The organism is Sphingobacterium sp. UBA5670 (assembly GCF_002420705.1).
Taxonomy (GTDB): Bacteria; Bacteroidota; Bacteroidia; order Sphingobacteriales; family Sphingobacteriaceae; genus Sphingobacterium.
Genome location: NZ_DIIM01000005.1, coordinates 1 through 57,671, shown reverse-complemented (window position 1 = coordinate 57,671; position 57,671 = coordinate 1). Strand labels below are relative to the sequence as shown.

At 38.7% G+C, this 57,671-nt stretch carries 51 protein-coding genes (1 of these 51 running past the window's edge); 21 read left to right on the top strand and 30 right to left on the bottom strand.

All coding sequences use genetic code 11. The annotated features are described in order from the left end of the window. From B3C94_RS05770 to B3C94_RS05715, 12 genes are all read right to left on the bottom strand, one after another. Positions 1–562, bottom strand: partial view of an NADH-quinone oxidoreductase subunit D gene (locus B3C94_RS05770; RefSeq protein WP_293900382.1) — the beginning only. It extends 674 nt beyond the left edge of the window; 562 of the gene's 1,236 nt are visible here — the first part of the coding sequence; it begins with the start codon at positions 560–562; its stop codon lies off the left edge, out of view. 10 nt (positions 563–572) lie between these two features. After that, a complete protein-coding gene (locus B3C94_RS05765) occupies positions 573–1,070 on the bottom strand; it encodes an NADH-quinone oxidoreductase subunit C (protein ID WP_293900379.1) in 498 nt (165 codons plus the stop codon). Further along, on the bottom strand, positions 1,071–1,622 hold the full coding sequence (locus tag B3C94_RS05760; protein WP_293900376.1) for an NADH-quinone oxidoreductase subunit B: 552 nt from the start codon (positions 1,620–1,622) through the stop codon (positions 1,071–1,073). A gap of 64 nt (positions 1,623–1,686) precedes the next feature. Then, the gene (locus tag B3C94_RS05755; RefSeq protein WP_293900373.1) at positions 1,687–2,061 is read right to left on the bottom strand and encodes an NADH-quinone oxidoreductase subunit A; all 375 of its coding nucleotides are present in this window, start codon (positions 2,059–2,061) and stop codon (positions 1,687–1,689) included. 119 nt (positions 2,062–2,180) lie between these two features. Beyond that, positions 2,181–3,980 (bottom strand): tetratricopeptide repeat protein, encoded by a 1,800-nt coding sequence (locus tag B3C94_RS05750; RefSeq protein WP_293900370.1) that lies wholly within the window; start codon positions 3,978–3,980, stop codon positions 2,181–2,183. Between the two features lie 25 nt (positions 3,981–4,005). Beyond that, positions 4,006–4,932, bottom strand: a complete 927-nt coding sequence (locus B3C94_RS05745; protein ID WP_293900367.1) for a PstS family phosphate ABC transporter substrate-binding protein — start codon at positions 4,930–4,932, stop codon at positions 4,006–4,008. Between the two features lie 328 nt (positions 4,933–5,260). Continuing rightward, positions 5,261–6,148 (bottom strand): energy transducer TonB, encoded by an 888-nt coding sequence (locus B3C94_RS05740; protein ID WP_293900364.1) that lies wholly within the window; start codon positions 6,146–6,148, stop codon positions 5,261–5,263. 31 nt (positions 6,149–6,179) lie between these two features. After that, the gene (locus B3C94_RS05735) at positions 6,180–6,737 is read right to left on the bottom strand and encodes an ExbD/TolR family protein (protein ID WP_209578292.1); all 558 of its coding nucleotides are present in this window, start codon (positions 6,735–6,737) and stop codon (positions 6,180–6,182) included. A gap of 24 nt (positions 6,738–6,761) precedes the next feature. Then, complete coding sequence (locus B3C94_RS05730; protein WP_293900361.1) at positions 6,762–7,424, bottom strand: ExbD/TolR family protein; 663 nt, start codon at positions 7,422–7,424, stop codon at positions 6,762–6,764. A gap of 101 nt (positions 7,425–7,525) precedes the next feature. Continuing rightward, complete coding sequence (locus B3C94_RS05725; RefSeq protein ID WP_293900357.1) at positions 7,526–8,350, bottom strand: MotA/TolQ/ExbB proton channel family protein; 825 nt, start codon at positions 8,348–8,350, stop codon at positions 7,526–7,528. A 433-nt stretch (positions 8,351–8,783) separates the two neighbouring features. Next, positions 8,784–9,134: a translation initiation factor gene (locus B3C94_RS05720; RefSeq protein ID WP_293900355.1), complete on the bottom strand. Its 351-nt coding sequence runs from the start codon at positions 9,132–9,134 to the stop codon at positions 8,784–8,786. A gap of 4 nt (positions 9,135–9,138) precedes the next feature. Then, positions 9,139–10,017, bottom strand: a complete 879-nt coding sequence (locus B3C94_RS05715; RefSeq protein ID WP_293900353.1) for a diacylglycerol/lipid kinase family protein — start codon at positions 10,015–10,017, stop codon at positions 9,139–9,141. Positions 10,018–10,321: 304 nt separating this feature from the next. On the opposite strand from B3C94_RS05715, the gene metK reads away from it, so the two are divergent. Then, positions 10,322–11,575 carry a methionine adenosyltransferase gene (gene metK, locus B3C94_RS05710; RefSeq protein ID WP_293900351.1) on the top strand — a complete coding sequence of 418 codons (1,254 nt, stop codon included), beginning with the start codon at positions 10,322–10,324 and terminating at the stop codon, positions 11,573–11,575. A gap of 262 nt (positions 11,576–11,837) precedes the next feature. Further along, on the top strand, positions 11,838–12,242 hold the full coding sequence (locus B3C94_RS05705) for a Dabb family protein (RefSeq protein ID WP_293900348.1): 405 nt from the start codon (positions 11,838–11,840) through the stop codon (positions 12,240–12,242). Here the strand turns inward: B3C94_RS05705 and B3C94_RS05700 are convergent. From B3C94_RS05700 to B3C94_RS05675, 6 genes are read right to left on the bottom strand one after another with little or no spacing between them, the layout of a single operon-like run. Further along, positions 12,235–13,563: a DUF58 domain-containing protein gene (locus B3C94_RS05700; protein WP_293900345.1), complete on the bottom strand. Its 1,329-nt coding sequence runs from the start codon at positions 13,561–13,563 to the stop codon at positions 12,235–12,237. The genes B3C94_RS05705 and B3C94_RS05700 overlap by 8 nt on opposite strands. After that, the gene (locus tag B3C94_RS05695) at positions 13,563–14,552 is read right to left on the bottom strand and encodes an AAA family ATPase (RefSeq protein ID WP_293900342.1); all 990 of its coding nucleotides are present in this window, start codon (positions 14,550–14,552) and stop codon (positions 13,563–13,565) included. The genes B3C94_RS05700 and B3C94_RS05695 overlap by 1 nt, the downstream gene beginning before the upstream one ends. Next, positions 14,549–15,742, bottom strand: a complete 1,194-nt coding sequence (locus tag B3C94_RS05690; protein WP_293900339.1) for a DUF4350 domain-containing protein — start codon at positions 15,740–15,742, stop codon at positions 14,549–14,551. Before B3C94_RS05690 ends, B3C94_RS05695 begins: the two co-directional genes overlap by 4 nt. Further along, a complete protein-coding gene (locus tag B3C94_RS05685) occupies positions 15,739–16,617 on the bottom strand; it encodes a DUF4129 domain-containing protein (protein WP_293900336.1) in 879 nt (292 codons plus the stop codon). The genes B3C94_RS05690 and B3C94_RS05685 overlap by 4 nt, the downstream gene beginning before the upstream one ends. Next, the gene (locus B3C94_RS05680; RefSeq protein ID WP_293900333.1) at positions 16,610–17,521 is read right to left on the bottom strand and encodes an ABC transporter permease; all 912 of its coding nucleotides are present in this window, start codon (positions 17,519–17,521) and stop codon (positions 16,610–16,612) included. The genes B3C94_RS05685 and B3C94_RS05680 overlap by 8 nt, the downstream gene beginning before the upstream one ends. Then, the gene (locus tag B3C94_RS05675; protein WP_293900330.1) at positions 17,512–18,474 is read right to left on the bottom strand and encodes a stage II sporulation protein M; all 963 of its coding nucleotides are present in this window, start codon (positions 18,472–18,474) and stop codon (positions 17,512–17,514) included. Before B3C94_RS05675 ends, B3C94_RS05680 begins: the two co-directional genes overlap by 10 nt. 115 nt (positions 18,475–18,589) lie before the next feature. On the opposite strand from B3C94_RS05675, the gene B3C94_RS05670 reads away from it, so the two are divergent. Continuing rightward, positions 18,590–19,321, top strand: a complete 732-nt coding sequence (locus B3C94_RS05670; protein WP_293900327.1) for an RDD family protein — start codon at positions 18,590–18,592, stop codon at positions 19,319–19,321. A gap of 277 nt (positions 19,322–19,598) precedes the next feature. On the opposite strand, the gene fabD is transcribed toward B3C94_RS05670, so the two are convergent. From fabD to B3C94_RS05655, 3 genes are all read right to left on the bottom strand, one after another. Further along, a complete protein-coding gene (gene fabD, locus B3C94_RS05665) occupies positions 19,599–20,489 on the bottom strand; it encodes an ACP S-malonyltransferase (protein WP_293900324.1) in 891 nt (296 codons plus the stop codon). A gap of 237 nt (positions 20,490–20,726) precedes the next feature. Then, a complete protein-coding gene (locus B3C94_RS05660; RefSeq protein ID WP_293900322.1) occupies positions 20,727–21,956 on the bottom strand; it encodes a M16 family metallopeptidase in 1,230 nt (409 codons plus the stop codon). Between the two features lie 225 nt (positions 21,957–22,181). Further along, positions 22,182–25,019, bottom strand: coding sequence for an outer membrane beta-barrel protein (locus tag B3C94_RS05655; protein WP_293900320.1), 2,838 nt, complete (start codon positions 25,017–25,019; stop codon positions 22,182–22,184). A 269-nt stretch (positions 25,020–25,288) separates the two neighbouring features. Here B3C94_RS05655 and B3C94_RS05650 point away from each other — a divergent pair, with 269 nt between their 5' ends. Further along, positions 25,289–25,885: a ribonuclease HII gene (locus B3C94_RS05650; RefSeq protein ID WP_293900317.1), complete on the top strand. Its 597-nt coding sequence runs from the start codon at positions 25,289–25,291 to the stop codon at positions 25,883–25,885. Positions 25,886–25,915: 30 nt separating this feature from the next. Here the strand turns inward: B3C94_RS05650 and B3C94_RS05645 are convergent, their stop codons facing one another. From B3C94_RS05645 to B3C94_RS05625, 5 genes are all read right to left on the bottom strand, one after another. Continuing rightward, positions 25,916–28,396 (bottom strand): YfhO family protein, encoded by a 2,481-nt coding sequence (locus tag B3C94_RS05645; RefSeq protein ID WP_293900314.1) that lies wholly within the window; start codon positions 28,394–28,396, stop codon positions 25,916–25,918. A 383-nt stretch (positions 28,397–28,779) separates the two neighbouring features. Next, complete coding sequence (locus B3C94_RS05640; protein WP_046673052.1) at positions 28,780–29,100, bottom strand: YbjQ family protein; 321 nt, start codon at positions 29,098–29,100, stop codon at positions 28,780–28,782. A gap of 3 nt (positions 29,101–29,103) precedes the next feature. Next, positions 29,104–29,790: a potassium channel family protein gene (locus B3C94_RS05635; RefSeq protein WP_293900309.1), complete on the bottom strand. Its 687-nt coding sequence runs from the start codon at positions 29,788–29,790 to the stop codon at positions 29,104–29,106. Positions 29,791–29,900: 110 nt separating this feature from the next. Beyond that, a complete protein-coding gene (locus B3C94_RS05630; protein ID WP_293900306.1) occupies positions 29,901–31,691 on the bottom strand; it encodes a TrkH family potassium uptake protein in 1,791 nt (596 codons plus the stop codon). A 108-nt stretch (positions 31,692–31,799) separates the two neighbouring features. Beyond that, on the bottom strand, positions 31,800–33,050 hold the full coding sequence (locus tag B3C94_RS05625; RefSeq protein ID WP_293900303.1) for a hypothetical protein: 1,251 nt from the start codon (positions 33,048–33,050) through the stop codon (positions 31,800–31,802). A 757-nt stretch (positions 33,051–33,807) separates the two neighbouring features. Here B3C94_RS05625 and B3C94_RS05620 point away from each other — a divergent pair. Both B3C94_RS05620 and B3C94_RS05615 read left to right on the top strand, forming a co-directional pair. Next, positions 33,808–34,845, top strand: coding sequence for a hypothetical protein (locus B3C94_RS05620; RefSeq protein WP_293900300.1), 1,038 nt, complete (start codon positions 33,808–33,810; stop codon positions 34,843–34,845). Beyond that, entirely contained in the window at positions 34,805–37,258 is a 2,454-nt protein-coding gene (locus tag B3C94_RS05615; RefSeq protein WP_293900297.1) for a hypothetical protein, read from the top strand. Before B3C94_RS05620 ends, B3C94_RS05615 begins: the two co-directional genes overlap by 41 nt. A 97-nt stretch (positions 37,259–37,355) precedes the next feature. Here the strand turns inward: B3C94_RS05615 and rsgA are convergent, their stop codons facing one another. Beyond that, positions 37,356–38,276, bottom strand: coding sequence for a ribosome small subunit-dependent GTPase A (gene rsgA, locus B3C94_RS05610; RefSeq protein ID WP_293900294.1), 921 nt, complete (start codon positions 38,274–38,276; stop codon positions 37,356–37,358). Between the two features lie 106 nt (positions 38,277–38,382). Between rsgA and polA the strand changes: the two genes are divergently transcribed. The 11 genes from polA to B3C94_RS05555 all read left to right on the top strand — a co-directional run bounded on the left by polA (position 38,383) and on the right by B3C94_RS05555 (position 51,864). Further along, the gene (polA, locus tag B3C94_RS05605) at positions 38,383–41,184 is read left to right on the top strand and encodes a DNA polymerase I (protein ID WP_293900292.1); all 2,802 of its coding nucleotides are present in this window, start codon (positions 38,383–38,385) and stop codon (positions 41,182–41,184) included. 4 nt (positions 41,185–41,188) lie between these two features. After that, entirely contained in the window at positions 41,189–42,319 is a 1,131-nt protein-coding gene (locus tag B3C94_RS05600; protein WP_293900290.1) for a toxin-antitoxin system YwqK family antitoxin, read from the top strand. Positions 42,320–42,353: 34 nt separating this feature from the next. Beyond that, positions 42,354–43,007, top strand: coding sequence for a phosphatidylserine decarboxylase family protein (locus tag B3C94_RS05595; protein WP_293900288.1), 654 nt, complete (start codon positions 42,354–42,356; stop codon positions 43,005–43,007). Between the two features lie 63 nt (positions 43,008–43,070). Further along, positions 43,071–44,108: a sensor histidine kinase gene (locus tag B3C94_RS05590; protein ID WP_293900286.1), complete on the top strand. Its 1,038-nt coding sequence runs from the start codon at positions 43,071–43,073 to the stop codon at positions 44,106–44,108. Positions 44,109–44,198: 90 nt separating this feature from the next. Further along, the gene (locus B3C94_RS05585; protein ID WP_293900284.1) at positions 44,199–44,846 is read left to right on the top strand and encodes a DUF47 domain-containing protein; all 648 of its coding nucleotides are present in this window, start codon (positions 44,199–44,201) and stop codon (positions 44,844–44,846) included. Between the two features lie 36 nt (positions 44,847–44,882). After that, positions 44,883–45,893, top strand: coding sequence for an inorganic phosphate transporter (locus B3C94_RS05580; protein ID WP_293900282.1), 1,011 nt, complete (start codon positions 44,883–44,885; stop codon positions 45,891–45,893). A gap of 240 nt (positions 45,894–46,133) precedes the next feature. Next, the gene (locus B3C94_RS05575) at positions 46,134–47,510 is read left to right on the top strand and encodes an OmpA family protein (protein WP_293900280.1); all 1,377 of its coding nucleotides are present in this window, start codon (positions 46,134–46,136) and stop codon (positions 47,508–47,510) included. Positions 47,511–47,690: 180 nt separating this feature from the next. Continuing rightward, positions 47,691–49,103, top strand: a complete 1,413-nt coding sequence (locus B3C94_RS05570; RefSeq protein WP_293900278.1) for a tetratricopeptide repeat protein — start codon at positions 47,691–47,693, stop codon at positions 49,101–49,103. A 93-nt stretch (positions 49,104–49,196) separates the two neighbouring features. Then, on the top strand, positions 49,197–49,943 hold the full coding sequence (locus B3C94_RS05565; RefSeq protein WP_293900276.1) for a shikimate dehydrogenase family protein: 747 nt from the start codon (positions 49,197–49,199) through the stop codon (positions 49,941–49,943). Between the two features lie 44 nt (positions 49,944–49,987). After that, positions 49,988–50,629: an MBL fold metallo-hydrolase gene (locus B3C94_RS05560; protein WP_293900274.1), complete on the top strand. Its 642-nt coding sequence runs from the start codon at positions 49,988–49,990 to the stop codon at positions 50,627–50,629. 5 nt (positions 50,630–50,634) lie between these two features. After that, complete coding sequence (locus tag B3C94_RS05555; RefSeq protein WP_293900272.1) at positions 50,635–51,864, top strand: FtsX-like permease family protein; 1,230 nt, start codon at positions 50,635–50,637, stop codon at positions 51,862–51,864. Here the strand turns inward: B3C94_RS05555 and B3C94_RS05550 are convergent, their stop codons facing one another. Together B3C94_RS05550 and B3C94_RS05545 are read right to left on the bottom strand one after the other, a co-directional pair. Further along, positions 51,865–52,509 carry a hypothetical protein gene (locus B3C94_RS05550; protein WP_293900270.1) on the bottom strand — a complete coding sequence of 215 codons (645 nt, stop codon included), beginning with the start codon at positions 52,507–52,509 and terminating at the stop codon, positions 51,865–51,867. It abuts the gene before it with no gap. 57 nt (positions 52,510–52,566) lie between these two features. Beyond that, on the bottom strand, positions 52,567–52,842 hold the full coding sequence (locus B3C94_RS05545; protein ID WP_293901582.1) for a NifU family protein: 276 nt from the start codon (positions 52,840–52,842) through the stop codon (positions 52,567–52,569). Between the two features lie 242 nt (positions 52,843–53,084). On the opposite strand from B3C94_RS05545, the gene B3C94_RS05540 reads away from it, so the two are divergent. Genes B3C94_RS05540 through coaBC form a run of 3 tightly spaced genes read left to right on the top strand, consistent with a single transcriptional unit; the run spans position 53,085 to position 55,534 of the window. After that, positions 53,085–54,014, top strand: a complete 930-nt coding sequence (locus tag B3C94_RS05540; RefSeq protein ID WP_293900268.1) for an outer membrane protein assembly factor BamD — start codon at positions 53,085–53,087, stop codon at positions 54,012–54,014. Continuing rightward, positions 53,998–54,327, top strand: a complete 330-nt coding sequence (locus B3C94_RS05535) for a DNA-directed RNA polymerase subunit omega (RefSeq protein ID WP_075990346.1) — start codon at positions 53,998–54,000, stop codon at positions 54,325–54,327. The genes B3C94_RS05540 and B3C94_RS05535 overlap by 17 nt, the downstream gene beginning before the upstream one ends. 10 nt (positions 54,328–54,337) lie before the next feature. Next, positions 54,338–55,534 (top strand): bifunctional phosphopantothenoylcysteine decarboxylase/phosphopantothenate--cysteine ligase CoaBC, encoded by a 1,197-nt coding sequence (gene coaBC / locus B3C94_RS05530; RefSeq protein ID WP_293900266.1) that lies wholly within the window; start codon positions 54,338–54,340, stop codon positions 55,532–55,534. 47 nt (positions 55,535–55,581) lie between these two features. Here the strand turns inward: coaBC and B3C94_RS05525 are convergent, their stop codons facing one another. Continuing rightward, entirely contained in the window at positions 55,582–56,949 is a 1,368-nt protein-coding gene (locus B3C94_RS05525) for an RsmB/NOP family class I SAM-dependent RNA methyltransferase (protein ID WP_293900264.1), read from the bottom strand. 88 nt (positions 56,950–57,037) lie between these two features. Between B3C94_RS05525 and B3C94_RS05520 the strand changes: the two genes are divergently transcribed. After that, positions 57,038–57,421 (top strand): SRPBCC domain-containing protein, encoded by a 384-nt coding sequence (locus B3C94_RS05520; protein WP_293900262.1) that lies wholly within the window; start codon positions 57,038–57,040, stop codon positions 57,419–57,421. Positions 57,422–57,671: the final 250 nt, after the last annotated feature.

Here is a 57,671-nt window from a genome sequence, read left to right as displayed (position 1 = left end):
TTTCAAAGGCTATTGCATTGAAATCTCGCTCGAACCCACCAATACGACCAATATTAGTTGTTAAACGAGCCCCGCAGATTTCTTCAAAGATCTCATAAATAAATTCACGCTCCTGCATGACATACAAAAACCCCGAAAAGGCTCCCGTATCCACACCCAAAATTCCATTACAAATAATATGATCTGCTATTCGGGCAAGCTCCATAACAATTACGCGCATATATTGTACGCGTTTGGGAATCTCAATCTTGAGCAGCTTTTCAACGGTCATATGCCAGCCCATATTATTGATTGGAGCTGAACAGTAATTCAAACGATCCGTCAAAGGCGTGATCTGGTAAAAAGGCCGATGTTCAGCGATCTTCTCGAATGCACGGTGAATATAACCGATTGTAGACACACCGCTCACAATACGTTCGCCATCGATTTGAACAACATTTTGAAATACACCATGTGTAGCGGGATGCGTCGGGCCAATATTCAGGGTCATCAGCTCGTCCTGTGGATCATTATCCTCGAAAACAGGTTGATTAGATGTTATCTTGCTTATAAATTCGCTCATATCGTATAAATTAACGGCCGAAATACAAATCTTTCTTATCTACGCGATTCGGATCTTCCAAAGGATACTCCTTGCGCATGGGAAACACTTCCATATCATCCACGTTCAAAATCCGTCTCAAATCGGGATGCCCAATAAAATTAACACCAAAAAAATCAAAGGTCTCACGCTCCATCCAGTTCGCGCCTTTCCAAACAACCGTTGCAGTTGGAATTTCAGGATTTGGACCATGCAGAAAGACCTTCACCCGAATCCGGATATTATGAACGAGACTGTGGATATGATAAACTACAGCAAACTCTTTTTCTAAATGGGGATAATGTACCGCCGTGATATCCGTCAAATGAATAAACTGCAATTCGTTATTCGATTTCAAGAAACGAAGCACATCGACGACGTCTTCTGCATCCACAACAATGGTCAACAAATTATGCGCATCCTGAATTTCGTTGATCTTCACCGGAAAATTTCCTTGGAGCTTATCCAATAAAAAACTGTTTTCCATCATCTATTTATTTGTTTGTATACCGTACTTTTCAAGCAACGCCTTGTATTCAGGTGTATTCCTTCGGTTTAACGATTCATTCTTCACGATATCCTGCAAGCGCAATACACCATCTAAAATTGCTTCTGGACGAGGAGGACAACCCGGCACATAAACATCTACCGGTATGATTTCGTCGATTCCCTGTAAAACGGAATAGGTATCAAAGATTCCGCCACTGGAAGCACAAGCCCCAACCGCGATAACCCAACGCGGCTCGGCCATTTGCACATACACCTGCCTAAGCACTGGTGCCATTTTCTTGGCGATGGTCCCCATCACCAATAACATATCTGCCTGACGCGGTGAAAAACTAGGACGTTCGGCACCGAATCTTGCCAAATCGTAAGTAGACCCCATTGTTGCCATAAATTCAATACCACAACAAGATGTCGCGAAAGGTAGAGGCCATAATGAATTGGCACGGGCCAACCCGATGGCTTTATCCAAACTCGTCGCAAAAAAGCCTGCGCCTTCTACTCCCGGAGGAGCCTCTGCCAATTTTATATCACTCATGAAAAGTCGATTTATAAAGGTTTAAGTATCCTTGATCCAAAGGATCAACTACTAGTGGAACGGTTTAGTCCCAATTCAATGCTTTCTTCTTAATAACATAGATAAAGCCCAACAGGAGCAGTCCCATGAAAATAAACATCTCGATCAAGCCTTGCAGCCCCATTTCCCGAAAGTTGACAGCCCATGGATACATGAATATGACCTCAACATCAAATATGACAAATAGGATAGCGACCAAGAAATATTTTATTGAAAATGGCTGCCTGGCATTTCCGACAACTTCAATCCCTGATTCAAAAGCTCCAAGCTTGTTTTCTGTACGGACTTTTGGTCCGATAAGATGTGTAATAATTATGGTACCTACCCCAAATCCCACAGCAACTAAAAGCTGTATTAATATAGGCAAGTAGTCTATCGGCATACTATTGGCTTGCTCCATCTCAATTAAAATTTATATTGGTAACTATCTTTAAATATAGAGATTCCAAGGTTAAAAACAAAACAAAAAAGGCGTAGATATTACTATCTACGCCTAATTTAGAATGATTTTACTTAAGCTTATTTCAAGCCTTCTAAGTAACCTTTAACAGCTTCATTTGCCGGATCTATAGCTAATACTTTTTGGAAGCTTTCCTTTGCTTTAGGAAGATCTTGCTTCACGTAATAGTAAAGACCGATATATGTATTTGCATCGATCAAATAGTTTTTATTCTTCTCTTGTGCGCCACGTTGATTGATTGTTTCGATCAATTTTTGGAAGGATGCAACGAAATCACCTTTCGGTTGTTCCAAATTGTCTGCGGTTAAAGCAGCAAAAGCTTTGTAATAAAGTGCATTGATTAAATATTTATCCTGCGCTTCTTTATTATCTGTTGTTTCAATAACAGATAAGAAAGTTTGTGCTTTTTGCAAATCAGCAATTGCTTTATCTCTTAGTTCTTGGTTAACTACGACCTGTTCTTCATTCTTACTAGCAGCATCTTCTTTAGCACCGATTTGATAATAGGCTTCTCCAGCATAGTAGTTTGCATCAAACAAATATGTTTTGTTGTCTGTGTAAGAAGCTACCAATTCAAATAAAGAGGCTGCTGTCTGTAATTCTTGCTCTTGGTACTTCGCAAATGCCAACTCAGCTGTTTCTCCTAACAATTCTTTGTCCAAATCTATCGCTTTCTTAATATCCGCAATACCCTTTTGAATATTCGCTGTATTTTCAGCTGTCAATACAGGAGCTGCAGTAGCTGTGCTGTCTGCACCTGTCGCTGCTGGTTTTGGACTATTTGCCGCAATTTCAGACATTCCTAGGTACATATAATCCAATGGAATTACACGGTCCTTCTCCATTTTGCTGAACATTTGATTCAAGTATTCAAGCGCTTTTGGATAATCCTTTGCTTTTTGAAATGCGATATAACCCAAATAACGATAGATTTTTGGATCTACAGAAGGGTTTTGAGCTAATTCTTCAGAAACCACTTTCAAATCATCATATTGACGCGCATATACCAAGAAATCGGCGTAACGGATTTTTGCCTCCAAGGAATTATCACCTGCTACCTCAAGATATTTTTTATATTGCTCAACGCCTTTTTTATTCAATTCCACATATTTCTCATCAGAAGTACCTGGAAGTCTTGACCATTGGTTGTATGTTTCGGCCAACTCACGGTAAGTAGGTGCATACGTTGGCGTCTCTGTAGCAATAGCTTCTAATTGTGTGATAGCTTCATCAAACGCTTGTGCACCACGTACAATCACTGCCTGTCCAACTTTTGCTTGTACAGAATTTGGATCGATATCCGTCGCATCACCATAGCTGGTATATGCCAATGACCCCTCTTTTAAGCCACGATAAGCATCACCTAACGCGATAGGAATAGCTACATCTTTTTTATTTTTCTCTTTCGCCTGAGTCAGGTATTCCAATGCTTTTGCATAATCAGGCTCAGGTGCATTAATATATGCACGACCGATTTCCAATAATGGCTCGTAATCTTTTTTACCTAATTTTGCTGTTGCCAAAGCGAATTTAGATTCAGCACTTGCTTTATCCTTTTTCATTAAGTCAACATAACCCAAACCTACGTTATTGATGGTAGCTTTTGGATCAGCAGCCAAACCTTGGTTGAAAATCGTAGCGGCAGAATCCGCTCTGTCGTTTACCAAATAAATTTGACCCAAATAGAAATAATTATCTCCATTCTTAGGTTGCTTAGTCACTAACTGTTGAAGGATAGTTTTCGCTTTACCATAATTTTCAGCCTCGATGGCTGCTCTAGCATCTTTCAAACTTTGAGCACTTACTGTACCCACAGATCCGGCCAATAAAAGACTAAATAATAATTTACTGTTTGTCATAATCTATTTTTGTACTATTTATTATCTATTTAATATAACTTTCATCTCTAATAATGATTTCACGTCCGGGCATTGTAGCAGGAACCAATCCAGCCTTTAATACAATACGTTGCCCACGATCTCCAGTCAAAAACGCACTAAAGCCCAAACCTAAGCCCATATTCGGCTGATAGTTCATAATGTAGACGGGTCTTACAAAAGGATATAAGCCGTCAGCGATAGTCGATTGGGATGGTCTGTAAAAACTTGCCTTTTCACCCTCCTTACCAGCACTTTCGATGCTCAATGTACGAATTTTCTCCAATAAATTCGAATTTTTTTCGATAGCCTTTAAATACCAATTGTAACCGATAACTCCCACAGTATTCTCATTCTCACTGACATATTTCATAACATCTTCACTGTCCTTCATTGCGGAAACAGCCTTCGGATCAATTTTGTTCAATTTGAAATAGTCTCTCAAATAGCGTAGTGTGCTTGAATTTGCATTGTCAAAAATCAAACGCTGTCCGGCTAAGTTACCTTCCAACAAAGACTTAACGTCTTTTTGTGGCATTATAGTATCTGCACTGTTACGATTATTGATTAACACAACAGCATCCGAAGCCATTTGAAATATCTTCGGCTGAATACCCCGTTTTTTAAAGTAGCCATCTTCCTCGCTTGTCAACTTTCTAGTCAAAACAACCACATAAGCCGAATCAGAAAGCAATGCGTTTACGGCTCTAATCTCGGGTCTCGCTATCAGTTCCAAACTCGAATTTGGATAAGAACTTTCAAAAACATCGGCAGACTCCTGGATAATGGGCAATAAAGTTTGATCCACAATAACCGGAAGTTTACCCGTCAGAATGTCTTCGCCTTCTTTTGCGCTCTTCGTTTTATTTTTGCAGGAAACAAATACTCCCATGCAGATACCCAGCATCACAAGAACCATTTTATATTTTCTCATACGATACATCATAAAATAAGACAATTTAAATAAAGAATAGTTTAACTTTTGAAGAGAGAGTTTGAACGTAGTTAAAGGAAGAGGCGATTAATTGAAATTATTTTGCCAAAGCCGTACAAACCGCATAAAAGAATACAGAATCAATACGACACCAAAAATTGTTTTGTAAGTTGGATTAATTTCAATGGGAAAATTATCCCAAAAAATAATCAATAGGCCCAAAACAAAATAAAAGCCAAACATAAAAAGTCCTAAAATAGACAGAAACCGCTTCAGAGGCGATTTCTGTCTATAATTTGAACTATTATTCGAATTAAAATTTGTCATTCTAATTTTGAAGGTTCAATCGAATTGGTAAAGTGTAGGCTACACGAACTGGACGACCGTTTTGAATACCTGGTTTCCATTTCTTCGCTTTCTTAAGCAACCTTACAGCTGCATCACCGGTACCATATTTCAAATCACGTTTGATATTGATGTCTGTTAAGCTACCATCTTTTTCTACAACGAAGGAAACTTCAACAACACCATTTACACCGTTTTCTGTTGCGGCAGCTGGATACTCATAGTTTGAAGCAATCCAAGACATAAAAGCAGGCATACCACCAATCGGAGTTGGCTGAACCTCGATGGCATTAAATGGAAGAATTTCATCTCCATTACCATTTGGATCTCCTTTTTTGGCTCCAGTGATCGCACCATCTTGTTTCTTCGAACCAAATTCTCCACGTGCAACAGAAGTACCTGTCGGACTACCTTTCAGGGTAATACGCGCTGGAGTTTTATTTGGATCTTTCAACTCTTCCTGAGAAGCAACTTCTTCCACAACCTTGTTTGCAGGCGCTACTTTAGGTTCCGGAAAACGAACCAAATCCTCTTTTGGTACATCCATGGCCACTTGTTGAGGTTTTTCTTCCGGTTCTTGCGGAAGAGGCTCCTCTTCTGGTGGTTCTGGTGGTTTGATTTCTTCAAGGTCTTCCAAAGTAACCTCAGTTACCGCTGGAGGTGCTTCAACAGGCTTTTTCGGAAAAATTTTATCTCCGAAAAGACGAAGAAGACTTGCAAGCACTACAAAGCCGATAACGACAAGTAGCCCTCTATTAGTCGCTTTAGGCGCAAGCTTACGAAGCTCGTAAGCTCCATACTCCTTATTGCGGCCTTGAAAAACGACGTCAAGCCATTCTTTCTTAAAAATATCTAATTTTGACCCTATCATTTTATTTTAGTTTTTTGTGTCAATCTAATAACTAATCATTATAGATATTGTCACGTTTTAACACTTCGACTTCCTCTGGTGTAATCTTTCCGATCATATAGCGTTTCACGTCTACAATTTTCATCTCATCAAGAATATCGACCAGATTACGTTGTGTACATTTTTCACTAGGACGTATGATTACAATCATGTCTTTACCGCCTGAAACGCGAGGTACATAAGCCTTTTTTTCCATCAAGACCTTACGAATCCCATCTGCGCCATAACCAGCAACAGTAGGACCTTCGATCGGATTAGCTACTTGACCATATACCCAAGAGACTTTATTGTCAGAACCCAATAAAATTGTCAAGGAACGATTATCTGCCGTAAGCAACTCATCTTTTTGTTCTTCTTTAATTTTATTTTTGTCTGGCATAGCCACATCCATTGCCTGCGGTTTATTTAAGGACGTGGTCAACATGAAGAAGGTAATCAACAAGAAGGCCAAATCCACCATGGCTGTAAGATCGACCTTACCACCATTTTTCTTGGATCTTACTTTCCCGCCTTTGCCTTTTTTACCACTATCCTGATTTAATTCTGCCATTGTTTGTTCTTATTAAATCGTCAATTATTTCTCCTCAGCACGCATGCCTGTTATGAAACTAAATTTGTTTTGCTTTTGATTACGCAATGTCTCAATAACTAAATTAACCGAAGGATATTTTTCATTCGCATCTGCTTTGATAGCCATTTTTAAAGGTCCAGGATGCACGAAATTTTTATCCGCCGCCTCTTTTTCCTTGTTTACTTCCTCAGCTGCAAGACGGGTATTTTGAACCCAATAATACAACTCATTTGAAGTATTTTCTGTACTATCAATTGGGATACCAGTTTGCACACCTTTTTCTGTACGCTTACTTCCTTCCAAGGCCAACAATGCTTTTAACTTAGACATTGGTACACCGAAGTTCTCCATCAATTTGAAATGATCATAATCTTCTTGTGAAAAGCCAACGCCATATTTTGCTGACATTCTTTCTAATGCTTTTACACGAACCTGTTGATCAGTCGTACCGAAGAAAACTTTACCTTGATCGCCTATTGTGATCATACCTACATTTGAATCAGGTAACTTATCTTTCGTAGTCGATGCTGGGGTATCTACTTGCAAAGCCTCTGGTTGGCGCGCAGTCGCCGTTAAGACGAAGAACGTAAGCAGTAAGAACGATACGTCACACATCGCTGTCATGTCGATCGACGTACTGGCTCTTTTTACTTTTGCTTTACCCATTTTAAATTCTTCCTTTTAAATTAAAAACTCAATCTTCTATCCTATGATGCTTTTGATTTTTGATTTCCATAAAATAAAATCAAAAATTTTCATCATAGTTCTTATTTGTGGTTTGCAGCGTATGTTTGTACGATTGAGAAACCAGCTTCGTCGATAGAGTAAGTTAATTTATCGATTTTTGCAGTAAAGATGTTATACAATACAATAGCGAAAGTTGAAGTCGCGATACCAGTTGCTGTATTGATCAAGGCCTCAGAGATACCGTTTGCCAATTTAGCTGAATCCGGAGCACCACCTGTTGCTAATGCCGAGAACGCTTTGATCATACCTGTTACTGTACCTAATAGACCACATAATGTACCGATAGAAACTAATGTAGCGATAACGTTTAAGTTTTTCTCTAACATTGGCATTTCTAATGCTGTAGTTTCTTCAATTTCTTTTTGAATTGCAATAGTAGCTTTTTCAGTGTTTACTTCAGGATCTGCAGATACTGATTTGTATTTCAATAAACCAGCTTTTACTACGTTTGCTACTGAACCTTTTTGTTTGTCACACTCAGCGATAGCTGAATCGATGTTTCCACCATTAATCAACGTTTGGATTTTACGAACAAAGTTTCCAACGTTTCCAGTTCCAGATGCTTTGTTGATAACGATTAGACGTTCTACTGAGAAAACCCATACCATTAAGAATAAACCAAGCAAAACAGGTACGATAGCCCCAGCATGGTAAACCATTCCTAAGTAGTTACCTGGATTTGGAGCATTTTCAGGATTGTTGTCAACGAAGTTAGTTGGATTACCCATCACAAATTTCCATACACAGAAACCCACGATGAAACAGATGATGATTGCAGCTTGAGCAAAGAAAGATCCTCCGTTGTTGCTCTCTTGTTTTGCAGCAGTTTTAGGTGCGTTTGCCATTTTTCTAATTTTTAGTTTTTTACTGTTGTTTAAATATATAATGTTGTTTAAATTATATGCACTCTTATTCGCCTTTGAAATCAATTTTGCAAAGCAAATTTAATATTTAATGTCAAATTTAAAATATTCATCTTAAATATATAAAAAAAATCAAATTTGTTTTTTCAAACTGAACACACCATTAATCAGTGTTATTTTTCTCAGCAGTTCCCGTTATATAATCATTATTGCTCTATGCTAAATCGCTTATTCGCAATAATTATTTTACAATGAAAGCCATTTTTTTTTTGATATGCAAGAAAATCAAGGATTTTAAACCACAAAAAGTAAGTGATTACTCATGTTTCGAAACAATTCAACAAGCTCCACTCAAAGCATACTTGCCTAATAAACAATTCATTAGATTTACCACTATTATCCTTGATATACTTGTTTAACCACCAACTAATTTTACGCGATACCCCTCTTTTAGTAACAAATCATAGATCTTCTGTTTAAAGTCTCCCTGAATAATGACCTCCCCATCCTTCACTGTTCCACCAACTCCACACTTCTGTTTCAACAATTTACCTAAGTGCTCTAGATCTTCCACTTTTCCAACAAAACCTGTAACCAAGGTAACAACTTTCCCTTTCCGCATTTTCCGATCAAGCTGTACTTTTAAATTTTGTTGATTGATAGGTAAAGTATCCTCTTCCTGAAAAAAATCAGCAAGCTGATAATTGAAGCTGTCATCTGTTGAATATACAACGCCTTCGTACGATTGTTTTTTATTTTTACTCATGATCTTAACAAATTATCTTTAACGCCCTCGGCATAATGGAAATATCTAATTTATCCCCAAGTTCAATCGGTTCTCCGTCCACATGAACAGGTGAAATCTTATCGACCTCAATCTGTATATTTTTTCCAGGGATAATCTCGACATAACTGGATTGATCTGCCGATTTATTAAAAAGATGAAAAATCATCTTTGGCAGAATATAAAGTGGAAATTTGTGCACAATACAAACATCTAAGATACCATCATTAACCGAAGCCTGTGGCGCGATATAGGCATTATTTCCATATTGAGGTGAGTTTGCTACACTGATCATAAAGGCTTGTCTTTCGTATACCTTTCCATCAATCGTCAATTTGTAATGTGCAGGCTGGTATTTACTGAGTACATTAAAAACTGACTTCATATAGCCCAAAGGCCCCCGAATATTTTCATTGGCAAAATTTTCACTCACGGATGCATCAAAACCTAAACCCGCAATATTAAAAAACCTTCTATCATTAATTACGCCACAATCCACCTCAATTGATTCAAAACGATTTATCCGGCGGATAGCCGCAGCTTCATTCATCGGCACGCCCAAGTAGAGCGCCAAACCGTTGCCGGAGCCCTCAGGAATAATTCCCAATGGAATCTCAGATCCAACCAAAGCAGAGCCCAATTCATTAATCGTCCCATCACCACCGACAGCGATGACCGCATCGTAGCCTTCTTCGATGGCTTTCAAACCAATTTCATACGCATGGTTCGGTCTTGCCGTCTGTTGAAAAGTAGGATCAAACTTCTGTAGATCAAGCACATCTAATACCTGTTTTTTAAAGGAAGTTTTATTTTTTCCTCCTGAAATAGGATTAATAACAAACAATATTTGTTTACGTTCTGACATATCCAAAGATAGCGGAAATTACCAATTTCTTAAAATAATGTAATCTTTATACCTATCGGCTCGTTTTCAAATGCTTTTAAAAGTTAAAATATAAATTTGATTTTAAATACTCCCTAAAGTATTGTAGCTTTGTCGCACAAAAAATAGAATGTGGACTGATTTGCGTGCTGTTGCATTACAAGGCAACGACAAGGAGATTGCAACCACAGTAAAAAAGTGCTAAAAACCCTTCGCTGTCACGGCTCTTATCACTTTGCTGTTATTTCATTCTAGCGCAAATCCAATATTAAAAATTACGTAAAGCATGGCTTATTTATTTACGTCAGAATCTGTTTCTGAAGGTCATCCAGACAAAATTGCGGATCAAATTTCAGATGCATTAATAGACAATTTTTTAGCATGGGACGAGGATTCACGCGTCGCTATTGAAACGCTAGTAACGACTGGGCAGGTTGTGCTTGCCGGGGAAGTTAAATCAAACATATACCTCGATGTTCAGAAAATAGCCCGTTCGGTTATCCAAAAGATCGGCTACACCAAATCTGAATACATGTTTGAAGCAAACTCTTGTGGTGTACTGTCAGCGATTCACGAGCAATCTGCTGATATTAATCAAGGGGTAGACCGCAAGACACGACAAGAACAAGGAGCGGGCGACCAGGGTATCATGTTTGGGTATGCTAACAACGAAACCGAAAATTTTATGCCTTTGGCATTAGACTTATCACATCGTCTGCTTTATGAATTGGCAGAATTGCGTCGCGAAAATAACGAAATCAAATATTTGCGCCCCGACGCAAAATCTCAAGTTACACTTGAATATAGCGACGATCACAAACCAAAAAGGATTGACGCTATCGTCATCTCGACACAACATGACGACTTCGATACCGAACAAGCCATGTTGGATAAAATTACACACGATATTAAAACAATCTTAATTCCACGTGTTAAAGCACAATTGAAACCAGAACTTCAGTTGTTATTTAACGATGAAATTAAGTTTCATATCAACCCAACCGGTAAATTTGTTATCGGTGGACCTCACGGAGATACAGGACTTACAGGCCGTAAGATCATTGTGGATACCTACGGAGGAAGAGGTGCACATGGTGGTGGTGCTTTCTCGGGAAAAGATCCCTCTAAGGTGGACCGCTCTGCGGCATACGCAACGCGTCATATTGCCAAAAATTTAGTGGCAGCAGGTGTTGCAGATGAAATTCTCGTACAGATCTCCTATGCAATTGGTGTAAAAGACCCAATGGGTATCTATGTAAATACCTACGGAACAAGCAAAGTAAATTTGACCGATGGACAGATTGCTGAAAAAATCGCACATTTATTTGACATGACCCCATACGGAATTGAAACGCGTCTAGGACTTAGAAATCCAATTTATTCAGAAACTGCTGCCTATGGCCACATGGGAAGAACACCAAGGACAGTAACCAAGGAGTTTGAAAGCTCTACCGGTGAGAAAAAGCAAGTCGAGGTCGAGCTTTTCACTTGGGAAAAACTGGATTATATCGAGAAGGTGAAAGAGGAGTTTGGCTTATAAAGCTCTTATTTCCATCAAAATATAAAGGGACTATCCAAAAGTGGATGGTCCCTTTTTTACAAGCTCTATACGCATCCCTTTACGCTACCTGATCAGAAATTCTATTCTTAAACCGTTTGAGCAAACTCTTTTGTCCCCATCTTTTGTTTGCTGAAAATGCCCATTCTCCATTGACCAGAAAAGCTCTCCTCTTATTTTCCTTGCTATTGTTGTTGTGAAATCGCGAAGGTTTTGTATCTTAATGTTCTAAACCGTTTCAATCATGAAAAGACGCAATTTTCTTCTAGCACCTATGGTGCTCATCACTGCCCCAACATGGGCAAATACAGTTCAGTCGGATGAGGAAATCCAACCCAGCACTATTGTGCACGTTGTTAATTTCTGGCTAAAAAATGATCTCAGTGAAAAAGACAAAAAGAATTTCATTGGGTTCTTTGAAGAACTACGAAAAATTGAAGTAATCAAAACATTGAACTATGGGATTCCAGCAAAAACAAATCCGCGCCCAGTCGTCGATAACAGCTTTGACTACACATTGATCGTCACTTTCAAGGACCTTAAAGATATAACCACCTACGAGACACATCCAATTCATTTGAAGGCTATCGAAAAATATCAGCATCTCTGGACGAAAGTAACGGTCAAAGATACCTCCATCATTAAATAAGGCCTCGTGCCTTAATTTCCAGATATTTATTGATGGAGTTGATGGTAAGATTTTCAGGCGCGGTATAAATTGTCTGAAACCCGTTACGAATCAGTTCTTGTACAATAAGCTGTTTCTCATAGATAAACTTTTCAGCAATAACCTGGTTGTAAATGTCGATTGTCTTTTTCGGCGTACTCTTTGCCAGATCCTCTATTTCAACATTTTTAAAGACAACAACGACAATTATATGGCTCTTATTCAACATCGCCAGATAATTTATCTGACGTCTTAAGGAATCTAAAGTTTCAAAATTTGTATAGACAAAAATAAGCGAACGCTTGTTGATATGTGCATTGGCATAACTATATAACCTTCCAAATTCAGACTCCTCAAATTTGGTCGACACCTGATAAAGTGCTTCCGAAATCTTGTGCATTTGGTTATTCCTTTTTTCCGCTGCTATAAATGCATTGATATCCTTTGAAAAGGTCAATAATCCCGCCCGATCCTGCTTCAAGATGGTCGCATTGGAAAGAACAAGTGCAGCATTAATGGAATAATCCAATAAGGTAAGACCGTTGAATGGCATCCGCATTGCCCTCCCTAAATCAATAAAAGAATAGATCGGCTGAGATTTCTCCTCCTCATACTGATTGACCATCAGTTTTTTTACTTTCGCAGATGCCTTCCAGTTCATATGCCTATAATCATCGCCCTGAACATACTCCCGTACATGATCAAATTCCATGGCTGAACCAATACGTCGAATACGCTTTATCCCTAGCTCATTTAATCGATTGCTCGTTGCCAGAAGCTGATATTTTCTCAGCTGAATATAGGATGGATAACAGGGTATCTCCTGTTCCTGATTGGTAATAAACCTTCTTTTGAAAAACCCATAACGCTTAACCAAAGCCATACAACGACCAAACTGATAGATCCCTCTCTGCGTCGGCCGCAAGGAAAAAGAGATTTCCGAATGCTGAAAGGCACGTAAGCGGGAATCAAAATCCTTATCCCGAATTTGGAGCTGCATTGGAAACTCCTCCAAAATATCCACTTTCGTTGCAAATGGGTAAAAAGAGCTAACAATTAGCTTCATTGGATTTTCATCGCCATTCGACAATTTCTCTGGATATACACGCGTAATTTCAATTCTGCCCTTTCCAGAAAACAAGACTATAAAATCAAAAGCCAACACAGCGAGCCAGATCCAAAAAACAATCCAAGCCACAATCAACAAGCTCTTAATAAAAAAAGAAAATGTAAAAAGTGTCGCTATACCCAATAGCGAATAGAAGAACTGATTCGTTAGAAAGAGCTGCCTTAGTTTCTTCATTATCTTGGAATTTCTACAGAATTAATGATTTGATCAATAACGTAAGCAGTTGTAAAGCCTTCCATTTCTCTTTCCGGAGTCAACATAACACGATGACCAAGCACTGCTGCTGCCACTCTCCGGATATCTTCAGGAGTAACAAAGTCTCTTCCGCTCACCGCTGCAGAAGCCTTTGCCGATTCCAACAAAGCAATAGAAGCTCTCGGCGATGCTCCCAATGTCAAACTCGGATTTGTTCGTGTCTTTATGATAACTTGAGCAATGTAAGTCAGCAGCTCCTCATGGACAAAAATGGATTTGATTAATTTCTGAAATTCTAAGATTTCTGACGCCGACACAACCGCCTGAACCTGATCCTCTTTATTCAGCGCTTTTTGGGCATGATGTTCCTTTAGGATCTCCAACTCCTGTTCAAGCTCAGGATAGTCCACATTGATCTTAAACAAGAAGCGATCGAGCTGTGCTTCTGGCAACCGATAAGTCCCTTCATGTTCAATAGGATTTTGTGTAGCAAAAACAACAAAGGGAGCAGGCAATCTGTAGGTTGTTCCATCTACCGAAACTTGTTGCTCTGCCATGCTTTCAAACAGTGCAGCCTGCGTCTTTGCTGGGGCACGATTGATCTCATCAATTAAAACAATATTTGCAAAAATAGGTCCCTTGCGAAATTCAAATTCGTTGCTTTTCAGATCGAGTATCGACGATCCTGTCACGTCCGAAGGCATTAAATCCGGTGTAAACTGGATCCGCTTGAATTCGCTATGGATCGTTTTGGCAATCAATTTGGCCGATAATGTTTTTGCTACTCCGGGAAGCCCTTCGATCAAAGAATGCCCTGAGGCCAAGATGGAGATCAAGAGCATGTCAATCAACTGATCCTGTCCAACGATTACCTTTTTGACCTCCGACTTTACCTGAGTCATTTTATCGAATAAAACCGAGACATCTATTCGGTTTTCAAAAGATATATATTTATCGAAGTCACTCATATCATTTTTGCTTTATGTTTAAACTCTTCTATTGTATCATTAATCAATTTTAGATCTGCCAAGTCATGTTGTTTAGCGTCTTGCATACGAGCAATCAGCTTAATTAAAGACTGAGTCTCCATAAGGGAAACTCCAGACCGTTCAGCCAGTTCTTCACTGAATTCATCTTCCCGCAGCTTCAGCGTATCCAAATGAAATCGGATCCGAAGATCATGGAGGAAGTAATCTATTTTTTTTGCAACCATATTCCCGGGTGCACCATTTTCATAATATAAGGTAGCGATGGTTTCACAAAACTCCTTGGAGAGATTGGGTTCTGGCGTCACGACTGCCACTGCCCGCTGTTCACGCTTACTTCGAAATACGAGCAAAAGAATCAGTCCGCCTAACAGCACATACCAGGCTTGCCGAAGACCATCATTGGTTAGAAATACCCGCAGAGGTGTCCTATATTGGTCCATATTCGCCTTAAAATCATACCACGCGAGGGGCTTATCATTTAGGTGGGATAAAGATTTAGCAGCATAAGCATATTGCGAAGCGGAATTCAATAAATAATAATTTCCAAATAAATCAGGAGTCAGGTGCAGATAGAACATTCCTTTACCGAATTGAACCGCCACGAAGTTAGGCAGCGCAAATTCTTTATAAGTAATCGCGCCCAGAATAGTCGCATTTTTAGGAAGTTTATAGAATACTCCACCAAGATCTGATTTACTGTAATGAATTTTATTGTTATCGTTCATCAACCGCACGCGCAGCTGACTTTTTATATCTACGCCTTTTTTATAACCATAGAAATTATCTGTTTCAACACCCAGAGAATCCAACAGATAATGGTCGATATCCTCGGCTACTATCATTGCTTTCCCGCCTCGATGTACATAATCCAGCAATTTGTCTTCTGCCGCTTCGCCCATTGAAAAATAGGGTGTATAAAAAAATAAGTTAGCGTCTGTTTTCTTTGCGCTGTCGAGATATTCATATAATGGTCGCTCAATGGTTGTATTCTTCTGATCAATGATATGCTTCAGTTCTTGACGCAGCACATAAGCTCCAAAGGGGTTTTTATCCTTTGCATCAAAGGTCCGATTCCAGATAATAGGTTTCTTACTCGTAGCATCGATAAGACCAATTAGCACTAACACAACACCCAATAATATCAATCCAAATTTTACCGATCCCTTCATTTAATTTGATTTTGATATTGGTGAAACAATTCCTGATATTGATTAAAGTTAACCTCCGTTAATTCAAATTGACCAAACCAGACATAATCAAATATTTTTGTACATTCCAAAAATCCACGGCGGAGTTCCTCGTTTTGAATCTCTTGTGCAAATTCAGCATTTGTTTTGCTCTGCTTCCATTTTATATGATCTGTTTGCGCCAATTTCTGAATATTCAACAACTGTAGATAGCGTATTCCCAAAGCATAATTCTTTTGTGCAACAGCCTCCCGAATATAAGGGTCAAGGTTGCTGTTCATCAAATTTCGCTCTACATACGCTAAAACGTCCAGGTCATTCTCCTCTTCATGATGCTTAATAAAATACTGCTTTCTATTGTAAAGTATTTTATAGAGAATAAATGCCAACGCTATGACAGCCAAAAATGCAAATACATACCCAAACTCTTCCCGAAATTTATAAGTATTATCTGGCATGATACTTCCAATCCAATCGGCGAGCCGTGCAAGAATTCGCTGCAATACCCCTACCCGATCTTTAATATTTTCGGAATAGACAAAATCGTCGGTCTCGTAACGTTTGATAATATCCTGATAGGGATCCATTTTAAAAGAACGCTCTTCGGTATACTTTGGAATCGAGTCAAATAATGTGGGGTCCCACAGATCAATTTCGTCCTTTTCTTGCTGTCCAATAGGCGACTTTACTGTAATTGAGTCAATACGGACAGAATCTGCTGCGACCAAGGAGGAGTCTATCCGCACATTGAGCGAATCGATCTTATCGCTGTTAGAATCCGTATTCCTTGGTTTGGGATCACAGGCATTAAAAACCGATAAACAAACAATGCAGAAAAAAGATAAGAGTTTATTCACCTTTTCCTCCAATCTTTTCGATCATACTATAAATACGTTCTCCAAATTTAAGATCCTTGGCTGTCTCATAAATAATACCGTTGGCCAGAACGCCAGACATATACAGAAATAGGGTAAATAAGGTAATAAATAAGCCACCCAGAGTCATCAGCAATTTCCCCCAGGATGAGTCAAAAAACGCGGCATCTATACCCAAGAAATTGAATGACAGAAGCCCCATGATAATCAGCGGCACGATAGAAATCATCATGACAGCCATTTGGAAGATAAAATTCACAATGTAGGTAGCGATACCGTATTGAATCAATTTTTTGCTCAGCATGACATACGCATCTGTAAAACAGCTCCCCAAATCCGAATAACCTTCCCGGTAAAATAGAAAAGAGCAAAACAACCAAATGCCGACCATTGAGCCTAATATGCCGATGGCAAAACTTCCAACGAAGGGGATAAAAGCACAGATCGCAGCAACGATTGCCAGTGGAATAAAGACAACGATTAAAGCTAATATCATCGCGATCAAAAACATAAAGTATTTACCGAGGTTCGATCTGAAATTCCTGAAGACTTCCGTTCCCGAAAATGCCGTGCTTTTACGTTCTTTTAATAGCATAAAATACTCGATAGAAATGCCATAAACGTACAAACCCAGGGCAATCAATGCCAAAATGAGTAATCCCGCCCAGGTAAAAGCATCTATATCCTCAAAAGAATCACTGTTGGCAGAAAAAGTGATTTTTGTAGAAAGAAAATAGTAAACTAAAGCAATTCCCGCCAATGGTACTGCAGATAAACCAAAAATAGTAGAAACAAAATGCTTATAGATCAATTTAAAAAGATCTATGAAACTTTGGATAAAGTCCCCCACCTTCCGTTCTTTTTGAAATTCAAAGTCTATTTCCATTGAAATCTTTTTGCTAGTCGATAAGGATTAATAACATAAAAGTAAAGGATAGCCAATAAGGATAAAACGATTATCAACAGGCATAACCAAATTGACACATTATAATACCTTGTTACAAAACCTTCCAGTGTACCGGCAATAATAAAAAAAGGGATTGTACTGACTAGAACTTTCATCGCAATCTTTGCTGTACGGACAAAAGAAGTCAGACGTGTAAATGATTTTGGGAACAAAATACTATTACCGATCGCCAATCCACATGCCCCTGCCACAATGATTACAGAGATCTCAATAGTACCATGAATCCAAATAGCAGACATGGCCTTCCCCATGACGCCGTACTGAAAGAACATCTGATGAAAGGCACCGAGCATAATGCCATTGCTAAAAAGAACGTAACCTGTTCCCACGCTGAAAAATAAACCAGCAGCAAAAGCCATAAAAGCGACACGAACATTATTAATCGTAATCCAGATCGCCGATCCAAAATTGCTCCCCTTGCCATATACCGCAGCAGGGTCTCCTGCTTTTATACTTTCTATAGTCGAATCTACATAATAATCGCCCAAAATAAGACGAATAAAGTCGACATCATACACAGACGACAAAAAACCAATCACAGAAGCCAACGTAAAAATTAAGAAGGAATACAACAAAGGGCGGCGAATAGACCAGATCGCCTGCGGTATCTCTTCATTGATAAACGATTTGAACTTATTGTTCGAAGCTTTCCGATCCTTATAAATTTTTTGATGTGCGGTCACCGCCAATTCGTTCAGATAAGCTTTTACCTTACTTTCAGGGTAAAAAGTCTGCGCATAAGCCAGATCATTTGTGAGCTCAATGTAATTTGAGGCCAGTTCATCTGGATCAACCTGCATATTAATTGACAAATTATTTTCAATTAACGTCCATTTTTCTTTATTTCGTTCTACAAAGGATGCTTCTCTCATTAATTTTTTTAACTGGCATAACCAAATATATGAAATATCCATGATTGACAAGCACAACTTGGCGCTAAAATGACCTAGATATTCTATATTGCTATTAAATTCAAATAATTTACAGATGAATAAGCTTGAGATAAATACAGCACAAAATGTGAAAATTGAATACAATCTTGCCAGTCTTGGCTCAAGAATGATCGCATTTGCAATAGATTATTTTATAATAGTCTGTTATTATTTCTTTTGCTTTTTCCTGTTGGACAGCATAAATATCAAAAGTGGTGATCCCTATCTGTTTTATGGGATTATGATGGCTTTGACCTTACCTGCGTTTTTTTATACATTGATTACTGAAACTGCTTTTGGCGGGCAGACAGTAGGAAAGAAGATCATGAAGATAAAGGTTGTCAAACTCGACGGCTCTCGTGCCAACTTTTATCAATACTTGTCCAGATGGAGCCTATCGATCGTAGATATTTGGATGACGATGGGTGGTGTTGCCATTACTTCTATCGTTTTATCCAAAAATGGTCAACGCATCGGAGATATTGCAGGAGAAACTTCTGTTATCAGTCTCAAGCCTACCTTGAAATTGAGCGACACAATCTATGAGGAGACTTTCGACAATCATCCAATTCTATTTCCTCAAGTTATCAAATTGAGCGACAAGGATGCTAATACGGTCAAAGAGATCTATCAAACAGCTTTTGACAGAAGAGATGTAGGTATTTTAACAGCTTTGGTACAGCGTCTTGAAACGGTTATGGAAATCAAACATCCTGAAAAAATGACCCCAAATGATTTTGTCTTACAGGTCATGAAAGACCATTATAGTATGTTTAAGGACAAATAGCCTTAAAACATCTCACTTACCAACTTCGCTATTCACACGGATCTTGAACGTATATTGTTCGTAGATTAAACGGTGTTTGTTCGGTCACAACCTAAGAAGCTCCGAAGAAGCACCGAGCAACCTCCGAACAAAGGGTGAAAGAAGTCGCTACTTGATACGCTATTTGTTACCAGAAAAACCCTTCAGTTATTTTGTTTTCAGCATAAAAAAAGTCGGAAGAAAAATCTTCCGACCACGACTGGATCATACGATCCTTTTTTTATACCGAATCCTATCCTTAGGCCGTTACTGAAGCCGCAGAAGTCTGTACCTGACGATCGACTTTCTTTACCAATCCTTGCAATACATTGCCCGGGCCAACTTCTACAAAAGCTGTTGCGCCATCAGCCAACATATTTTGTACAGTTTGGGTCCATCGTACAGCTCCAGTCAATTGCGCGATAAGATTCTCTTTAATAACTGTTGGATCTGTTTGCGGTTTTGCATCTATATTTTGATAGATCGGACATCTCGGCGAAAGGATATCTACCGCTTCAATAGCCGCTTGTAATTCTACTTTCGCAGACTCCATCAGCGGGGAGTGAAATGCACCACCCACATTTAATTTTAATGCTCTCTTAGCACCGGCTTCGGTCAACAAAGCACAAGCTTTATCCACACCTTCAATAGATCCCGAAATAACCAATTGTCCCGGACAGTTATAATTCGCCGCCACCACGACTTCATCAACTTTAGCACAAATATCTTCTACGACAGCATCTTCCAGCCCTAATATTGCGGCCATCGTTGAGGGTTGAAGCTCACATGCCTTTTGCATCGCATTGGCACGCTGTGCAACCAATTTCAGACCATCTTCAAAGCTCAATGCTCCGGCTGACACCAACGCCGAAAACTCACCCAATGAGTGCCCTGCAACCATATCTGGCTGAAAAGACGCCCCTAATGCTTTCGCTAAAATGACCGAATGCAAGAAAATAGCGGGTTGAGTTACCTTCGTTTGCTTCAATTCCTCGTCTGTTCCGGAAAACATAATATCTGTAATACGGAATCCCAAAATATCGTTGGCTTGTTCAAACAACGCTTTTGTCTCATCATTTAAATTATACAGGTCTTGTCCCATTCCAACAAATTGGGCTCCTTGACCGGGAAATACATATGCTGTCTTCATCCTTTTATTGTTTATTCATCATTTGTCTATTTTCCATAGGTATTCTTACCGCCTGTGGCGGTCAATGGTTAATGAGAACCGAAGTAAAATATTTACATCAAGTCTCCTATTTACGAATTACCGTAAACGCAAACTTAGATAAATTGCTTTTTATATGCAATACAAATTCAATCACATCCCAACTATTCCTCCCAATAAACAATCCGGCAGTCCGCATTTATCCTGAAACAAATATTTCTACTCTTCAGGAACAAAACTAAGCGATAACATTTTTTTTGGATCAAATACATCTTGTGCAATTTCCAATAGCTCTGTACCGGTTAATACCTGGATTTTTTCAACAACTTCGTCCAATAAAATAACCCGATCGTAATCCATCACGTTTTTGGCTGCTGAAATAATCATACTCATACGGTTCTCCTCCGTTAACGCAATCTGTCCGATAAATTTCTGCTTCGCCTTTTTTATTTTTACCTCAGAAAGCGGTTGATCACACATCTTAGCAAGTTCTTTAAAGACAAGCTTCTTAGCTTTCTCCACCTTTTCTTCATCAGTACCTAAGTATATACTAAATAAACCTGTATCCGAGAAAATAGTATAGTTAGATTCTATCGTATAGGCAATTCCATACTTCTCACGAATAGATAGATTCAGGATAGATCCCATTCCCATGCCGCCAAGCATGTTGTTCAAAAGCAACAGCCCTGTCTTACGCTCGTCACGATAAGCATAAGCCAAAGATCCTAGCATGTAGTGAACCTGATTAATTGGTTTTGCAATTGCGATATGTTGTTCAACGATTGGGCTGACATCATTTCTGGTCCGCATAACAGAATTTGCAGGAACCGCTCCAAAGACTTTATACAATAGCCGCTCTACTTCTTTTAGACTATAATTGCCGGTGATACCAATAACCATTTCATTGGTATCATAATTTGCCCGCATAAAATCGGTAATATCATTCTTTTGCAATGCAAGAAGCTGATCTTCCAATCCGAGGATATTATGTCCCAATCCGGACCCCCGAAATATAAGATCTTCGAAATCGTCAACGATTGACTCTTCTGGACTATCCAGATAAGAAGCCATTTCATCAACAATGACGGATTTCTCCTTATCCATTTCTATTTCAGGGAAAGTAGAATGAAAAAAGATGTCCTCGAAAAGATCCAATGCACGATCTAAATAGGGCCTAAGTATAGAAGCGTGGACACAGGTATATTCCTTCGTCGTATAAGCATTCAAATCTCCTCCGACCGATTCAAGATGGTTTATAATCTGTTGTGTAGAGCGTCTTTCGGTCCTTTTAAACAGCAAATGCTCAATAAAATGAGCAACGCCATACTTCCCCGCAGATTCATCTCGAGACCCCGCATTGATTACCATGCATACATGTGTAACCGGTAAATTTTGATATTGAAATACTACGCGTATCCCATTTGAAAGTCTAATAATTTCGTATTCCATGCAGTACAAACTTGCTGTAGCCCCTTTTAGTTTATCTATTTATGTGCGCCCATTAGCCTTGACCATCTCCCCTAACACAAAAAAATATCGTCTTACATTTTTTGCCACTTTGCTCAATCTTCAAATCGTATGGGCGCATGAAGTCGTCACAAAACTAGGCATTTTTAAACGCAAAACGGTCATAGCGAAATCACTATGACCGTTTTTATATCCCGATTATTTAGATTACATACGCGGTGGTCTCATCCCCCCCGGGAATCTGTTCTCGCCTTCAGGGTTTCCCATCGCAAATTTTTGGAATTTATAGGTAAACAGAATCATAAAATATCGGCCCAAACGGTTGGTACGGCTATCTGTAATCATAGACTCACTCACCGTTCTCGAAACATTCGTTTGTTGATTTAACAAGTCAAATGCTTGTAGACGTACCGTACCACGTTGTTGACTCAAGAATTTCTGCTCCAAGTAGGTATTTATGACGAAAGGATTTGCATTAATGCCGGCTCCATAACCACTGTTGAATTGCTTGGATAGATCCGCTCCGAAAATAGTAGTTTTTGTGATGTTAACGGAACCAATCAAAGTCGGTGTCCAAGAAGAAACATTCGTCGTACGATTTGTCAATGAATTTTCCGTATGATTATATTGATAGCGTATTCCAGGATTAATTTCCAGGTTCTCCGAAGGGTTATATCTAAACATTAAACCTTGATTCAACACAATATTCCGGGCGACATTCTTTTGACCAATGTTATCATCTTTCTCCGTAGACACATATCCAATATTTTTATTGTAGGCTATCCCACCCATCAACATAATATTATAGGTTTTTTCTTTCAGGGATTTTCCATAGTGATAAAACGAACTTACATTAAACGGTTTATCACTTGTTTCATTTAAATAACGTGTTTCGGAAACTAATGTTGAATTTGTTTGACCCGTTTGGTAATCCATTAAATCATCAAAATAGCTTTTACTTAAGCTCACAATCTTATTGTTGGTCAAACCTGCATTGACAAACGCAAAAAAGTTATTTCCTTTTTGAAAATCATTTTTACGGAACCGTACATTCAATTGATGGCTAAACTCCGGATTCAGATTGGCATTACCGATCACGATACTGGTCCGATTTGTACTCATATCGAAAGGTAGGATTTGCGTTACCGAAGGTTCATTTGGTGTTCCAGAATAATTAACCGAAATATTAGATTGCCTAGAGAATTTATATTCAAAGCGGGCAATAGGCATCCAGTTCATATTGTTACGATGAATTGGCACGACTAGACCTGAACTGATCGCATCACCTCTTAATTGAGAAGGTTGAGCTGCTGCTCCAATCGAATAGGTTATTTTATCCCCACTATATAAATAATTTGCCCCTATTTTATGTGTTGTGAAGGAATAATCATAATTGTAGTCAAAATTCAATTTGGGATCCTCTGCAATTAAGTTTCCATCCCGATCAAACCCTTGCTGTTTGTTCGAATTGTCATACTTATTTTTGTTAAAGTCATAGGTAAATTCCACTTTTCCTTTTTCAGAAACCGGTTCCGTATAATTAACCGAAGCACCACCATTCCAACTTTTATTATTTGCTTCTAGAATTGTCTTTTCATAAATCGAATCTAAAGGTGCATCTGCATTATTTGGATCGGCCAATAACCGATCTAAAATTGCATTCTGATCTTTTGTGGTTTTTGCATTGTTGAAGTTCATGTTTACAAAAACATTTCTTCCCTTATCATTAAATTTATGATTATACAAGCCGCTAATCCCAAATCGGGGTGCAGTAGAATTCGCAACAATATCCTGCGCCTGTGAATTATTAAATACGTTACTACGGTAAGTGAGCGAATTAGTACCTGTCGTTACATCACTATTATCGTAACCAAACTGAGGCGAAATTTTGATATAGTCTTTCGTTGTAGGCTTCCATTCAACATTTGCTTCAAAACGGTGGCTTGCTCCTACCGTATTCGAATTAGATTGAACACTATCCGTTTGCATGATATTAGGCAGTGTATTTTCCTGAAAGCGCTGCGAAATTGTTGTATTGTTACTATGGCTATAACTGTAACTACCGTAAACCGTCAATTTATCATTAAAGTCTTTACGGTAATTCAGCCCAATAGAACCGATTTTAGTTAAACCGTCCGATCCACCAAACATGCCACCGCCCCGACGGCCACCACCACCTTGGCCACGACGGGCGCCACCACCTACAGTACTAAAATCGAATAAGGGGGCATTGGTGTTGTTTAAATTCCCTAGCACTGAAATTTGTTCGCCTTCGCGCATTCCCATCCACATACCCGTAGCCTGATAGCGATCTTCTGTTCCAACGCCTGCCCGTAAGGTAGTCATATGTCCAGTATTGTATTTGGGATCAATTTGGATATTTAACACTTTTTCAGAGTCACCCGTTTTATTACCGGTGACATTGGCCATATCACCGTAATCATCAATAACCTGCATCTTCTGGATAATATTTGCGGGTAAATTCTGTGTAGCGGTCTTCACATCTCCACCAAAGAAGTCCTTACCATTGATACGAACGCGCTTTACGGATTCTCCCTGCGCTGTTACATTTCCGTCTTTATCAACTTCCACCCCCTGCAATTTTTTCAAAGCATCCTCGGCAACGGCCCCATCCCGCAACTTCAAATCTTTCATCGTATATTCTAGCGTATCACTTTTCACAACAACCGTAGGTACGCCATCGACAACAACTTCCTCTAGCATCTGTGAGTTCTGCTGTAAGGTCAAACTTGGGATAGTATACTTTGACTCTCCTTTGGGAATACTAAATTCTTTCTCAAAACGCTCAAATCCCAAGTTTGAAACCGTAATTTTAATGGTATCGGCCTTGATCTTATCAAAGATGAAAATCCCAGCCATATTAGATCCTGTAGTCATCGAATCCGACTTTGACGTCAGCTTAACTGTTGCCCCGGCAACAATTCGATTCTTGTCATCTTTCAGAATTCCCTGTACACTCTTCGTCTGGCCATAAACGGTCCATCCCATCAGCATACTAAACAAAAAAAGCATAAAGCCTCTCATAATACGTATTTTTATATTTCTATAATTGATAAATCTTTGACTCTAAAACTATTGCTCAAGTTTAATTTGAAACAATATGGCCTAGACAAGAACAAACTTTTATTTTGTTAACGAAAATTATCCTAACGTTTTAATAGTCTAGCGCTCTAAATCTTTACAAAAGAAGACATTATTAGTGTTAATTAATGTAAACGGGCGATATTCACACAGAAGTTACAATAGATAACTCTAAATTTATTCGTATTTTCGGCTATTTTAAAGAACTGAACATGCTATTATCATACTATCAGGAACAGTGGATAGAGGCCGGTTGTGACGAAGCGGGAAGAGGCTGTTTGGCCGGACCGGTGTTCGCAGCAGCCGTTATTTTCCCCACAGACTATCACCACGAACTGCTAAATGACTCCAAACAACTTAGTGAGAAAAAAAGGATGGCACTACGCCCCATTATTGAGCGCGAGGCTCTTGCCTATGCCGTTGCAAGCGTCTCAGCAGAAGAAATAGATCGTATAAATATTCATAATGCAAGCTACTTAGCGATGCACAAAGCACTTGATCTCTTAAAGATCAAAGCGGAGTATATTATTGTGGATGGAAATAAGTTTATTCCCTATCAGCAAATCCCACATACATGTATCATCAAGGGAGATGGGAAATATCTGTCGATTGCCGCAGCTTCAATTCTGGCTAAAACCTATCGGGATGAATACATGGACAACATCGCCTTGGATTATCCAGGTTACGACTGGCTCAACAACAAAGGGTATCCAACGGTTAAACACCGAACTGCTGTATTGGAATATGGCTCCACACCACATCATAGAAAGAGCTTTAGAATAACAGATCCGCAGCTCAAATTATTCTAAAGCTCAAACAATTCAAAAAAGAAACAGCAACTAAGCCGCTGTTTCTTTTTTATTCCCTCTAAAGGAAAGGTATATCGCAGCTCCTATTCCCAATACAAGAATAATAGACGAGATCAAAGTCAATAGATTACCAAATTTGTGTGACTCAGGATCAAACACAAATTCCACCTTATGCGTGCCCGCAGGCAATTGCAGTGCTCTTAAAATATAATCAGCACGAATAATTGGTGTTTCCTTTCCATCGACATATGCTTTCCAGCCTTTATCATAAAATACTTCAGAAAATACGGCAAACGCATCATTAGCCGCTGTATATTCGTATTGCATTTTATCTGGATGGTAAGAGGTCAGCTTAATCTCTCCTGTCGTTGAGGCATTCGAAGTTTTAGCTTTAATCTCATTTTGATATTGTTGATTGACAAAAGCCTCTTTATGCGGATCAAAAGAGCTGATAGCCTGCATTTCCTCGGCATTTCCTTTCACAAAATTTATCTTATCCACAAACCAAGCATTTCCTGCAGCTGTACTTCTTCGAACGATACGTTGCGACTGATTCTGAGGATCTGTCGTAATCAAATAACGCACGTTGAACATATCCAACACATCTTCATTAAGAGCACCATTAAATTGATTTTCCAAAATTTCCTGGAAGCGCATTAATTTTGCAGCATGATACCCACCCAGTGACTTATGGAAATAAGACGGTCGAGCATCCGAGAATGGATCCGAAGTCAGGTCAAGGACCCGGTAGCTTGGATCCTTATCCATTAAAATCAATTGGTCCACCTCCCGTTGTTGGAATACCTGTTGTGCTGTAGCACCCTTCTCCATAAATGATTTATCATTTAAAAAACGTTTATCTACACTCCATAAATCAAATAAGAATAAAACGAGCAAGCTACCTAACAATATCCCCTCGCTTAACTTTTTCTTTAAAAAGATCCAAACAAAACCGAATGTCAATAAGACAATGACAAAAGAACGATAAGCATCTTTGCTTGCAATATCTTTACGATCCAGAACCAACTGGTTTGCTAATTCTGTTGCAAAGCCCTTATCGCCTATCTGTTGTTCAAACGTTGCTATTAAATTGCTATGCTCAGCATTTCTAAAGTTTAAAAATAGATCCGGCAACACACCAATGAGTAGACAGAATCCCCCTACGCCAATAAAGGTATATAGGACTTTTTTATCCAAATTTGGGATTTCCTTTGCTCGTGTTAATAGTTCGTTTACCGCCATAATCGCCATCATAGGCACCGTAATGGAAACGACTACCAAGATAGATTCAACCGCTCTAAATTTGTTATACATCGGGAAATAATCGAAAAACAGATCCGATACCAACGTAAAGTTTTTTCCAAATGACAAAAGCAACGCTAACAGTGTTGTTGCCAAAATCCACCACTTGAAGCGATCTTTAACGATAACAAGGCCCAAAACAAATAGGAAGAAAATTCCAGCACCAAAATACCACGGCCCTGAAGTAAAACGTTTGTCCCCCCAATAGGTTGGCATGCCCTGTGCCATTTGTCCAGCTTGAATCTCAGAAGCCCCGCCTCTTTCCATCAGAAACTTCGCTATATGCGATTTTTCGTCCAATTGACCTCCAGTTGAACCGCCATAAGCATTTGGAATTAAAAAGGTCATTGTCTCTCCGATTCCTTGGCTCCACTCATAAGCATATTCTTTATCGAGTCCTTTCTCTTTGGTATTGTTGTTATCGACCTTCGTAATATTGGCATGTCCACGGGTACTTAATTTACTATATTCCCAAGTCGGCAATAAAATAGATGCATTTACCATCAAAGCGATAACAACTGCAATAATCTGTCTGCCCGAAGCAATAAAAAAGCCCTTTAATTGCTTTTGTTTAAAAGCATCTATGAACGTGAAAATCACATATACCATAAGCACCATCAGCAGATAGTAGGTAGTCTGCAAGTGATTGACACGGATTTCCAACGAGAGAAATAAAGCCAATAAGACAGGTCCCCATAGTCTGCTGCCCCGATAACACATAATTACGGCCCCAATTACAGGCGGTATAAAGGCAATCGCATTGGCACGCGTTATATGGCCTGCTTCAATATAGATAAAATTATAGGATGTAAAGGCTATGGCAATAGCGCCGACCGCAGCCAACCAGGGTTTGATCCGTAATACACTAAAGAGAAAATATGCGCCCAATAAATAGAAAAGAACAGTGTCCATCGGGCTTGGAAAGGCAAACTTAACGGCTTTTAGGAAATAAGTACCAATGTTGTTTTCATTTTCCTGCCAAATTTGATAGGTCGGCATTCCCCCGAACATGGAATTTGTCCACAATGGAGCTTTTCCATCCTTTGCTTTAAAATCAAATAACTCCTTTTGTGCCGCTTGCGCCTGTACCACATCCGACTGGGCAAGTGTTTTGCCTTGCCAGACAGGAGTAAAATAAAAAAATACGAGCGTAATAAATATCGCAATAACGATCAAATGCGCCGAATTCGCCTTAAACCAATTTTTCATCCGTATAAATTTGTCATTTAAAGGTGATGAAGCTATCCTATATTTCATCCTGCAATGTGAATGTTCACGTATAACCTACTTTCCAGTATTTATGAACGCTTTACATGCGCTTTGTTTAATTATGACAGTCTCATTTACCCTCTTAGGTTGTTTAAAAGTCTTAAAAGCCAAACTTAGATAAATTTGTTTTTATATACAATTATAATTATCGCTCAGATTCCTATTAACAAAAAGTTCACAATAGATTTTAAATCTGGTCGACCCACATCATCTCTTTTACACACACAAAAAGACAATACATGTTGCATAAAAACAGTATAATGACCTTTTTTCTAATTTTTAGTAAAAATAAAAGCCCTCTTATTACTTAGGGCTTTTTGTGTTTAAGATCTCATTTTTACCGCTGTTCCCGTTGCGCCCACCATCATCATTCCGCCCGTACCTACTGTCTGAAAGTCCAGTCGAACCCCAACGACCGCATCTGCGCCCAATGCGCGTGCACGATCTTCAAGCTCTCGCAGTGCTGCTTCACGGGTTTCCTGGAATGCGCGTTCATAAGAGTTGGATCTCCCACCAAAAAAATCACGAAACCCTGCCATCATATCCTTGATTGCATTCGCTCCCAGAACCACTTCGGAAGAGACTATCCCCAAATAACGTTCGATCTGGTGTCCCTCAATAGTACCTGTCGTTGTCAATAACATATTTTATTCTCCTTTTTGAATTAACTTATTAATATTGGATAGCTCCCCAAAAACAACTAAAATATCGCCTTCTTCCATAATCGTTTCCGAGGCGGCAATTCCCGAAGCCTCCTTTTGTTCTTTCGTCACACCGTCCTTCTTCGTTTCTGTTATTTTCACGGTGGTCAAAACGATAACTTTGTATAAATTGGTCAGGTTTGCTTCTCGTAATGTCATGCCCACATAACGAGTTGGAACTTTAGTCTCTACAATGGAATATTTATCCGAAACCTTAAACGAATCGACAATATCAATATTGTCCAAGCGCATCGCCAATCGCTCAGCAGCTTCTTCTTCGGGCATAATATATTCATTGATTTCCATTGCCTCCAAAACAGTCTTTTGTAAATCTGAAACGATACGGCCAATGATACGTTTAACTTTCAACTGTTTTAGGAGTGCCACGGTCATGAGCGAAGCGCCCTCATCCTCTCCAATTGCAACAATGACAGCGTGGGCATCCTTAAGAGGTAGTGACGACACGGCTTCTCGATCGGTTGTATCCAGACATACCGTGTGCGTTATCTTGTCCTTTAATTGTTCAACTATACTTAGGTTTCGGTCGGCACCAATCACCTCATGCCCGAGTTCAGTAAGATGTATCCCCAAAGAACGGCCAAAATGCCCCAATCCTAAAACAATATACTTCATATCTCAAAACTAAAATAAATTTACTTTTATTTCCAAGCATTCTTTCGAATGACAGATTCATATTTCTGGTCATCCCAGCTAAAGAAAGCGAAAACATTTTTCAAGTCTACTTAAAATAAGATCTTTTCTTCCGGAAACACAATATTTCTCCGTGTTGTATTTTTAATAAAAGCAACCAATAGCGTCAACATCCCTACACGCCCAACAAGCATTGTTAAGGCAATAATTAATTTTCCACCCATACTAAGCGAGGGCGTAATCCCCAAACTTAATCCACATGTTGTATAGGCTGATAAAGATTCAAACAGGAGCGCTTTCATACTCTTATCCGGATCTGTAAAAATGAGCACAAAAAAACTGAACCCAACCACGAAAAGCGATAACAGAATAATCGCAAAAGCCTTGTTAACGGACTCGCTGGCTATTCTCCTTTTAAAAATCTCGATATATTCTTTTCCCTTAGCCAGAGAAATAATATTCAATAGTGAAACAGCAACGGTAGTAACCTTTACTCCCCCACCAGTAGATCCGGGAGAGGCTCCGACCCACATCAGAAGCATAATCAAAAAAACAGTTGGTGCCCCAACAAAACTCAAATCAACACTATTGTAACCTGCCGAACGCGACGCATTAGCCATAAAGAAGGAAGTCGCCCATTCACCATCGATTCCCTTTTCAAGAGAAAGTGTATTCCCTCGCTCCAGGAAATAGAAAAACAAAGTTGCACCTACAATAATAATCGCATTACAGACCAGCACCAATTTAGAATTAAAGCTAAAGCTCCATGCTTTATGCTTATAGTTTTTCTTTGTGATCCATCGATGATAATAAAGCAATATGGATTCTTTCATATAGGTGTAAAAATTCAATACAATTCCAAACCCCAAACCACCAAGAATGAAGAGTGAGGATAATGCCAATTGGAATGGGTAATTGAATTTATAGGCTTCATTGGTAATCCCTCCAGACAAGATAGAAAATCCAGCATTACAGAATGACGAAATAGAATGAAAGATCGAAAAGAAAACCATGCTCCCCAAATTTGGAAAATTAGCACTTTCCAAGGTGCTAAAGATCAGTATCGCTCCAAGAAATTCAAACAGTAGCGTAATAAATATCATGGTCAATAAGGTTTTAATGACAGAGGCCACTTTATTTTCACCTAGAATTTCACCAAACATCAATTGGTTCTTAAAAGAAAATCCGCCAGAGAAAAAATAGCCAAAAAAACCTGTAAATGTCATAATACCCAATCCTCCAACCTGTATCAAGACAATGACCACCGTTTGTCCGAACATGCTAAAATTGGTTGAAATATCGGCAACCGACAAGCCTGTGATACAAACAGCGCTAGTTGCCATAAATAAGGCATCTACAAAACTTAACGGAGCTTCTACTGTAGTACGTGGCAGCATCAATAATACGGTCCCAAGCAAGATAAGAACCAGAAAACTAATAACAAATAATATGGTCGGATTAAAATAAAAATTGTCAAAGAAAAGGGTGCTCTTCGATAGCTCTGCGATAAAAATAAGATATATTCCTAGATAAACCCACTGTTCCCTAGAAAAAACAGAAAGAGCTCCAAATCCTGCAAAGCGGGAAATAAGAATAAATACAAAGTAAATGAGGATAACCAATCCGGAGTAATGCTCTACAGCAATTTTTTTTAGAGCGTAAATAGATGATGACTCCCGGAGAGCAATCATGAAAAAGAGCACAAAGAAAAGATAATGAATCGTTTTACCCAGCAATTTACCCAATGTAGGCTCAGTGACATAGCCCACATTAAAAATAACAATTGCAGCGCAAATCATACTCACATAGAACATGATCTTGTCCACAAGTCCATTTTTATACTTGAAAACAAATCGGATAAAACTTAAAATCGAATCTATCATAATGTCTCAAACTAAGATAAATCTGGCAATAAATACAAATCTATCTTCGTTACATTTTCGGGAAAAGGGCTCAACATACCCGGTAGCCTTTCCACGTGAAACGGGGCACTAATTGCCGGTTCCTTCTTTCTCGAGTTCCTTTTCAGCTTTTTCACGGTCTCGTTTCCGTTTCTCTTCCATCTTTGCCGCCTCTTTGGCCTCGTCTTCTTTTTCTTCCTTCAGCAATTCCTCAGGAGTTTTATGTTTCTTAAATATACTTGAAATCATTTTTTTGGCCTTGCTAACTCCACTAACGACTTTTTCAACTTTTCCAGCCGTATTCATCAGTTTAGCTTCCCGCTCTGGACCGAGGCCAACACATTGTTTAATTCCAACCAATAAAGTCTGCCACATCGCTTTAAAAAACGGATGATTGGGATCCCGGCGCCTGTTAATATGCCCCACCGTATATTTACCATATAAATCTGGATTGCTGGGGTTGAACAAAACCTGATTAATCATAAAAGACAGCAGTCCCTTCTTTTCGCGCCGGCCATCATCACCTGCCTCCGATAGCACATTTACTTTGAGGTCATCATAATCCATTTTAAAGGTTCCTTTGCTACGGTAATCGTTAGCCCATATGTCAAATGTAATCTGACTGAGATTGCCCGATTTAACCTCTACATTTAACAATGGGCGGATCATTTTATTGACGACTGTCAAATCCATTTTCCCAAGTGTTCCTTTATAGGTATATGCCCCCACTTTGGATGTCATATCAAAAACAAAGTTAGTAGAAAGCTTGCCCGCATTCATAAAATTACTGCTCAAATTTGCACGCATCAGCTTTTGCTTATGCAATTTTGTCGAATCATTTGTCACATTCAAGATTGTTCCATACGTGTGATCAAAAGTAATGGTACCGATCTGACTGTACTCGTCACTCATTTCAGAATACGAAATACCTATATTATCCAAAATCATCGAATCAATTCCCAAACGTGTTGACATTTGCATTAATTTCATATGGGGGGCATTTCCAATCTGACTTGTTGGAGGGCTTTTATAATGCTTATCACTATAAATTGAAAGTGAACCATTTTTTAACCGCGCATTTTGTGCATATATTTTTTTATCCCGGGAAAGCTCGGCAAAATTGAATCCCGTCAAAAGCAGGGTGTCCATTTTCAGCACCATATAACTCCCACCTTCTCCTTTCTTCCGATAATAGGCTGCCTTATTTAGCGTCGGCTGGTAAGCAACTTTGGTCAACAGGACATTACGGCTTTTACTATTGATTTTCAATTGATCAAAATTTACTTTATAAAACCCATCCGGAGTTTTATAGGTGAAACCAGGCACCTCAATATCAATCATTTTACTATGATAAAAGCGCTGCCTGTCCCGCTCAGACGTTGAGTCTATCAAAACATCATCTATTCGAACCTTGACCTTTTTGATCTCGAAATCTTGATGAACTCCTTTTTGGACTTGTGTATATTTAAAATCGATGTCATTCAGATTGACGGCCCGTACCTGAATTTGAAGAGCGNNTGAATTTTTTTTAAGTTATCTTTTATCTTCTCATAAAGTGGTTTTTTGGGCCCTCTACTTATTGTATCATTATAACTATGCACCTCATTAATGACATGAATCGTTGGTGTTTCAACGGTGATATCATGCAAAAAAAGCTCTTTATCCATCAATACCCTTCGGATACCAAAACTTTTTATTTTTAGTCTATTTACGTTGACTTCAAATCGGTTGTCCGGGGCTTTCTTGACCAGTTCCAACTTTTTATAGACCGAACTATCTGGCACCAGTCGTAAATTTTTTATTGTTACATTCCCGAGAACTAAGTTGACATCAATATCATCGTAGTGAATTGAATACAGACTGTCTGTTGCTTGCGACACCAGCTGTTTGATTTTTGTATCTAAAAGAGGTTTCCATTTATTGCTAAAAAACCAAATACCGCCAGTCAAAGCCAGGAGGATAAACACCACAATACCAAGGATCCATTTAAAAATAGGCTTCATAAAGTCACAATCTCTTTGTAATTTCGTCTTTATTTTATTGAATAACAAACAAAATTAAGCCCATTTTGTTTGACTTACGACTAAATAAAGCGAATATGCTGCGCAAAACACAACTATTTTTATTTCTTGTACCGCTATCTCTACTTTTTTTAAGCTCCTGTACCAAAACAAAGCATGAAACAGGCTTCTATTTTTGGAAGACGGTATTTCAATTGGATACTATAGAAAACCGTGCTTTAAAAGAGATCGAAGCGAAATCTGTCTATGTTCGCATCATGGATATTGACTTCGATCCATCGGGTGTACAAGCCGTCCCTATTAGCCCCATTACATTTACACAGCCTGTCCCCAAAGAACAGCAGTTAATTCCTGTAGTATTTGTCAATCAACGTATTTTTGCGGAAATGGATAGTCTACAGATCAGAGGCCTGGCTAATAAAATTGTTCCCTTTGTGACAGCCAAAATACAACAGGCAGGAAAAGATAAGTTTACCGAACTTCAACTGGACTGCGATTGGACAAAGACATCCCGTGATAAGTTTTTCTATTTGCTGACCTATTTACAGGAATTACCGGCATTAAAAGAGATTATGGTAAGCTCTACCTTGCGGTTGCATCAAGTCAAAAATACCGTTACCAGTGGTATTCCCCCCGTAAAAAAGGTCATGCTAATGTGTTACAACATGGGAAATCTCAGACAATTCGGCAATCAGAACTCCATTTTAAATCAACAGGATCTCAGGACTTATCTAAGCGGAACATTGCGCAACTATCCGATGGAAATGGATATTGCCTTACCTTTATTTCAATGGTTTGTCGTTTTCAGAAATAATAACTACATAGGCATTTCAAAACACATCAACGAAGAGGATATTAAAGACACTTCATTGTTTACACATAATCCCAACACGAACCTTTATATTTTATCAAAAGATCTCTCAAAAGCAAATCTTAAAAAGGGCGATGTCATACGTTTTGAATCCATAAATCAGGAGGATCTCCTACAAACGGCAAAATTTTTGAGGGGAGAGCTGAAAGGAAAAGAACATCGGATTATTTTTTATCATTTAGATCAAGCTACACTAGCAAACCATGGCGCTGCCGAATTACAAAAAATTATTGCTGCTTTCTAGCACTACATTAGCTTTCTTCTTTGGGGAGATTGCAACCAATATCGCTTGTGGTCCCGAAGTGGACCCTTACGACAATCAAACGACATATTACCTCCCCAATCTGGAGGATAATGGATTTTCTGCCTTTCAATTCATTCCCTATCAGTTTCTTTATACCGAAGAAGCACCAGTCAAGGAAAGCTTAATCAACGCCGAAGCCTGGGCCCGGCACCTTGGTGCACAGGTTAAAGTTAAGGATGTCGAACAATTGATGTACAATAGCAATGATGCAACCGCTAATTTAGCGAGCAACCAACAAAAGGCTGCCTGGCCAAACCTCCCCGACTCGATTAAAGGAAATACTTTCCTAAACGAATTGATTGACGGAAAACATGAAGCTGAACGCACTTATTTTATGTTTACTAAAAAGCAGGAACCTATCACGAATATTCAGCATAACTATTGGGATCCGGATACCCGGAATTTCAAAGAAATTGTACAATTTGCTGAGCTCGCCGAACAGCAAATCACCAAGTATCCCAAAAATAGCTTTCTGTATATCCGCTATGCTTATCAAGCCGCCCGTTTATATCTATTTGGACAGGAATACGCTAAGAGCATAACGGTTTATGAAAAATACCTGCAATCTGCTAAAGGAGATGAAGCCATCCTCAATTGGGCACTATCCAACTATGCAGGTGCTGTCCGTAAAAATGGTGATCCCGCAAAATCTGCCTATCTCTTTTCCAAGCTGTTCACTGCTAGTCCAGAACGACGTATCCTCGCCTATGCTAATTTCCATTATATCACAGCCAGTGATGCCGAAATTTTTCAATATGCAAAAAATGATGCGGATAAATTCAATATCAACGCTATCATTGGCTTTGGGACAAGTGACTATGCGCTGAAATATCTGACGGCCTGCTATCAGCTTGATCCCGCCAATACAGTGAATGCTGTACTATTAGGACGCGAAGTCAATAAGATTGAAACAGAAATGAACGAGTCCTTTTACCTCAGTAGCGATAACTATAATTATTACGCAAGAAATGAAGATAAAGGAAAAGTTAAACTACACCTGGACTCTGTCCGCAATTTTGCCTTACAGATCTATCGTGACAAAAAATATGTCCAACCTCAATTGGGACTTATTACTGCAGCGTACCTTAGCTGGATGAATAAGGATAACGCTTTAGCAAAAGAATATCTTTCAGAAATAAAAGAGACTGATCTTAGTCCGAAACTGATTGATCAGCTACAAATTACCCGATTGCTTACCCAATTGACTGACTGGCAAAGCAGCAAACAGCTGGATGAAGTTCAATTAACCAAAACTTTAACGTGGCTAGAAGAAAAGGCAAGACTTGACGGGAAAGAAGACACGAGAAAACAAAGCTGGGGTTATAGTGCTTTTGAGTATAGTAACTATAGCCTAATTTGCCGGAATATTCTACAAAATCTTGTGGTAAAACACTATTTAAATACGCAAGATACGGCCATGGCGAGCTTAGCAGCTGTAAAGGCGGATGCATTTTACAACTATGGCTTTGTGAAAGACTCTCTGGAGGACAATATGCAATGGACAACAATGCATTTTTGGGAAAATAGCCTTACACCTAAAACGCTGTTAAAAATAAGGAATTTACTATCGGATAACTCCCAACAGCATACGTTATCCAAATTCTTATTGAAAGATATCAAACATTTCAATAAAGACTACCTCACAGAATTATTGGGTACAACCTATCTTCGGGAACTGGACTTCCAAAAAGCAGCGAAAACGCTAGCAGCCCTTCCTAAAGATCATAAAATAAAGGAGATTAAAAATTGGTATAGCGAAGATGAAGATGATATCAAACCCAACCCCTTTATTGTCACGATAAATGATTATCCAAAAAAATACGGGAAAGAATACACAACCAAACTAAAATATGCCGAACGTATGGCCCGGTTGGAAAATGCTATAAAAACAGAAAGAGATAACCAGAAAAAAGCAGAGTATTACTTCCAGATGGCGACAGGTATCTACCAAACAAGTACCTATGGAAATGCTTGGTCCATGGTATCCTATGACTGGTCATCGACAGATAGTCATGCGGCCTCCACCCTTCATTGGCAACGCAATTATTTACAAACAAAATCTGCAAAGGAATGGTATAGCAAAGCCCGCTCACTCAGCACTGATAAAGAGTTCAAGGCTAAATGTACATTTATGCTAGCCAAATGCGAGCAGAAAGATTTTGTTTATACCAATGAATCACGTTGGCAATATTATGATTCACCACTGAAAAATCCTTTTTACCGCTTTTCGATGCAAAACAGATTTTTCAAGGAATTGAACACACAATATAAGGATACACCATTCTTTACGATCGCTTCGAAAGAGTGTACCTATCTTCGCGACTTTTTGAATTTAACTCAAGCGATTCGCTAAGGTTTGCCCTGATAAGAAAAAAGATTTTCCTAAATGCACTGCCTCCAAAAAGTTAAATACTTTTTGGGGGTAGTACAAAAAGGAAGCTGCTTTTTTATTAGGATCTGCTGTCTTCATTATGATACATGCTAAGGTAGCTATCGTATCGTGAACTTTCAATCCGACCATCCTCTACCGCTTCCATAATAACACAACCAGGCTCACTGATATGCCTGCAATTATTAAATCGACACTGATTCATAAATGCGCGCATCTCTGGAAAAAAATGAGATAACTCTTGTTTCTCTATATCGACTATTCCCAATTCACGAATACCGGGTGTATCGATTAACTTGCCTCCAAACGGAAGATCAAACATTTCGGCAAAAGTGGTTGTATGCTTTCCTTTGTCCGACCAATCGGATATTTCACCGGTTTTCAATCCATATTCGGGAACAATTGCATTGATTAATGTTGATTTACCAACCCCCGAATGACCTGACACCAAGGTTATCTTATCTTTAAGCAGTTGCTTGACAACATCTATATTTGTTCCCGTTAAGGCAGAAACTTCAAAGCAGGGATAGCCAATATGTTCATAAATAGCCTTATAATCTGCCAATATCTCCAACCCTTCGTCACTAAAAAGATCCAATTTATTGAAAATAATTACGGCAGGTATCCCGTAAGCTTCTGTTGTCACTAGAAAGCGATCAATAAACCCTAAAGAGGTTGGGGGTGAAGCAAGTGTCACGACTAAAAAAGCCTGATCCAAGTTTGCTCCGATAATTTGAGTTTGCTTGGAAAGATTGACAGATTTCCGAATGATATAATTTCGACGAGGTTCTAGCTCATGAATGACCGCACTTTCCTGATCAGGTTCCACATCAAAATGTACCCAATCACCCACAGCAACAGGATTAGTTGTCTTTATTCCTTTGGTACGAAACTTACCTTTGATACGACAATCGTATCTTCTATCGTCTTCACCCAAAACTTGATACCAACTACCTGTCGATTTAGTTACCAGTCCTCTCATAAATCCTGTTGCATTAAATGTGTCATAGCACAAAAATCGGAAAAATTTATTAAACTTACCCTTTGATGAATTTCTTACCTTTGTAAGGAGACTAAAATTCAATTTTGTGAAAAAACTATTTCTTCTAGATGGAATGGCTCTCATATATAGAGCTTATTTTGCATTGAGCAAAACTCCCCGAATTACCTCGACAGGGTTAAATACAGGAGCAATCATGGGGTTTACCAATACGCTATTGGACGTATTGAAAAATCAGCAACCCTCCCACATAGCAGTAGTGTTCGACACAGCGGCACCTACCGCTCGACATATTGAATTTGAAGCTTATAAAGCACATCGCGAGTCAATGCCGGAGGATCTTGCCACCTCTATCCCCTATATAAATCGTTTAATCGAAGGTTTCAATATCCCGATTATTACAATGGATGGGTACGAAGCCGATGATATTATTGGTACGCTGGCAAAAAAAGCTGAAAAGCAAGATTTCCAAGTCTATTGCATGACACCGGATAAAGATTTTGGGCAGCTCGTATCTGAAAATATCTTTATCTACAAACCCGCCCGTATGGGTAATGGCGCAGAAGTACAAGGTGTCAAAGAGATTCTTGAAAAATGGGAAATTTCAGACGTTTGCCAGGTCATCGATATCCTCGGTCTTTGGGGCGATGCCGTGGACAATATACCTGGTATACCTGGTATTGGAGAAAAAACAGCGAAAAAACTTGTTCAGGAATACGGATCTGTCGAAGGCATTATAGCCAACGCGGATAAACTGAAAGGAAAAATGCGTGAAAACGTAGAGAATTTTGCAGAACAAGGACTCATCTCCAAAAAGTTAGCTACTATTTTATTGGATGTACCAATTGAACTTGATGAAAAATCGCTAGAACTGGAAGATCCAAACAAAGAAATTCTTGAACCGCTATTTGCAGAACTAGAATTCAGGACACTTGGAAAGCGGGTTTTCGGCGAAGATTTCTCCGTTCTTGACAAAAGCGCCCCCACAAGTGGACAAATGGATTTATTTTCTGCAACGGTAACTTCGGTAACAACAACAGAGGTTATTACTGAAATAATCGTCGAAAATACGGCGATAAATAACATCCATAATACAGCACATGATTATGTTTTGGTCGATACAAGAGAAAAACAAGAAGAACTTGCTCACCAACTTACTTCCTTAGATAGCTTTTGCTTTGATACAGAAACCACAGGCCTAGATGCTAACCTAGCGGACATTGTTGGGCTATCATTTTCCTTCGAGAATACCAAGGCGTATTATATTCCGACACCAGCTGACCGCAATGGAGCACAGGCAGTAGTCGACATTTTCAAGACTGCACTGGAAAACCCAGATATCGAAAAAGTGGGACAAAATATCAAATACGATATTTTGTTGTTAGCGCGTTATGGTGTAAAAGTACAAGGTACGCTATTTGATACCATGCTTGCGCACTATCTGATTGATCCGGACACCCGCCACGGCATGGACGTACTCGCAGAAAATTACCTGAATTACAGCCCCGTATCGATTACCGAACTTATTGGTGAAAAGGGGAAGAAACAAGGCAATATGCGTGACGTTGAAATTGAAAAAATAAAAGAATATGCCGCCGAGGATGCAGATATTACCCTACAGCTAAAAAATATATTTCATCCGCTTCTTGTTGAAACCAACACCATACAACTCGCTCAAGAGGTCGAATTCCCATTAGTTTATATACTGGCTGAAATTGAACGAAATGGTGTGAAAATAGATGTTCCGGCGCTTGAGGAATTCTCAAAAACATTAGAGCAGGACATAAAAAATCTTGAGGAATCAATTTTTGAGAAAGCAGGCGTAAATTTCAATATCGCTTCCCCAAAACAATTGGGAGAAGTCTTATTCGATAAGCTCCAATTGGATCCAAAAGCTAAAAAAACTAAAACAGGACAATATAAAACGGGAGAAGATGTGCTATTGGCCTTGGCCCATAAATCGGATATCGTTCAAGATATCCTAAACTTTAGGCAAATGCAAAAACTCAAATCTACCTATGTTGGTGCACTGCCTGAGTTAATAAACCCCGAAACAGGGCTCATTCATACATCCTACAATCAAGCAGTTGCCGCAACGGGCCGCCTGAGCTCAACCAATCCGAACCTTCAAAATATCCCGATCCGTACCGAACGGGGCAGAGAAGTCAGAAAAGCTTTTATCCCAAGGTCTGAAGACAATGTGATCCTCTCAGCCGATTATTCACAAATTGAACTTCGCTTGATTGCCGAACTAAGTAAGGACCAAAATATGATGGACGCGTTTAGCCAAGGCCATGATATCCACCGGGCAACTGCTGCGAAAGTCTATCATATGAATTTTGATGCTGTTACTTCTGAACAACGACGCAACGCGAAAGCTGTCAACTTCGGCATTATCTATGGCCAATCGGCATTTGGCCTTTCTCAAAACCTAGGCATCTCACGCAAAGAAGCTTCTGATATCATTAATGAATATTTTAACCAATATACTGGTATCAAAAAATACATGAGTGATGCCGTCGAGTTTGCAAAAGAGAATGGCTATGTTGAAACAATTCTAAAACGCAGACGTTATCTTAGAGATATCAATTCAGCAAACATGACTGTTCGTGGATTTGCTGAACGAAACGCCATCAATGCGCCGATCCAAGGGTCAGCAGCAGATTTGATCAAACTTGCCATGATTGCTATTCAGAAAGAAATTGAACAGCAGGGATTAGCTGGCAAAATGATCATGCAAGTACATGATGAATTGGTTTTTGACGTGCCTAAACAGGAGGTCGGAGCATTCAAAAAAATTATTCTAGATAAAATGACCAATGCTATTAAAACAAATGTACCATTGATCGTAGAAATTGGGGAAGGCAAAAATTGGTTAGAAGCACACTAATGATATGATTAGAAAACTCATCCATATCCTATTATTATTTTCTGTATGTAGTTTTACAAATCTATATGCACAGGACGAAAAACCTGTATTCTATGAAAAATTAGATCAGGGGCTGATCCGTTTTTATTTTGACAAATTCTATTATCTGGTTTCGAAAGATTGCGAGTTTAAAACGATCGAGCGTGTAAGCAAATTTGATTTTGCAAAACAAGTTTTTGATGGTGAGTTTCGCGATTTTGCGCCAAACGGAGCGAGAATACTCGTTGGCTCCTATAAAGATGGGAAAAAAGAAGGCCTATTTCAAGCTTTTCACCCGAATGGAGTGTTGAAATGGGAAGTAAATTTCCAAAACAACCATCCGGCTGGCGACTGGAAATATTATTACCCCGATGGCAAGCCCCTATTGATTGTTACATATAATGAGCAGGGGTATTTTATCAAAGACTATTGGGACAATAGGGGTAAACAAGAGGTCATGAATGGCGAAGGCAACTATGAATTTTCTATTCCTTTTGAAGGTTTCACGGAATTTGGTTTTGATTTCTACCTAAGAAAAGGAAAGGTAAAAAATGGCCTACCTCAGGGAAATTGGAATACCTATTTTTATAATGTAGGTCAACAACCAATTTATGCCATGACCCAACGTTTCACAAATGGCGTACTGACAACCACCTATGATGACGATGGGGACCTTAATAATGAGGATTTCATGGCACTGAGTATTCTTCCCTATGATTATTTTATCCGAGCAGAGCTTTTTAACGGTAAGTCGTGTAGCTTTGATGACTATTCCAATTTTTATGCTTTCGTCGCAAAACGCTTTAACGATAGGCTGAATAAAACAGGCCTGGATGTCACCAATCAAGTTAACTTTTCCTATCTCGTAGAAGTTAAGAAATCTGGAATGCCCAACCTGAAAAATCTCAAATTAAGCTCGGATTCCAATAATGAATCTTTCGATGGTATTTTGAGCCAGATTGCAAAAAGTATTGATTTCTACTTTCCTACTTATAAAGAAAATCAGCCCCAAGATGACATTATTAGAGTAACAGGAGGAATAGCACAAGGTAGCGACGGAAAAATCTATACCCATTCAATTAAAATCGAAAGACAAATAGACAATTCGACTAAATAATTATCTTTGCAGAAATAAGGAGAAATAAATAGATATGAAATTTCATAAAGAAGGATACACCACATTAGCAATCGCTGTACTTTTTATCTTCATTATCAATGCCGTTGCGGATTATTACGACGTTTCGCAATATGCCAAATGGTTTATTTATGCCCTATCAGCATTTTTATTCATTACAGTTGTTCAATTTTTCAGAAGCCCAAAAAAAATCGTTAGTCCAGAAGATGGAATAATCTTATGCCCGGCAGACGGAAAGGTTGTTGTTATCGAGGAAACGGAAGAAAATGAATACTTTCATGATAAGCGGATACAGGTGTCCATATTCATGTCACCGGTTAACGTCCATGTCAACAGAAATCCGATCAGCGGCCTGGTTACGTTCTTCAAATATCATCCAGGAAAATTTTTAGTAGCCTGGCATCCCAAATCATCTACAGACAATGAAAGGACAACGGTCGTTGTCAAAGACAAAGCTGGAAGAGAAGTTCTTTTCCGTCAAATTGCAGGAGCCCTGGCACGTCGTATTGTATGGTATGTGAAAGAAAAAGATGAAGTCGTACAAGGTAACGAATTTGGATTTATCAAATTTGGCTCGCGCGTAGATTTATTTCTTCCGCTAGGAACTGAAATCAATGTTAACATTGGTGACAAGGTTACTGGAGCAAAAACTATTATCGGAAAATTTTAACAATTTATTAATATCATTATAAGTAACTTAGGCTCCAAATCAGGGGCCTTTTTTATTCAGCAAATGAATTTTAGACAATTATTATTGGCAAACTCCGCAGCTGTCGGCATTGCAATATCAACGATCAGCTTTTATTATAAACATGACCTACAGACAGCTCTGATCATTTTCATTGTTGCCGTAGTAACGAGTTTTCTCTTATTTAACTATTTATTTGAAAAATATATATATCGCAGACTCAATACGATGTATAAATTAATTCATAACCTCAAATTGGGCAAGGATCTCAAAGATGCTATCGGAGAACATGTCAGCGAAGATCCCATTACAGATGCGGAGAACGAAGTCAAAGCCTGGGCAAAAGACAAAAAAAATGAGATAGAGCAACTAAAATCACAGGAAAAATTCCGCAGAGAGTTTTTATCCAATATTTCTCATGAATTCAAAACGCCGTTGTTTGCCACCCAAGGTTATATTGAGACCTTGCAAGATGGTCTTATGGAAGAAGATATGGAGATGGCAAAGAATTTCTTGGATAAAGCTGCTAGAAATCTAGACCGACTGAATTATCTGATTCAGGATCTTGATGAGATATCCAAATTGGAATCAGGAAAAATGGTTCTGAATATCGAGAAATTCGACATTGTTGAACTTATCAAAGACACGGCCTATTCTTTAGAGGACAAAGCTAATCAACACAATATTAAAATAGAATTTAAACCCAAAGCCGGTGCACCACATTGGGTCAAAGCCGACCGTAATAAGATCCACCAGGTGCTGTACAATCTGATCGACAATTCTCTTAAATATGGGAAAGAAGGTGGGACAACGAAAATTAAGATTTTTCCCCTCTTTGAGCAGGTTCTTATCGAAATTACCGATGACGGTTATGGTATTGAAGAAAAAAATCTCAGCCGCGTATTCGAACGCTTTTTTCGGACAGACAAGAGCCGGTCGCGCGATATCGGAGGATCAGGTTTGGGATTGGCCATCGTAAAACATATCGTCGAGGCGCATCAACAAAATGTCAATGTCCGGAGTACAGAAGGTATCGGAACAACATTTGGCTTTACTTTGCAAAATGTTCAGTCAGGAAACTAAACAATTGATGACACTTTTATGTTTAAACAAAATCAATGTTAACATTAACTTAACATTAAGGTATTATTTTTGCAAAAATAAATTTAAGATATGTCTTTAAATAGCATTTTTCAATACTTCGTTCCAAAGGACAAAAAATTCTTCCCTTTGTTTGAACAAGCAGGCAACAATTTGATCGAAATGTCACTGTTGTTAAAAGATATTGTTAACTCAAACAATCCTGAGAAGAAAAAAGAATTTACGCGCAAGATGGAAGATTTGGAGCACAGGGGCGACAATATCACACATCAGATTCATTTGGAGTTAGGAAAGAATTTCATCACTCCTTTTGACCGCGAAGATATACACTCTTTGGCAAGTTCATTGGACGATGTCGCAGATTTCATACACGGTGCAGCCAACAGAATGGACCTTTACAAAGTGGAAAAAGCCACCGAGCCAATGATTGAAATTGCAGACTTATTGGTTGAAGCTACCGAACATGTATCAAAAGCTATCCATGAGCTTAGAGACTTGAAAAATATCCGTAATATTACGGATTCATGCGTTCGTATCAATAGTGTGGAAAACAAAGCGGATTATATCTTTGATAAAGCAGTAGCCGACCTTTTCGAATTTGAAAAAGATGCAATTTCATTAATTAAACACAAAGAAGTGTTGTCTGCAATGGAAGATGCAACCGATAAATGTGAGGATGTTGCTAACGTTTTAGAAAGCATTCTAGTTAAAAACGCATAATCATTCGATTTAAGTGCACAAAAATTCTACGAGATTATGATGTCAACATTACTCGTTGTTGTGATTGTCCTTGCAATTGCTTTTGACTACATTAATGGATTCCATGATGCAGCCAATTCCATTGCGACAGTTGTATCAACAAAAGTCTTAACGCCAGCAATGGCAGTTTTATGGGCTGCGATATTCAATTTTGCAGCTTACTTCTACTTTACAGATCACAAAGTAGCCAATACCATTGCAAAAACAGTATTGGAAGAATACATTACCCTAGAGGTTATTTTTGCTGGGTTACTTGCAGCAATTGGCTGGAACTTATTTACATGGTACTATGGCGTACCATCAAGTTCATCTCACACACTTATTGGAGGTTTTGCAGGATCAGGTATGGCGTACGCATTTATTCTTGGCGCAGACCCTATTCACGCAATCAATATCGATGCTACTTTAAAGATTATTGCCTTTATCGTACTCGCGCCTATTATCGGTATGACAATATCTATTATCATCACACTAATAGTCATAAACTTAGCTAGAAAATCACGGCCAAGTGTCGCCGAAAAATGGTTCAAGATCTTACAATTGATCTCTTCTGCCGCTTTGAGTTTCGCTCATGGGGGTAATGATGCACAAAAGGTCATGGGTATCATCTTGGTAGCTATGGTTGCCGGAGGTTATGTCCCAACAACTGAACACATGCCGGAATGGATTCCATTGACTTGTTATGCGGCTATTTCAGCAGGAACAATGAGCGGAGGATGGAAAATTGTGAAAACAATGGGAACCAAGATTACTAAAGTAACACCATTAGAAGGTGTCTGTGCAGAATCTGCAGGAGCTGTAACATTGGGTATCACAGAACATTTTGGGATCCCAGCCTCTACAACACATACCATTACTGGTGCTATCATCGGTGTTGGTGTCGTCAAACGCGTATCAGCGGTACGTTGGGGGGTAACAATCAGCCTGTTATGGGCTTGGATATTGACAATTCCAGTTTCGGCCTTGCTGGGTGGATTGTCGTTATTAGTCGTACATTATTTGCTTTAGAAAAAAAAACCTTAATTTTTTTCTTAAACCTATTGAAACAAAACAAAAATTTGGTACTTTCGTACCGAATTTTTGTTTTGTTGTTTCACATTAAATACTTAATTTAGTACAAAATATAGCAAAAACAGAATTTTAACATAACTTTAAGACTTTGGCACGGCAATTGTACTGTTCCATGTGTTAATACGATAATTAAATTTGAAAACAATTAAAATTAATAATAACCTTAAAAACAAGAGTATGAACTATTCTACAATTAAAAAAACAGCTGTTGCTGCTACATTAGTTGCCGCTTTAGGTTTCGCTGGTACAGCACAAGCTCAACAAGTATTCGGTGGTAGATCACAATACAGAACTTGGTCTATCGGAGTTCAAGGTGGTATCACTACACCGAACAACGTAATCGGTGGCGGTAACGCTTTTGGTCAAAAGGTAGGTTACTTCCAAAATAAAGTAGGTGAGTACTATGGTTTGACAGTACGTAAACAATTCTCTCACCTATTCGGTTTAGAAGTTGAAGCAAACCGTGGTAAAATCAAAACTTACAACCATGATCTTTCTGGTCCTGCTATCGAGAACTCTAGAGGTGCTCGTTCAGTAGAAACTAGTGTTAACTGGGCTGCTAGCTTAAACGGTGTATTCCAATTGGGTACAATCGATTTCTTGAGAAGAGAAAATGCAGTTAACTTCTACGCTAAAGTAGGTTTGGGAGCGATGGCTTACAACCCTGTTCAATATGCGAACAATGATTTCTCAGGAACAGTAGTTTATGATAATTCAGGTAAATGGGGTGAAGGCATCATTGGTGACCGTGACAAGAATGATGATGGACGCGACAATAAATTGACAGCGTTCGTTCCTGTAGGTGTTGGTGCTAAATTCAAATTATCTGAAGTAGTAGCATTGAACTTAGGTTATACAATGAACTTTGCTGATGATCAAATCTATGGTCCAGCTCGTCAGTCTTCTTACAAAGGTAAATTCTCTACAGTTATGGCTGGTTTAGAATTCACTTTAGGTTCGAAAGACAAACAAAACTTGACTTTTGCTAACCCAGTTGCTACAATGTATGATGAGTTGAAAGATCCTTCATTGAGAAACGAAGTTGAAGCTTTAAAACAACGTGTAAGCACTTTAGAAGGTACTGTTAACACATTAAGCGCTGATGCTGATGGTGACGGTGTATCTGATAAATTTGACAAATGCCCTGGCACTCCAGCTGGTACTCCAGTAGATGGTTCAGGATGTCCAATCAAATTCCCAGAGCCAGTTGTTGAAAATGTAACTTCTAACGGTTACTATGCTCCAATTCAATTCGAATTTGATAGCTCAGTATTGAAAACTTCATCTTACTCTACATTAGACAAATTGGCTAAAGAGTTACGTGATAACAATTCATCTGTAGCATTAGATGGTTATGCATCTGCTGAAGGTTCTGAGTCTTATAACTTGACTTTATCTAAAGACCGTGCTAACTCTGTAAAACAATACTTAGTAAATGCTGGTGTTTCTTCATCAAGCATCACTGCTCAAGGTTACGGAGAGAAAAACCCAGTTGCATCAAATGCTACTGAAGAAGGTCGTGTTCAAAACCGTCGTGTTGAGATCAAAAAATAATCGTATATAATTTATACCATTATAATAAAAGCCGGCTTAAAGCCGGCTTTTTTATTTTACACGTATTTATCCTTACCTTTGTGGAGGATATCCAATTTGTGGAAAATTAGTTCGAACAAATTAGATAAGAAATTAGTATTTTGAATTAAGGAACAGAATACTGGTTTTAAACTTTTGAGAATGGAAGAGGATTTTGAATTTGAAAACCCCGAGGAAAGAAAAATCTCGGTAGACAGATATGAGGAAATGCTTCGAAACGAGGATCAGTATTTTTTTGACTCCAAAGCTTTTGAAGGAATTATTGATTACTACGCGGAAAAAAACGACCCTGTTAAGGCCTTACAGGTTACCGAATTCGCCATCAGCCAACATCCTTTTGATATTACATTTTTGTTGAAACAGGCACAACTGTTTTCAACGATTCAACAATATCAGAATGCGCTTGCAGCATTGGATAAAGCGGAATTATTGGAAGCCTCAGAAGGTGACATATTCTTGATTCGTGGTGGCATATTGGGCAGTATCGGCCAGTTTGATAATGCTTTGGAACAGCTCTTCAAAGCACTTCCGCTGTTAGATAATAAAGATGAGGTATACTTCCATATTGCGATGATCTTTCAAGCACAAATGAATTATGATAAGGCGATAATTTATCTAAAGAAAGCACTTGAATTGAATATGGACTACCAGGAAGCGCTCTATGAATTGGCTTATTGTTACGATGTATTGGATAGACAGGAGGAAAGTATCTCCTTTTATAAGAAATACATTGATTCAGACCCCTATTCCTACTACGCTTGGTATAATCTAGGAAATTCTTACCATAAAATCAGCAGGTTTGAGGAGGCCCTCGACGCATACGATTATGCCATATTAATTAAAGAAGACTTTTCTTCGGCTTATTTCAATAAGGGGAATGCTCTCGTTAATCTTGATCGTTATCAAGAAGCATTGGATGTTTACAAACAAACATTCGAATACGAGCAACCGAGTGCAGATACCTATTGTGCTATCGGCGAATGCTATGAAAAACTTGAGCAGATGGAGGAAGCCCGCAATTATTATAAAAAAGCGGTCAAATTAGATGCGGAACTTGCTGATGCCTGGTTCGGTATCGGGGTTACTCTAGATTTTGAAGAACGTTATTTTGAATCACTTCATTTCTATAAAAAAGCTTTAGAACTGGAGGATACAAACCCAGATTACTGGTTTGCAATTGCCGATGCCCGCTACAAACTACAACAAATAGATCTTGCAGAAGAAGCCTATAAAAAGGTCGTTGGATTAAATCCAACGGATATAGATGCATGGCTTGATTATTCATCAATTCTATTTGAACAAAGTAAAATTGATGAAGCTATTAATGTAATATCCGATGCTATTACACAAAATCCAAATGCCGCAGAGTTATATTATCGTGTCGTTGCTTATCTATTTGCCAATGGTCAATACAATGAAGCACTAAACTTTTTAGAGCTTGGCTTAGCCACCGATCCTGATAAGCATCATATTCTTTTTGATTACCTGCCACAGCTACAGGGGAATCAGATCATCGCTGAAATCGTAAAAAAATATACAAAGCCGAAAGATTAATATACGAGGCCACCTTCGGTCATTGCGTTGCAATGACCGAAGATTTAAATTCAAGATACATTTCTGATTCCTAAATATATTGTCAAAATTCCAATGAAAAAACTAGGTTTAATAGGGTACCCATTAGGGCATTCCTTTTCAAAAAAATATTATTTAGAGAAATTTCAGCAAGAACATATTACCGACGTAGATTACGATCTATACGCACTTCCTCAAATAGCTGATTTTACAGCGATTGCTTCCAATAAAGAGTTCTATGGTGTCAATGTGACTATTCCTTATAAAATAGAGGTAATGGATTATTTGGATGAGCTTTCGGAAGAAGCTGCAGCAATACAAGCTGTAAACTGTATCCGGATCAGCCACACAGTAGATGGATCAACGCATTTAAAAGGATATAACACAGACGCTTATGGCTTTGAGTGGTCGATAAGACCGCTATTAAATCCACATCTTGACAAAAAGGCTTTGATTCTAGGAAATGGAGGTGCAGCAAAAGCTGTAATCTATGCGCTGAATCAGCTGGGAATAACACACAAGCTGGTCAGTAGAACCAAACATGCCGACCAGTTTACTTATGATGAGCTTGATGCCTCGATCTTAGCTGAGCATACCATAATTATCAACTGTTCTCCAGTGGGTACATTTCCCAATATAACAGAATCTCCAAAAATTCCCTACGAATTTATAAATGAGACGCACCTCTGCTATGATCTCATTTACAACCCAGAGGAGACTGCATTTTTACGAAAAAGCAAAGAAAAAGGGGCCAGAATCAAAAATGGATATGAAATGTTGGTTCTTCAGGCAGAAAAAAACTGGGAAATCTGGAATAGTTGACCTTTCAATAGTGAGAAATCAATAAAAACTGTAATTTTACCATTATGCTTACGATCAAAACATTCACGTTCAACCCTTATCAGGAAAATACTTACCTGCTGTATAACGACTCAGGAAATGCAATTATTATCGATCCTGGAATGTATGGTGAGCAAGAGCAGGGAGAATTAACGGCCTTCATTACAGATAATGGACTGAAGCCAACAATTCTCTTAAATACACATTGCCATATAGACCATGTTTTAGGCAATAGCTTTGTCCATGAGAAATTTGGTCTACTACCGCAATTCCATGAAGGTGAGGTACCGATTTTAGTAGCCGTTCAGAATTATGCGCCTCAAATGGGCTTCCGGTATGACATTTCTCCAATTGGAGAAGCCTTTCTAAATGATGGTGATACCATTTCCCTAGGTGATGATAAACTAAAAGTTATACTAGCACCAGGTCATTCACCTGCACATATCTGCTTTTATTCGGCCGATCAGAAATTTTTGATAGGAGGAGATGTACTATTTCGCAACAGTATAGGCAGGACTGATCTTCCTGGAGGAAACCATCAACAGCTCTTAGATAGCATAGAGGCTAAACTTTATACTTTACCCGATGACACAATTGTCTATCCTGGACATGGGCCATCAACTACGATTGGCTTTGAAAAAAATTCCAATCCATTTATTCGAGGATAATAGCCATGAATCTGCCGTTTCTATTTGCTAAAAGATATCTGTTTTCAAAGAAATCAGTTAATGCCATTAATATTATCTCATCCATTAGTGTCATTGGCGTCATGGTAAGTAGTGCTGCATTGATTATTTTGTTGTCTTCATTCAATGGAATGGAGCAACTCATACTGTCTATGTACAGTAAATTTGCACCAGAGCTCAAAATTGAACCCAAGAAAGGAAAACTTTTTGATAGCAAACGGACTGTATTCAACGAACTACGAAAAGATTCCAACGTGATTCACTATACCGAGGTTCTACAAGAGAAAGTGTTATTACAATATTCAAATCGGCAATTTATAGCAAATATAAAAGGAATCGAGCCCCAATCTCTAAGTAAAAGGACAGGCGACAGTATCGTTGTGCATGGTCAATACAAACTTACCCATGACTCTAGCGACCTGGCCATTCTAGGAGCAAGCGTACAGGCGAATTTAGCAATTCCAATGCAAAACTCTTCGGAACTGATTCAAGTGTACTCCCCAAGAAAGGGTGTAAAAAATTCATCCAATCCTGCTGAGGAGTTCAATATCCGCTCTATTTCTCCGGGAGGAGTATTGCGCTATCAACAAGACTTTGACAATTTAATTATCACCCCGATTTCATTTGCTAAAGAAGTTCTCGGGGAATATGACCGTATTTCATCTATCGAATTTTATTTAAAAGAAGGGGTAGATGTCAATTCCTTTGGGGAGGCATTGCAAAAGAAAATAGGTGCTGATTACATTGTCAAAAATAGAGAAAAACAAAATCCCACATTGTATAAAAATGTACGTGTAGAACGCTGGGTCGTCTTTTTTATACTGACCTTAATCAGTGTGATTGCGATCTTTAATATTGTTGGCTCCTTAACCATGTTGGTACTGGATAAACAAAAGGATATGACGATTCTGAAGGGCTTAGGGGGAGCTGATCGTCTAATTCAGCGCATTTTCTTTTATGAAGGTCTTATGATAGCTGTTATTGGATGTGTGCTCGGTTTATTGATTGGCGGCATATTTAATTACATTCAATCAACGTATGGAATTATTCGAGTAGAAGATGGAGCAAATACAATTATTGACAGTTATCCTATGGTGAGCAAATGGGGTGACTACATTTTGGTATTCATAACGGTCACCGGCATTTCCGGCCTGGTTTCCTATTTCTCGGCTACACTAAGTGTCCGAGAGCTAAATAAATTAAAGACTACGGATTAATTAATTTGAGCTTTTTCGGCTCTGACTTCCTTTCGTAATCTGCTGGATTAAACTACCCCATGCAAAGGGATTCAACAACGGATTAGCATAACGCTGGTTGATAACTTTATTATTCATTGTATTAAAGCTCTGGGCATTGTTAATGGAGCGCATTTCGTTACCATCACGCGGTATGACTGCAGCCATCGCTGCCAATGACTCATAAGACAATGATCTCCTTGCCCTCACGATATTATCTTCAGAAACGTCTAGATTCATAAATGCAATATTAAACTCTTCGATACTTGCCCATGGGTAAGGTGTTACCATCGGGAGTTCCGTAACTAAGTTTTGCATAATAATGTTTGCGGTATATTTATCTCCTGAGACCTCAGGAATAGTGACAACTAAAGGGTCAAAACCAACAGAAGTAAAACGAATTGTATCCCCTACGTGCGCTACAAAAGAGAAATAACCTTCGTTATTTGCTGCAAAAGCTTCATTCCTAAAAGATAGATTTGTAACAGTCACATAACCCACTGGAAGACCTGACCCAACCGTTGTTACGATACCGGAATATTGGATAATCTTTTTTTCCTGAGCACGTAATGCAGAGGAGCCAAAAAGCACAAATACAGCGAGTAATATAGAAATCAGCAACTTCATAAAACAAATTTAAGCAAAAGTAGCCGAGCTAGCCGTTAAAATGTGTTAATAGAAAAACTAATTAGCAGATGGTAAAGTGGCGTCTGGGGAATCGGGATCCGTTAAATTGATAGCCTCCACTGCTGTGATTTCAGGAACAGCCTTACGAATTGCTTGCTCCAAACCAGCCTTAAAGGTCATGATGCTCATTGAACATGAAGCGCAAGCTCCCAATAATTTTAAACGCACGACATTATCCGCTGTAATCTCTTCAACACTCACATTTCCGCCATCAGTTTCCAAATATGGTCTCAAGGTATCTAATGCTTGCTCAACTTTTTCTTTTAAAGTCATACTCTTAATGCTATTCAATGATTGTAATATGTAAAGATAATGAAATATTTCAAAATGCATATTTTTAACCCTCACTACCAGCAGAAAAACAACAAGTATATGACATTACATCCGCACAGTGGGTTCAATCGAGTTAAAGAATGTTAATAAGAAATGTTGTTTTTGCGATCAAATAATTATTAAACTATATTGCGCAGTAAAATTTAATTGATTAGTATAACAAATTCACTTATCTTTGTAAAATGTTTTTAAATAGGCGTATAGCGGCTATCTGTGCCGGCATGATGTTTCTATTGGTGTTTACTGGTTGTAAGAGTAAATTTGAGAAATTGCGCGCAAGCAATAATATCGCTCAAAAGTACGAAGAGGCCGTAAAACTTTATGAGAAAAAGAAATATACAAAGGCATTAGTTTTGTTTGATGACTTGCGGACCAAATTCCGTGGACAAGCTGAAGCAGAAAATATTTACTATTATTTGGCATTTGCCAACTACCGTCTGAAAGACTACACTTCAGCGGCCTATCACTTTAAAGATTTTTCGGATGTTTATCCAAACAGTCCAAGAGCAGAGGAATGTAGATTTATGCATGCCTATTGTTATTATTTGGATTCTCCGAGATCGACCTTGGATCAAGCTAATACAAAGAAAGCAATTGATGCTTTACAGCTCTTTGTCAATCTTTATCCAGAATCGGAACGATCAAAAGAAGCATCAGATCTTATACAGAAATTGAGAGATAAGCTTGAGCTTAAAGCTTTTGCCAACGCGAGACTCTATTACGATATGGGTCTTAATGATGATTACAGAGCAGCCGTTATTGCGTTACAGAACGTACTAAAAGAATATCCGGATACAAAATATGCAGAAGAGATTGAGTTTTTAACATTAAAAGCGCAATATATCTACGCATCTAAAAGTATCTTCCTGAAACAAGAAAGCAGATTTGATGAAGCCTTGGATTATTACCGTAACTTCGCAAGTAATTTTCCGAATAGCAAACACATGAAAGAGGCAGAATCCATTCGTGAAGATTCCGAAAAAGGGATTAAAACGGCTCTCTCTCAAGTGAAAGATTATAATAAGGCCCTTGCAGAGCAAGATATATATATCAAAGAACAAAAGGCGAAAAAAGAAAAAGAAAATACCCAAAAAGATGAGTCAAAAAAATAATAATTCAATTCCAAACTCTACAGTTACACGTGACTTGAGACAATTGGACAAAGGAACTGACAATCTCTATGAATCTATTGTAGTTATTTCTAAACGCGCGAACCAAATTGCAGTAGACATTAAAGAAGAATTGAACGGCAAACTTGCAGAATTTGCAAGTAACAACGATAACTTGGAAGAGGTATTCGAAAACCGCGAGCAAATAGAGATTTCAAAACATTACGAGCGCATGCCAAAGCCTACTTTGGTTGCTATCGATGAATTTTTACACGATAAAGTGTACTACAGAAATCCTTCAAAAGAGCAGGACTAATCCTTAGAAAATGGCTTTAGCTGGGAAAAATATTGTAATTGCTGTATGCGGCAGTATTGCCGCATACAAGATTGCATCCCTCATCCGCCTTCTTGTAAAAGCAGATGCCCAAGTTAACGTAATCATGTCAAAAGAGGCGACAGCATTTATTACTCCGCTTACCCTTTCCACACTCTCTAAAAACCCTGTTTTGATAGATTATTATCAGCCGAATACCGGGGAATGGAATAATCATGTCGAAATTGCACTAAATGCGGATTACATTTTAGTAGCTCCCGCAACAGCAAATACACTTGCCAAGATGGCCAATGGAATTTGCGACAACCTCCTAACAGCCGTATATCTATCCGCGAAATGTCCGGTGCTATTTGCCCCAGCAATGGATTTAGATATGTGGAAACATCCGTCCACGCAGGCTAATATCAGTAAACTCAGTTCTTATGGCAACATCCTAATTCCCCCAGGGAAAGGAGAACTGGCCAGCGGATTAGTAGGTGAAGGGCGGCTAGCAGAGCCAGAAGAAATATTAGATTTTCTTGTTAAATTTTCGACAAAAGAACTACCCTTATATGGAAAAAGGGCATTAGTATCTGCTGGTCCCACTTATGAAGCAATAGACCCGGTTCGCTTCATCGGCAATCATTCTAGCGGAAAAATGGGTTATGCTATCGCCAAACAACTTGAAGCCCTTGGTGCAGACGTCACATTGGTATCAGGCCCCAGTGCCTTGACTGCACCCGATCGTGTTCATACAATCTCAGTAACTTCAGCTGCCGAAATGTTGATTGCTTGTGAAGCTTATTTCGAAGCTGCCGATATTGTTGTAATGAGCGCTGCAGTGGCAGACTATACTCCTGTTGAAGTCGCTGCCCAAAAAATAAAAAAGAAAGAAAATGAATTCTCCATCCCACTAAAGAAAACAACTGACATTCTGGCTACTTTAGGGGCTAAAAAGAGAGAAAACCAATTACTCATCGGATTTGCATTGGAAACCAATAATGAGTTCGAAAATGCAAAAGACAAATTGTTCCGAAAAAACCTGGACTTTATTGTGCTCAATTCTATGCAGGATAAAGGAGCTGGCTTCGCCACAGACACGAATAAGGTCACTATTATCGATCGAGCTGAAAATACCCGTGAGTTTAGCCTAAAATCAAAAGAAGAAGTCGCCAAAGATATCTGTTCAATTATCGTAGAGCTTTCCTAAACACAATTCCTACACTTCATTTTAGGAACTAAACGTCCCTTGCAATCTTATAAATTTACAATCCTTAATTCCTTTGGATAATAATTATTAATGCGATTGGCCAATACCTTCATCCAACCCAATGATTGCCCTTGAAAACTGGCGATAGCCCAACCTTGAATATTTGCGGGAATTGCGTCAAGGGCCACGTTCTCTTTTCTAAGGTAGTTGCGTGCATCCTCAAGCGACAACTCTACAGATTGGAAGCCCCTCTTCAAATGATTACTTAAAGCCAATGCATGACTTGGTATCAACTCTTTTCTATTAAGCTTCCCGACATTCGTTCCCGCATTTTTTAGGTAAAGTACATTTTGGAGATACTTCAGGTCATTCTCATACATTTTTGGGAAAACATAGACGTCTTCATGATGAAGAAAGGTATGCAAATTGTCTTCATCCGCAACCCATTTATTCAAAATCCCTTTGGGTACATCTGATTTCTCCGGCTTAATTCGCTTTCTATTGAAAGTTTCCTGTTCGCCTATCTTTTTCAAAACAGCAATAAAAAAACCCTCTCCACCTAATTTATGGGGATAAAAACGATAACCATGAGCATGATGTTTAGCAGAAGTTGTATGATCAATACCCCAGTTTTCATCAATAGGCATTTCAATGGATTCAAATTCGCCACTATCCAATAGCCAATCGACAATATCCTCATTTTCCTCTTCTGAATAGGAGCAAGTCGAATAGTATAAATACCCGTCCTTCTTTAAAGCCGATAAACTTTCACCTAAAATTCGCTGCTGTCTTTCACTGCAAAGCCTCACATTCGCCTCAGACCATTCATCTATGGCATCGGCATCCTTCCTAAACATTCCAGACCCCGAACAGGGCGCATCAACAACCATCAAATCAAAATACCCTGGAAGACGATTAAATGCAGCAGGATCGTTATTCGTGGTTACAGTATTTGCATTCCCCCATTTCATTAAGTTGTCTTGTAGGATCGTAACCCTTGTTTTAATAATTTCATTTGCAACTAAGAGCGATTCCGCATGTAAACTGCTATTTAATAAGGTAGACTTTCCTCCCGGGGCAGCACATAAGTCCAGCGCCCGGATACTGTACGCGTGTAAATTTAAACTTTGATTGATATGATCTATGAACATAGAAGAAGCATCTTGTGGATAATATGCCCCAGCGTGGAATAAAGGATCTAATGTAAATACTGGTCGATCCTGAAGATAATAAGCAGCACTACACCAGGGAACCTGTCCAGTATTCGGAAACGGGCAATCCTCCAGTTTATCGGGGTTCAGGCGTATTGCTGTAGCCCGAATACCCTCTTCGTGTATCTTAATAAATGCATTAGTATCAAATAATGGGTTGGTCCCTAATTTTTTCACTAAAGAATTCGGTAGAAAATTACTCATGTTGTCCTAATAGTTTGCGATAAAATTAAGATAAATAAAAATGAAGTCAAAATAAGTGGTAAATTACAAGAAAGAGTAACTTTACACCATGAAAGAATTCAAGAAATATGCAATCATTCCTGCAACTCCAGAAGAGCTGTATCTTGCATTAACGACCGAAATTACTGCTCGTCTATGGACAGGCGACCTTGTGTCTATCGACGCTACTGTTAATGGAGAATTCTCTTTATGGGATGGAACTATTAGTGGCCGGTTCTTGGAATTAGAGCCCTCCACAAAAATTGTACAAGAATGGTATTTCGGGGAGACAGACGCTCCTTCTATTGTGACCTTAAAGCTGCATGAACATAAAAAAGGAACCTCTTTAGAAATTAGGCAGACAAATATACCTGATGAAGACTTTGAAAATATCTCAGATGGATGGGAAGATCCATATATCGCCTCGTTGATCGACTTTTATACAGAAGAGTAGATTTTATCACTATTTGATTATATAAACTAGTTACAGGCTTCAATTATGAAACCTGTAACTTAATAAACTAAACATTCCGAAACACTGCTCTCGCTCAAGTTGTTAGCTCAAACAATTTTATTGTACCTCTTTATATAATCTAAAAACAATTTATAGCTATATTTTCGTTCAAGCATAAACTGCCCTATTAACTTAGGTTCATCTTTTATTAATGCTGATAAATTTTGAAAGTATAGAAACGCAAGAAGCC

Coding starts and splice junctions, on each gene's coding strand:
- B3C94_RS05765 (WP_293900379.1), bottom strand. CDS start 1,070: ATGATGGAAAACAGTTTTTTATTGGATAAGCTCCAAGGAAATTTTCCG.
- B3C94_RS05760 (WP_293900376.1), bottom strand. CDS start 1,622: ATGAGTGATATAAAATTGGCAGAGGCTCCTCCGGGAGTAGAAGGCGCA.
- B3C94_RS05755 (WP_293900373.1), bottom strand. CDS start 2,061: ATGGAGCAAGCCAATAGTATGCCGATAGACTACTTGCCTATATTAATA.
- B3C94_RS05750 (WP_293900370.1), bottom strand. CDS start 3,980: ATGACAAACAGTAAATTATTATTTAGTCTTTTATTGGCCGGATCTGTG.
- B3C94_RS05745 (WP_293900367.1), bottom strand. CDS start 4,932: ATGAGAAAATATAAAATGGTTCTTGTGATGCTGGGTATCTGCATGGGA.
- B3C94_RS05740 (WP_293900364.1), bottom strand. CDS start 6,148: ATGATAGGGTCAAAATTAGATATTTTTAAGAAAGAATGGCTTGACGTC.
- B3C94_RS05735 (WP_209578292.1), bottom strand. CDS start 6,737: ATGGCAGAATTAAATCAGGATAGTGGTAAAAAAGGCAAAGGCGGGAAA.
- B3C94_RS05730 (WP_293900361.1), bottom strand. CDS start 7,424: ATGGGTAAAGCAAAAGTAAAAAGAGCCAGTACGTCGATCGACATGACA.
- B3C94_RS05725 (WP_293900357.1), bottom strand. CDS start 8,350: ATGGCAAACGCACCTAAAACTGCTGCAAAACAAGAGAGCAACAACGGA.
- B3C94_RS05720 (WP_293900355.1), bottom strand. CDS start 9,134: ATGAGTAAAAATAAAAAACAATCGTACGAAGGCGTTGTATATTCAACA.
- B3C94_RS05715 (WP_293900353.1), bottom strand. CDS start 10,017: ATGTCAGAACGTAAACAAATATTGTTTGTTATTAATCCTATTTCAGGA.
- metK (WP_293900351.1), top strand. CDS start 10,322: ATGGCTTATTTATTTACGTCAGAATCTGTTTCTGAAGGTCATCCAGAC.
- B3C94_RS05705 (WP_293900348.1), top strand. CDS start 11,838: ATGAAAAGACGCAATTTTCTTCTAGCACCTATGGTGCTCATCACTGCC.
- B3C94_RS05700 (WP_293900345.1), bottom strand. CDS start 13,563: ATGAAGAAACTAAGGCAGCTCTTTCTAACGAATCAGTTCTTCTATTCG.
- B3C94_RS05695 (WP_293900342.1), bottom strand. CDS start 14,552: ATGAGTGACTTCGATAAATATATATCTTTTGAAAACCGAATAGATGTC.
- B3C94_RS05690 (WP_293900339.1), bottom strand. CDS start 15,742: ATGAAGGGATCGGTAAAATTTGGATTGATATTATTGGGTGTTGTGTTA.
- B3C94_RS05680 (WP_293900333.1), bottom strand. CDS start 17,521: ATGGAAATAGACTTTGAATTTCAAAAAGAACGGAAGGTGGGGGACTTT.
- B3C94_RS05675 (WP_293900330.1), bottom strand. CDS start 18,474: ATGAGAGAAGCATCCTTTGTAGAACGAAATAAAGAAAAATGGACGTTA.
- B3C94_RS05670 (WP_293900327.1), top strand. CDS start 18,590: ATGAATAAGCTTGAGATAAATACAGCACAAAATGTGAAAATTGAATAC.
- fabD (WP_293900324.1), bottom strand. CDS start 20,489: ATGAAGACAGCATATGTATTTCCCGGTCAAGGAGCCCAATTTGTTGGA.
- B3C94_RS05660 (WP_293900322.1), bottom strand. CDS start 21,956: ATGGAATACGAAATTATTAGACTTTCAAATGGGATACGCGTAGTATTT.
- B3C94_RS05655 (WP_293900320.1), bottom strand. CDS start 25,019: ATGAGAGGCTTTATGCTTTTTTTGTTTAGTATGCTGATGGGATGGACC.
- B3C94_RS05650 (WP_293900317.1), top strand. CDS start 25,289: ATGCTATTATCATACTATCAGGAACAGTGGATAGAGGCCGGTTGTGAC.
- B3C94_RS05645 (WP_293900314.1), bottom strand. CDS start 28,396: ATGAAAAATTGGTTTAAGGCGAATTCGGCGCATTTGATCGTTATTGCG.
- B3C94_RS05640 (WP_046673052.1), bottom strand. CDS start 29,100: ATGTTATTGACAACGACAGGTACTATTGAGGGACACCAGATCGAACGT.
- B3C94_RS05635 (WP_293900309.1), bottom strand. CDS start 29,790: ATGAAGTATATTGTTTTAGGATTGGGGCATTTTGGCCGTTCTTTGGGG.
- B3C94_RS05630 (WP_293900306.1), bottom strand. CDS start 31,691: ATGATAGATTCGATTTTAAGTTTTATCCGATTTGTTTTCAAGTATAAA.
- B3C94_RS05625 (WP_293900303.1), bottom strand. CDS start 33,050: ATGATTGATATTGAGGTGCCTGGTTTCACCTATAAAACTCCGGATGGG.
- B3C94_RS05620 (WP_293900300.1), top strand. CDS start 33,808: ATGCTGCGCAAAACACAACTATTTTTATTTCTTGTACCGCTATCTCTA.
- B3C94_RS05615 (WP_293900297.1), top strand. CDS start 34,805: ATGGCGCTGCCGAATTACAAAAAATTATTGCTGCTTTCTAGCACTACA.
- rsgA (WP_293900294.1), bottom strand. CDS start 38,276: ATGAGAGGACTGGTAACTAAATCGACAGGTAGTTGGTATCAAGTTTTG.
- B3C94_RS05600 (WP_293900290.1), top strand. CDS start 41,189: ATGATTAGAAAACTCATCCATATCCTATTATTATTTTCTGTATGTAGT.
- B3C94_RS05595 (WP_293900288.1), top strand. CDS start 42,354: ATGAAATTTCATAAAGAAGGATACACCACATTAGCAATCGCTGTACTT.
- B3C94_RS05590 (WP_293900286.1), top strand. CDS start 43,071: ATGAATTTTAGACAATTATTATTGGCAAACTCCGCAGCTGTCGGCATT.
- B3C94_RS05585 (WP_293900284.1), top strand. CDS start 44,199: ATGTCTTTAAATAGCATTTTTCAATACTTCGTTCCAAAGGACAAAAAA.
- B3C94_RS05580 (WP_293900282.1), top strand. CDS start 44,883: ATGATGTCAACATTACTCGTTGTTGTGATTGTCCTTGCAATTGCTTTT.
- B3C94_RS05575 (WP_293900280.1), top strand. CDS start 46,134: ATGAACTATTCTACAATTAAAAAAACAGCTGTTGCTGCTACATTAGTT.
- B3C94_RS05570 (WP_293900278.1), top strand. CDS start 47,691: ATGGAAGAGGATTTTGAATTTGAAAACCCCGAGGAAAGAAAAATCTCG.
- B3C94_RS05565 (WP_293900276.1), top strand. CDS start 49,197: ATGAAAAAACTAGGTTTAATAGGGTACCCATTAGGGCATTCCTTTTCA.
- B3C94_RS05560 (WP_293900274.1), top strand. CDS start 49,988: ATGCTTACGATCAAAACATTCACGTTCAACCCTTATCAGGAAAATACT.
- B3C94_RS05555 (WP_293900272.1), top strand. CDS start 50,635: ATGAATCTGCCGTTTCTATTTGCTAAAAGATATCTGTTTTCAAAGAAA.
- B3C94_RS05550 (WP_293900270.1), bottom strand. CDS start 52,509: ATGAAGTTGCTGATTTCTATATTACTCGCTGTATTTGTGCTTTTTGGC.
- B3C94_RS05545 (WP_293901582.1), bottom strand. CDS start 52,842: ATGACTTTAAAAGAAAAAGTTGAGCAAGCATTAGATACCTTGAGACCA.
- B3C94_RS05540 (WP_293900268.1), top strand. CDS start 53,085: ATGTTTTTAAATAGGCGTATAGCGGCTATCTGTGCCGGCATGATGTTT.
- B3C94_RS05535 (WP_075990346.1), top strand. CDS start 53,998: ATGAGTCAAAAAAATAATAATTCAATTCCAAACTCTACAGTTACACGT.
- coaBC (WP_293900266.1), top strand. CDS start 54,338: ATGGCTTTAGCTGGGAAAAATATTGTAATTGCTGTATGCGGCAGTATT.
- B3C94_RS05525 (WP_293900264.1), bottom strand. CDS start 56,949: ATGAGTAATTTTCTACCGAATTCTTTAGTGAAAAAATTAGGGACCAAC.
- B3C94_RS05520 (WP_293900262.1), top strand. CDS start 57,038: ATGAAAGAATTCAAGAAATATGCAATCATTCCTGCAACTCCAGAAGAG.